Source organism: Lysobacter sp. P5_B12, from assembly GCF_056400425.1.
On record NZ_JBFULG010000004.1, the window covers coordinates 57291 to 113005 of the forward strand.

Consider the following 55715-nt stretch of genomic DNA (forward strand, 5'->3'; position numbering starts at 1 on the left):
TCGCGGTTGTTCTGCAGCAGGTCGTCGAGGCGTCGGCTCACAGCGCGATTCCTACGTTGCGTGGGTCGGTGAAGAAACGCATCGCTTCCAGTCCTCCCTCGCGGCCCAGGCCCGATTGGCCCATGCCGCCGAACGGCGTGCGCAGATCGCGCATCAGCCAGGTGTTGATCCAGACCATGCCCACGCGCAGGCGTGCGGCCACTTGGTGCGCGCGATTGAGGTCGCGCGTCCACACCGATGCCGACAAGCCATAGTCGCCGACATTCGCGCGGTGCAGCGCTTCTTCGTCGTCTTCGAAGGATTGCAGCGTGGCGACGGGCCCGAAGATCTCGTCGCGATTGGTCGCGCAGTCCGGCCCCAGCCCGTCGATGACCGTCGGCGCGATGAACCAGCCCGGGCGCTTGATCACATCGCCGCCGCAGCGCACCTGGCCGCCTTCGCTGCGCGCACGCGCGATGGCGGCGACGACCTTGTCGAAGTGCGCCTGCGAAACCAGCGGACCCAAATCGATGTCCGGGTCGATGGGATCGCCGACGCGCAAGGCGAGCACGCGTTCGACGAAGGCATCGCGGAACTCGGCGTAGATGCGGCGCTCCACGAGCACGCGCGATCCGCACAGGCAGATCTGGCCGCTGTTCTGGAACGACGAACGCACGATGGTGTCCAGGTGGCGCTCCCAGTCGCTGTCGGCGAAGACGAGCGTGGGGTTCTTGCCGCCCAGTTCCAGCGAGACTTTCTTGAGCAGGGGCGCGGCGAGCGTCGCGATGCGCTTGCCGACCGCGGTGCTGCCGGTGAACGAGATGGCCTTGGTGCGCGCATCGATCACGAGCGGTTCGCCGACGTCGGGCCCCAGGCCATGCACGATGTTGAGCACGCCTTTCGGAAAATCGATTTCGGCGGCCAGTTCGGCGAGCATCGTCGCCGTGTGCGGCGTGACTTCCGACGGCTTGGCGACCACCGTGTTGCCCGCGGCAAGCGCTGGCGCGATCTTCCAGGTGAACAGATACAGCGGCAGGTTCCAGGGCGAGATCGTGCCGACGATCCCGAGCGGTTGCCGCAAGGTGTAGTTGAGGCCGGCCTGGCCGTGGTGCGATTCGCTGGAGAATTGCGTGGCCGCGTGCGCGAAGAAACGCAGGTTGCTGATCGCGCGCGGGATCTCGACCTCGCGCGCCAGCCGCAGAGGTTTGCCGCCGTCGCGCGATTCGGCGTGCGCGAAATCGTCCAGCCGCGCTTCGATGGCATCGGCGAGGCGTTCCATCCAGCGTGCGCGTTCGCTGTTCGGCAAGGCCGACCACGCGGGGAACGCGCGTTCGGCCGCCGACAACGCCGCGTCCACGTCGCGCGCATCGCCGGCGGCGACCTGCGCGAAGGGGGTTGCAGTGGCGGGATCGAACACGTCGAGCCAGCGGCCACTGGCCGCTTCGCGTGCTTGCCCGTCGATCCAGTGCATCAATCGCATGGCGGCCAGCTTACAGCGACTTCGTGCGCCCGCCGTCGACCGGCAGGTTCACGCCATTGATGTACCCCGCCGCGGGCGCGCACAGGAACGCGATGACCGCGCCCAGTTCGGCCGCATCGGCGAAGCGCGCCGCGGGGACCGTCGCGAGCATGCCCTTGGCGATCGCCTCTTCGGTTTGGCCCGTCGCTTTCGCGCGGTCGCCGAGGATCTGGTCCAGGCGCTGCGTGCGCGTGTAACCGGGCAGCACGTTGTTGACGGTGATGCCGTCGCCGCCGATTTCGGTCGCGAGCGTCTTGGACCAGCTCGCCACCGCGCCGCGGATCGTGTTCGAAACGCCCAGGCCCGCGATGGGTTCCTTCACCGACGTGGAAATGACATTGACGATGCGCCCGAAGCGCGCGGCGCGCATGCCGGGCAACACGGCCTGCACGAGCGCCTGGTTGGCGAGCAGGTGCTGGCGGAACGCACGCTCGAATGCGTCGCTCTGCGCGGTGTTCAACTGGCCGCCCGGCGGGCCGCCGGTGTTGTTGACCAGGATGTGCACGGGTTTGCCGGCGGACAGTGCCTGCGCTTGCGAAAGCAGGCGTTCGGTCTCGAGCACGTCGGCGGAAATCCAGCCGTGCTGCTGGCCGTCCTTGCGCGGCAATTCGTTCGCGAGCGTTTCGAGCACGTCGGCGCGGCGCGCGAGCAGCGTGACATCGGCGCCGAGCAAGGCCAGCTCGCGCGCGGCGGCGCGGCCGATGCCTTCGGAAGCGCCGCACACGAGCGCGTGCTTGCCGGTGAGATCAAGATCCATGCGGTTCTCCGGCGCGCGAGGCGACCAGCGCCTCGTGCATCCATTGGGCGACGGCGCGCGCGTCGTCGGTGTCCTGTGCGGCGAGTTTGCCGATGGCCGCTTCGCGATTGGCGTCGGGGTGGTTCTGGTTGAGCTTGGCTTTCAGTTCGACGCGTTCGACGTGGAGACGAAAGCCCACGATGCCGCGCAATTGCGAACGGTGCGCCTCGTCGTCGACATAGCGCCAGTCTTCGCCGGCCTGCGCTTCGAAACGTGCGCTGAGGTCGGCGACGATGGCGGCGAGGTCATCGTTGTCGGTCAGGCGTTCGAGCGTGCCGTGGAGATGCGCGACGACGTAGTTCCAGGTCGGCACGCGCGTTTGCGCAATCTTGTCCGGATACCACGACGGCGAGATATAGGCATGCGGGCCATGAACGATCGCGAGCGCGCGGCCGGTGTGCGCCGACTGCGGATTCGGTTTCGCCCAGTGCCCGCGCAAGGAAAGACGCTCGCAGTCGCGTTCGAGCAGGACCGGCAGATGGCTGATGCACGGCGCACCGTCGACGACGGTGACCAGCGTGACGAAGGGATCGGCCGCGAGCAGCGCGTCGAGCGCGGCAGGGTCGTTCGAGGCGTAGGCGCGGGGGATGTACATCGGACGTCAGTGGCGCGGCGGGAGTTGCAGGACCATGGCGGCGCGCAGGGCTTCATCCGAATCGGCGTGCGGCGGCGCGACTTCGGTCAGGTCGAAACCGCGGTCGGCCGCGTCTTCGTAGTCCAGGCCGTCGTATTCGACGAACTCGGCATCCATCAGGGCCGCGCGTGCGGTGTCTTCGCTGTCGTAGGCCAGCGTGTTGCCGTCGCTGTCGAACACTTCGGCCGTGCCCGCTTCGCGCAGGCGCAGGCGCGCCCACACGATCGTGCGGCCGAGCGTCGCCAGCCACCAGGTGGTCGGTTCGTTGCCTTCGTCCATGCGTTCGTCAGCCATATGCTTCCGCCCAGAGCCACAACAGGCCGGCCAGCGCGAGCCCGGCGATGATCACGATCAGCGAGATGCGCGCCGGCGTCGCCAGTCCGCTGAGATTGCGATCGCGCGCATCGTAATAGCCGCCGCGCAACAACCACGCGAGCGCGGCAGGCTTGAGGAACGCACCGGTGCCCAGCAGCGCGGACACCTCCGGATTGCGATCGCGGATGTGCACGAGCGCGAGCGGCCAGAAAATCACGAAGGCCGTGGCGCCGGCGATGGCCAGCGCGAGGAAGAGCAGGGCGAAGAATAAAATCATTGAACGGGATCAGAACTCCGCATGGCCCGGCGTGCGCGGGTAGGGGATCGCGTCGCGGATGTTCGACAGGCCGCAGACGTACACGACCAGGCGTTCGAAGCCCAGGCCGAAGCCCGCGTGCGGCACCGTGCCGTAACGGCGGAAGTCGCGATACCACTGGTAATGCGCCGGATCCAGGCCGAACTGCGCGATGCGCGCGTCGAGCACGTCCAGGCGCTCCTCGCGCTGCGAGCCGCCGATGATTTCGCCGATGCCCGGCGCGAGCACGTCCATCGCCGCGACCGTCTTGCCGTCGTCGTTCAGGCGCATGTAGAAGGACTTGATGTGCTCGGGGTAGTTCATCACCACCACCGGGCGGCCGACGTGTTGCTCGGTGAGCCAGCGTTCGTGTTCGGTCTGCAGGTCCAGGCCCCATTCGACCGGGAAGTCGAACTTCACTTTCGAGGCCTGCAACAGCTTGATCGCGTCGGTGTATTCGATGCGTTCGAACGGCGCGTTGACGAACATCTCCAGGCGCGAGACCGCATCCTTCTGCACGCGTTCGGCGATGAAGGCCATGTCGTCGGCGCGCTCGGCGAGCACGGCGCGGAACAGGTACTTGAGGAAGTCCTCGGCCAGGCGGGCGTCGGTGTCCAGGTCGGCGAAGGCGATCTCCGGCTCGATCATCCAGAACTCGGCCAGGTGGCGCGTGGTGTTGCTGTTTTCCGCGCGGAAGGTCGGGCCGAAGGTGTAGACCTTGCTCAGTGCGAGGCAGAAGGCTTCGACGTTGAGCTGGCCGGAGACGGTGAGGAAGGTTTCCTTGCCGAAGAAGTCGCGCGAGAAATCCACCGCGCCGGCGGCATCGCGCGGCAGGTTGGCCATGTCGAGCGTGGAGACGCGGAACATCTGGCCCGCGCCTTCGGCGTCGGAGGTCGTCACGATCGGCGTGTTGACCCAGTAGAAGCCCTGCTCGTGGAAGAAGCGGTGCACCGCCTGCGCCAGGCAATGGCGGATGCGCGTGACCGCGCCGAACAGGTTGGTGCGCGGGCGCAGGTGGGCGACCTCGCGCAGGAATTCCAGCGAATGGGGCTTGGGCTGGATCGGATAGGTTTCCGGATCCTCGACCCAGCCGACGACCTCGACCTGCGTGGCCTGGATTTCGTAGGACTGGCCCTTGCCCTGCGAGGGCACGAGCGTGCCGCGCGCGAGAACCGCGCAGCCGGCGGACAGATGGCGGACTTCGTTCTCGTAATTGGCCAGCGCGTCGGTGGCGACCACCTGGATCGGCGCGAAGCACGAGCCGTCGCTGACGTGGACGAAACTGAGGGAGGCGGTCGCGTCGCGCCGGGTACGTACCCAGCCGCGGACCGTGACTTCGCCGCCGGCGGGCATCTTGCCCGAGAGCGCGTGTTCGACGCTGACCACCGTCATGCCTTGAATCCTCTGGATACTGAGACCACTTCCTGAACCGACAAGTGTATCCGGACCGGCTGCGTCGGTCCGCCCCCGCTACAATGTCGGCACCCACCGGAGTCCTGCATGCCCGTCCTTCTCGCACCCGCCGCCCTCGACCGCATCCGCGGTTACCTGCAAGACGCGCCCGGCGCGCTCGGGCTGCGTTTCGGCGTGAAGAAAACCGGCTGTTCGGGCTGGGGCTACCTGGCCGACATGGCCAGGGACGAACGCCCCGGGGACACCGTGTTCGAACAGGACGGCGTGCGGATCTACGTCGATGCCGAGAGCCTGGAGCTCGTGGACGGCACCACGATCGACTTCGTGAAGCAGGGCCTCAACGAGCAGTTCGTGTTCGTCAACCCCAACGTGACGGCCGAATGCGGCTGCGGGGAAAGCTTCACGACCAAGGCCGACGCCGCCTGAGCGCCCCCGATCGCGGGGCAGGCTTGTGCTAACTCCCTGATTCCCCCATAATTTCGCGCCCCGCGGAACGCCCGCGGGTTTCTTGCTCCACCGGGTGGCTGTACGCGTACCTCTCCCCGGGGGGCTGTCCGGCCTGGTTTGCCAGGCCACATCCTCAAGGAACCACCATGCGTCATTACGAAGTCGTGTTCCTGGTCCATCCGGACCAGAGCGAGCAGGTGCCCGCCATGATCGAGCGCTACAAGTCGCTCATCGAAAACGGCAAGGGCACCATCCACCGTCTCGAAGACTGGGGCCGCCGCCAGCTGGCCTACCCGATCGCGAACCTGGTCAAGGCGCACTACGTGCTGCTGAACATCGAAGCCGACCAGGCCGTGCTCAACGAACTCGTCGACACCTTCCGCTTCAACGACGCGGTGCTGCGCCACCTGGTCATGAAGCGCGACGACGCGGTCAGCGAGCAGTCGCTGATCATGAAGAACAAGGACGAGAAGGGCGACAAGCCCGAGCGTGGCGAACGTCGCCGCCGCGATGACGACGGTGCCGTGGGTGCCGCCGACAACGACGACGCCGCCGAAGCCGCCTAAGGAGCACACCCATGTCCAAGTTCTTCCGCCGCCGCAAGTTCTGCAAGTTCACCGCCGAGGGTGTCAAGGAGATCGATTACAAGGATCTCAACACGCTCCGCCAGTACCTCACCGAGACGGGCAAGATCGTGCCGAGCCGCATCACGGGCACGAAGTCGAAGTACCAGCGCCAGCTGCAGTCGGCCGTCAAGCGCGCCCGCTTCCTGGCCCTGATCCCGTACACGGATAACCACGACGCGTAAGCGTTTCGTCCATTCGGACAGCAATCAGTTGCGGCGCGCCACGTGCGCGCCGCTAACGAATCGGAGCAAATGAAATGGATCTGATCCTCCTGCAGAAAGTGACGAACCTCGGCGGCCTCGGCGACAAGGTCAAGGTCAAGCCGGGTTACGGCCGCAACTTCCTCGTGCCGCAGGGCAAGGCCGTGCCGGCCACCGCCGCCAACGTCGCCGAGTTCGAAGCCAAGCGCGCCGAGTACGAAGCCAAGGCCAAGGCCGCCCTCGATGGCGCCGAAGGCCGCAAGGCGCGCCTGGAAGGCACCTCGGTCACCATCGCCGCCAACGCGTCGACCGAAGGCAAGCTCTACGGTTCGGTCGGCCCGCGCGACATCGCCGATGCCCTGACCGCCGCCGGTACCCCGGTGGAGAAGTCGGAAGTGGTGATGGGCGAAGGCCCGCTGCGCAACATCGGCGAATACGACGTCCTCGTGCACCTGCACGCCGACATCGAGACGACCGTCAAGGTCATCGTCGTCGCCGAAGCCGCGTAATCCGAAATCGCAAGAAATGAAGCGGGCGCCCCTCGGGCGCCCGTTTTTTTTGTGTCGCGTCCGGTGAGATTGGATTGCGGTGCGATTTGCACCGGTTATCCACAGAGTTGTCTGCAACGCACGTCGCCTGTTGGCGACTAGGATCGCCCGTCGGGGCAGGGGAGATGGAATACCAATGAGCGTGCGCCAAGGGATGCGTTCGGATGCCGCGTTTGCGACGCGCAACGACCACAGGGTCGAGCAGTTGCGTGTACCGCCGCAATCGGTGGAAGCCGAACAGGCCGTCCTCGGCGGATTGATGCTCGCTCCCGACGCGTACGACCGCGTCGCCGACCTGCTCGTCGAGCCCGACTTCTATCGCCGCGACCACCAGTTGATCTGGCGCGCGATCCGCGAGCTGGCCGAACGCAACAAGCCCTACGACGCGGTGACGCTGGGCGAATGGTTCGAGTCGATGGGCCTGGCCGAACAGGTCGCCGGCGGCGCGTACCTGATCGAACTGGCGAGCACCACGCCGTCGGCCGCCAACATCAAGGCCTACGCCGAGATCGTGCGCGACAAGGCGGTGCTGCGGCAGCTGATCGACGTCGGCACCGAAATCGTCAACGACGGCTTCATGCCCGAAGGGCGCGACAGCGCCGAGCTGCTGGCGAAGGCCGAGCAGGACGTGTTCGCGATCGCCGAAGCCGGCGCGCGTGGCCGCACCGATTTCACCCCGGTCAACAAGGCGCTGTCCGAAGCCTTCGACGTGCTGCAGAAGCGCTACGAATCCGGCGGCAGCATCACCGGCCTGCCCACCGGCTACACCGAATTCGACGAAATGACCGCCGGCCTGCAGCCGACGGACCTGGTGATCCTCGCCGCGCGCCCGGCGATGGGCAAGACCACGCTCGCGCTCAACATGGCCGAGTACGCCGCGCTGAAGACCAAGAAGGCCGTGGCGGTCTTCTCGATGGAAATGTCGGCCTCGCAGCTCGCGCTGCGCCTGATCTCCTCGGTGGGCCGCGTCAACGCCACGCGCTTGCGCACCGGCCAGCTCGAGGACGAGGACTGGAGCCGCGTCACCGGCGCGATCCGCCAGTTGCGCGAGGCCAAGGTGTTCATCGACGACACGCCCGCGCTCTCGCCCGACATCCTGCGCGCCAAGGCGCGCCGCCTGAAGCGCGAGCACGACCTGGGCCTGATCGTCATCGACTACCTGCAGCTGATGGCCGTGCCCGGCAACAGCGAGAACCGTGCGACGGAAATCTCGGAGATCTCGCGCTCGCTCAAGGGCCTGGCCAAGGAGCTCAACGTCCCGGTGATCGCGCTCTCGCAGCTCAACCGCTCGCTGGAAACGCGTACCGACAAGCGCCCGGTGATGGCCGACCTTCGCGAATCGGGCGCCATCGAGCAGGACGCCGACGTGATCGTCTTCATCTACCGCGACGACTACTACAACAAGGAAAACTCGCCGGACAAGGGCCTGGCCGAAGTGATCATCGGCAAGCAGCGTAACGGCCCGACCGGTTCGATCAAGCTGAAGTTCTTCGGCGAATACACGCGGTTCGACAACCTGTCCCACGACTCGGTGGGCAGCTTCGAGTAAGCGGATGGGTCGGTTTCCAACGTAACGGAGGATCGGCGATGGCGTACGTGTACACGGTGGAATTCCGATACGGGCCGCAGGCCGGGAACGACGCGCCCGACGCGGGGGTTCGAAAACACATCCTCGCCGACGACCGCTACGAGGCCGTGCAATTGGCCCGCCAGCTGCTGCGCGTGCAGGACCCGTGCATCGACGCCGAGCGCATCGATCTGTTCAAGGTGGTCCGCCGGCCGTCGTGACCCTTAGACTTGCCGCATGGCAAGACCGACTTCCGCGACGATCCACACCGACGCCCTCCGCCACAACCTCTCGCAGGTCCGCGCCCGCGCGCCCAGCAGCCGCGTGATGGCGGTGGTCAAGGCCGACGGCTACGGCCATGGCCTGGAACGCGTCGCGCGCGCGCTGCAGGGCGCCGACGCCTTCGGCGTGGCGGCATTGAGCGATGCCGAACGCCTGCGCGCGGCGGGGCTCTCGCAACCGATCGTGTTGTTGTCGGGTTTCGATGCGGCCGACGATCTTCCCCAATTGCGCCGCCTCAATGTCGAAACCGTCGTGCACCACGCCACGCAACTGGCGATGCTCGAACAGGCGCCCGACGGCGATCCGATCCGCTGCTGGCTCAAGGTCGACAGCGGCATGCATCGCCTGGGCTTCGCGCCCGAAGCGGTGCGCGATGCGTATGCGCGCATGCGGGCGATGCCCGCGGTCGCCGACGGCATCGTGCTGATGAATCATTTCGCCAGTTCCGACGAATTCCCCGATGCACCGGGCGACGGCGCGCAGACGCGCGCGCAGATGCGCTTGTTCGACGAAGCCACCGCGGGCCTGGCCGGCGCGCGTTCGCTCGCCAATTCCGCGGCCGTGCTCGGCTGGCCCGATGCGCACGCCGACTGGGTGCGGCCTGGCGGCGCGCTGTACGGCATCTCCGTGGTCGAGGGCACCACCGGCGCGGACTTCGGCCTGCGCCCGGCGATGACGCTCGGCACGCGGCTGATCGCGGTCAATCGCGTGCGCAAGGGCGAACGCATCGGCTACTCGGCCACGTGGACCTGCCCCGAGGACATGCCCATCGGCGTGGCCGCGATCGGTTATGGCGACGGCTATCCGCGCCACACGCCCTCGGGCACGCACGTGTTGCTGGACGGGCGCCCGGCGCCCATCGTCGGCCGCGTTTCGATGGACCTGATGACGCTCGACCTGCGCGGCCACCCCGATGCCAAGCCCGGCGATCCGGTGATCCTGTGGGGCGATGGCTTGCCCGTGGAAACCATCGCCGCGGCCGCGGACACCATCGGCTACGAGCTGGTGTGCTCGATCACGCGCCGCGTGCGCTTCGTCGAGGCCTGAGGCAAACTCGCGGGCAATCCCGGAGAGGAATGCCGCATGGCCACGAAGGCCCGCCGCAGGCGCGCAACGCGCGAACCGATGTCGCGGGTCGACACCGCGTGGCTGCGCATGGAACGCGGCACCAACCCGATGATGATCACCGGCGTGCTGATGTTCGCCGAGCCGATGTCGCTCAAGGCGCTGAAGCAGGTGATCAAGACGCGCTTCCTCGACTACGCGCGTTTCCGCCAGAAGCCCGTCGACACGCCCGCGGGCGCGTACTGGCAGGACGACGAACACTTCGACCTGGATTGGCACGTGCAACTGGCGGCGTTGCCGGGCAAGGGCGGCAAGCGCACGCTCGAGCGTTACGTGAGCCAACTCGCGTCGACGCCGCTCGATGCGAGCCGCCCGTTGTGGCAATTCCATCTCGTCGAAACCTACGACGGTGGCTCCGCGCTCGTCGCGCGCATCCACCACAGTTACGCCGACGGCATGGCGCTGGTGCAGGTGCTGCTCTCGCTCACCGATACCTCGCCCACGCCGACGAAGGGCAGCGACCTGGACAAGGCGTGGTTGAAGGAAGAGGGCGCATCGGTCGCGCGCCGCGTGGGCGCCGCGCAACGCGCGATGAAACTCGGCGGAAAAATGCTGGGGCAGGGCATGGCGATCTATCGCGATCCTTCGCTCGGCGCCTTGCTCGCGAAGGAAGGCAGCGAAATCGCGCGCGAATTGTTGCAGGCGCTCGCCTTGCCCGACGATCCGCCGTCGCTGTTGCGCGGTGACCTGGGAACGACGAAACGCGTCGCCTGGGCCGAGCCGCTCGACCTGGACGAGGTCAAGGCCGTCGGCCGCGCCACCGGTTTCACCGTCAACGACGTGCTGATGGCCGCGGCGGCCGGTGCACTGCGCAGCTACATGCTCGAACGCGGCGCGGACATCGACGGCATCACCTTGCGCGCGACCGTGCCGGTCAACCTGCGTCCCCTCGAACACGCGAAGAAACTCGGCAACCACTTCGGCCTGGTGTTCCTCGACCTGCCGGTGGGCGAAGCGAACCCGCTGCGTCGCCTGGAATTCGTCGGCGAATGCATGCACCAGTTGAAGGCCTCGCGTCAGGCGATCGTCGCCTTCGGCCTGCTCGCCGCGCTCGGTGTCGCGCCGCCGGCGGTGCAATCGCTCGCGCTGGAGTTGTTGAGCCGAAAGGCGACGACGGTCGCCACCAACGTGCCGGGCCCGCAACAACCCTTGTATTTCGCCGGTTGTACCGTGCGCGAGATGATGTTCTGGGTGCCGCAGAGCGGTTCGATCGGCGTGGGCATTTCGATCCTGAGTTACAACGGTCGCGTGCATTTCGGCTTGATCGCCGACGCGAAGTTGATCCCCGATCCGGATGCGGTGATTCGCCGCTTCGGTCCGGAATTCGACAAGTTGTTGTACCTGGCCTTGATGGGCGACTGGGAACGCGAGCTCGATTCGGTCGCCGCCGAAGCGTTGATGGCCTGACTGTTTCTTGAACGCGCACGCGGGCTCCTCACCCGTTCCGCACGCAGCTCTGCTTAGCTTGGCGCCCGTATTCAGCGGACGTCCCCCAAGCAAGGAGCTGCACAGAATGAAGATTTCGATGATCGCCGGTTTCGTGGCCGCAGGCCTCGCGTTGACCGCCTCCGGTTGCGCCTCCTACACCGGCCAGACCAATGCCCCCGACGATCCCAACCGCACGCAGCGTGGCGCGTTGATCGGCGCCGCGATCGGCGTGGCGGCGGGTTTGCTGACAGGCGACGATGCGGTCGAACGCCGCCAGCACGCGCTTGTCGGCGCGGGCGTCGGTGCACTCGCCGGTGGCGCCGTCGGCGCTTACCAGGACAAGCAGGAAGCCGCGCTGCGCCGCGACATGGCCGGCACCGGCGTGGATGTCGTGCGCCAGGGCGACAACATCACGCTCAACATGCCCAGCGGCATCACCTTCGACTTCAACAGTTCGACGCTGAAGCCGGAATTCGGCGGCGTGCTCGACAAGGTGTCGCAGACGCTGACGCAATACAACAAGACCGTCGTGGAAATCGCGGGTCATACCGACAGCGTCGGCACCGACCAGTACAACCAGGCGCTCTCGGAACGTCGCGCGAATTCGGTCGCCGGTTACCTGGGTTCGCACGGCGTGCTGCAGCAGCGCATGATCGTCGTCGGCGCGGGCGAAACGCGTCCGATCGCGAGCAACGACACCGAGTCGGGCCGCGCGCAGAATCGCCGCGTGGAGATCACGCTGGTGCCGGTGGAGCAGCAGTCGGGCGGTTGATCGCCTGGAGCGATGCGAAAAGGGCCGCCGAAAGGCGGCCTTTTTCTTGACGCAAGTTCAATCGAAAAACCGCGCGGTGAAGTCCTGTTCGGACATCGGCTTGCCGAGCAGATAGCCCTGCATCGCATCGCAGCGCAGCAGGCGCAGCAGCTTGGCCTGGTCCTCTTCCTCCACGCCTTCGGCGACGACCTGCAGCGACAGCGAGTGGGCGAGGGTGATGATGTTGGTCACCAGGCCCATCGTTTCGGGCGACTGCGTCAGCAGCGCGATGAAGCTGCGGTCGATCTTGATCTCGTCGGCCGGCAGGCGCGCCAGGTAATTGAGCGAGGAATAGCCCGTGCCGAAGTCGTCGATGGCGACACGGCATCCCAGTTCGCGCAAACGGTCCAGCAGGTGCGTGCTGCGGTCGACATCGTCCATCAACAGGCTTTCGGTGACTTCGATGTCGATCGCCTGTTCGGCCGAATGCGGGCCGAGGATGGCGGCGTAGGCTTCGAGGAAATCCGCGCTCCGCAATTCGCGCGCCGAAAGGTTCACCGCGATGCGGATGCTCGGATGATGTTGGCGCCAGCGCGCGGCGGTCGCGATCGCGCGCTTGAGCACCCAGCGCCCGACCGGCACGATCAATCCGGTTTCCTCGAGCACAGGAATGAAATCGGCGGGGCCGACGATCGCGCCATCCGGCAGGCGCCAGCGCAGCAGGGCTTCGGCGCCGAGCAGGCGTTGCGTCGCGGTGTTGAATTTCGGTTGGAACCACAGCGTGAACTGGTTGTCCTCGATCGCGTTGCGCAAATCGCGTTCGAGTTCGAGCCGGCGCGCCGCGCGGCCGCGCAGGTCTTCGGTGAAGGGCAGCACGCGCGCGCGACGCTTCTTCGCCTCGGCCAGTGCGGCCAGTGCGCTGCGTTCGAGCGATTCGCCGTCCTGGCCATGCAAGGGCGACAACGCGAGGCCCGCGGACATCGTCACGTACACCGATTCGCCGTCGACCACGACCGGTTGCTGGCTCAGTTCGTGCAGGAAGCGGTCCAGGCGCGCGGCGGCGGCCTGCAGGTCGTCGCGATCGGCGGGCCAGGCCACGGTGAACTTGTCGGATTCGGGATGCGCGACCAGTCCCGAGGGATCGATGCGCGCGAGCGACTGCCCGACCTGCTTCAACAGGGCATCGCCGTATTCGCGCCCGCGCGATTCGTTGATGCGCCCGATGCCCTGCACGTCGAGCACGGCGACGGCGAGCGGCCCCGATGCGCGCAGCATGCCGGGCAGGCGTTCGCGCAGTTCCGCGCGATTGGGCAGGCCCGTGACCGGATTGTGGTAAGCGAGGTATTCGAGCCGCTCGCTCTTGTCGAGGAATTCGGCGGCGTGCGCGATATCGCCCGCCAGTCGCGCGAGCAACTCAGTCTCTTCCTCGTCGGTGCGTTGCGCGAGCTCGGAGAACAACAGCATCACGCCCCAGGCCGGGTTCCCGAGCGGGAGCGCGATTTCCGAACACACGCCCGCGGCCTGCATGGTCTTGCGCAGGGGCTCGGGCAGGCGCGGATCGCCCAGGTCCTGGATCGCGACCGTGCGGCCTTCGCGCATCGCACGCACGCCGGGATACTCGGCGCGCTGGTGGCCTTCGTTCGCCAGCGAAATGGGGTTGTCGTGGGCGATCGTCGCCACCGCGTCGGGCGCGCCGCAACGCGCGACGAAGCGCAGATGGCCGTCGGCGCGTTCGACGATGAAGGCCGCGCGGAACCCGCCCTGTTCCACCGAGATTTCGCACGCGCGATCCAGGAGTTGCCGCCGGTCGGCGGCGCGCAGGACCTGCGCGCCGAATGCGCCGAGCACCGAGTGGATGCGCACGAGCTTGCGGATCTTCCGGTCCTGCGCGATGCGCTGCGTGTCGTCGCGATGCGTGCCGCGGAAGCCCAGCACGGTTACGCCGTCGTCGTGGACCGAACGCGCATTGCTGATCAGCACGCGTTCGCTACCGTCGCGATGCAGGAAGGTCATGTTGCGACGCCGCCAGCGGCCCGAGCCGACCAGGTATTGCGGGATCAGCGTCTCCACGGCGGCACGGGTCGCAGGCGCCATCAACGTGAGCATGTTGCGGCCGATCAATTCCTGCGCCGAATAACCGAGGATGTCGCGCACTGCATCGTTGCTGTAGACGATCACGCCCTCGCGGTCGATCTCCCAGATCCAGTCCAGGCTCGATTCGACGATGCTGCGGAAACGCTCCTCGCTCTCGCGTAGCGCCGCGGAGATGCGGACGCGTTCGGCGCGCTCGTCGGCGGCGCGGATCGCGCGGTCCATCGCCGACGGCAGGCGGCGCAGGTTGTCCTTCAACACATAGTCGTCGGCGCCGAACTTCAGTGCCTCGATCGCGTGTTCCTCGCCGATGGTTCCGGAGACGAACAGGAACGGCGTGTCGTGCGCGAGGTCCTTGGCGATCTTCAGCGCGTCCTGGCCGCTGAAGCCGGGCAGGGCGAAGTCGCTGAGGATGATGTCGGGCGTGGTTTGTGCAAGCGCCTTGCGCAACGCCGCGGCGTTCGTCACGCGGCGGTGCCGGATCGGCACGCCGAGATCGCGCATGGCGCGCAGGATCAGCTCGGCGTCGGCCGGCGAGTCCTCGACCATCAGGACTTCGAGCGGGCGCGTCCTCCGGTCCATCAGTCCGGCACCTGGTTGTTCCCCCGGCGCGCACCATCGCGATGCGTTGAAGCCACCTTCGTGCCTGCTGAGTCAACGCCGCGTGGAGCGAATGCGACTCAACGGGAGACCAACGGTCAACAAAGCCGGTTTTCGCTCACGCCAGAACAACGACGGGCCGCGCGAGGCGGCCCGTCGGTGTCGCATGCGTGAGGATCGCGCTTCTCAGTAAACCTGCACGCGCTTGTCGGGTGCGAGGTACATCTTGCCGTCCTTCACGTCGAAGGCCTGGTACCACGGATCCAGGTTGCGCACCGTCAGCGCGCGGTAACGCGCCGGCGAATGACCATCGCCGATGATCTGGGCGCGCAGCGCGGCATCGCGCGTCTTCGCACGCCAGGCCTGCGCGAAGGCGAGGAAGAAGCGCTGGTCGCCGGTCAGCCCATCGATCACCGGCGCTTCCTTGCCGTTGAGCGACTTGCGATACGCCGCATGCGCGGCGCTCAGGCCCGCGACGTCGGCGATGTTTTCGCCGAGCACCTGGTTGCCGTTCAGATGCACGCCCGGCAGCGGTTCGTACGCGTCGTACTGCGCGGCCAGTGCGGCGGCCGCCTTCTTGAAGTGGTCCATGTCTTCCTTGGTCCACCAGTTGCGCAGCGTGCCGTCGGCGTCGAACTCCGCGCCCGTGTTGTCGAAGCTGTGGCTGATCTCGTGCCCGATCACCGCGCCGATCGAACCATAGTTGGCGGCGGCGTCGGCCTTCGGCGAGAAGAACGGTGCCTCGAGGATCGCGGCGGGGAAGTTCAGCGCGTTCTGCAAGGGCAGGTTCACCGCGTTGACCGTCTGCGGCGTCATCCACCACTCGCGGCGATCCAGCGGCTTGCTGAGCTTGGAGAGCTGGTGCTGGTATTCGAACTTCTCCGCGCGCAGGTAGTTGCCCAGCGCATCATCGGGCTTGATCTCCAGCGAACCGAAATCGCGCCAGGTTTCCGGGTAGCCCACGGCCACCTGCATCTGCTTGACCTTGGTGCGCGCCTTTTCCTTCGTCGCCGGCTGCATCCAGTCCAGCTTGGTCAGGCGTTCGTCGAAGGCGGCGACGATGTTCTTCACCATGTCCTCGACCTGCGCCTTGGACGAGGCCGGGAAATATTCCTTGACGTACACCTGCCCGACCGCGTCGCCGAGCGCGTTGCTCGTCGAACCGATGCCGCGCTTCCAGCGATCGGTCTGCTTCTCGGTGCCCGACAACTGGCGGCCGTAGAAGTCGAACGCCGCTTCGGCATACGCCTGCGGCAGAAGGCCCGCGCCGTGGTTGATGGTGTGGAAGCGCAGGTAATCCTTCCAGGTCTGCAGCGGTTCGCTCTTCACCAGCGCGGAGAGCTTGGCGATCGCACCGGGCTGCCAGGCGAGCACGATCGGCTGGCCCGACAGGCCGGCCGCGTCGAAGAACGCCGTCCAGTCGATGCCCGGCGCGCGCTTGGCGTAATCGGCCATCGGCCAGGGGTTGTTGGCCTTGTGCACGTCGCCGCTTTCGACCACGTCGGCGTGCGCGTTGGCGATCTTCGTTTCCAGATCGAAGATGGCCTTCGCCTTGGCCTTCGCATCCGGCGTGCCGGAGGCGGTGAGGATTTTTTCGATGTAAGCCAGGTACGCGGTGCGCTTGTCGCCCATGTCCTTGGCGAGGTAGTACTCGCGGTTGGGCATGCCCAGGCCGCCCTGCATCAGGTAGGGCACCTGCGTGCCGGCCTTGTCGAGCGGTTGCGAGACGAAGACGCCGAACAGGTGTTCGGTATCGAAGTTGGTGGAGTTCAGCGGATCGGTGTCGGCGCGGACCTGGCCGCCGAGTGCGGCCGAAAGCGCCTTGGTATCGGCGATGGCATCGATGGCCTTCAGGTCCGGATCGATGGCCTGCAGGCCGCGCTTCTCGATCGTCGCCTCGTCCATGTAGGCGGCGTAGTAGTCGGCGATCTTGCGCGCGTCGCTCCCGGCGGCGGGGTTGGACTTGCCCGCGTTCTGGATCAGGTCGCGCGTGCGCTTTTCGGAGAGTTCGTAAACGTAGAAGCCGGTGCCGATGCTCGCGCGGTCGCCGGGGATTTCGGTCTTCTTGCGCCACGCACCGTTGGCGTATTCCTCGAAGTCGTCGCCCGGCTTGACCGACTTGTCGATGCCGGCAAGGTCGATGCCGATGGTGGGCGCCGCGTTCGCGGTGGCGGTGCTTGCCGATGCAGGTTGCGTGCCCGCCTTGTCGGCCGGCGGCTGCGCGTTGCAGCCGACGATCAGGGCGGTGGTCAGGATCCAGCCGATGCGGTGCTGCATGGGGCGGGGCTCTCCGGTCGAAGGGACGCCATCATGGCGCCCGAAGGCCGCAACGGCGCATATACCGAAGGTCATGGGGGCCGGCGATTTCCTGAATGCGCAAGGCGTGAAGGAAACCGCGACCTCACGCGAATGAACGTCACCTGACCTTTGCAGTAAGCCCCATACGCTGCGATACCCACAGCCCCTTCCCCCGACCGTGGACGTATCGCAAGACCCGCCGCAGGATGCGGCCACCGCGCGCCTTGAGCGCGAACTGAAGACCTGCCGGCAGCAAAGCCGGTTCGCGGTCGCGGCCTTGCGCGCGATTTCCGACGCGGTGGTGATCATCGACCTCGACGGGAAGATCACGCTGCTCAACCCGGTCGCCGCCCACCTCACCGGCTGGACCGAGCCCGAATCGCTCGAACGGCCGCTGGGCGACGTGGTGCGATTCGTGGATGAGCACGGCAATGGCATGGATCCGCTGTCGCCCGAATCGGATTGGCACTTCACGATGCTGCGCCGCCGCGACGGCCACGTGGTCCTGGTCGACGGCAATGTCTCGCCGATCATCGACGAGCAGCGCAAGGTGCTCGGCTCGGTGGTGACCTTCCGCAACGTCACCGCCGCCAAACGACTGACCGACGAGCTCACCCACCAGGCGCACCACGATCCGTTGACGGGCCTTCCCAACCGCCGCGCCTTCGAATCGCGCTTGCGCCGCGCCGTGCAGAGCGCGAAGGAAAACGGCTCGCGCCACGCGCTGCTGTACTTCGACCTGGATCACTTCAAGCCGGTGAACGACACCGCCGGCCACGCGGCCGGCGATGAACTGCTGCGCCAACTCGCCAAGCTGTTGCGCAGCCAGTTGCGCGAATCCGACGCGCTCGCCCGCCTGGGCGGCGATGAGTTCGCGATCCTGCTGGAGGATGCGGCGGCCGAGCAGGCCAGCTACGTCGCCGAAAAGGTGCGGCGTGCGATCGCCGCCTATCCCTTCGAATGGCAGGGCGAGGTGTTCCGCATCGGCGCGAGCATCGGGCAGCTGGAATTCGCCGACGCGAAGCTCAGCGCCTACGAATTGCTCTATCGCGCCGACGAGATGTGCTATCTCGCCAAGTCGCGCGGTCGCGATCGCATCGTCGCCTTCTCGCGCGAACGCAATCGCGGGCCGCAGGAGCCGATCCCGAAGGGCGTCTCCGCGCTGCGCAGCAATCGCCAGCGCATCCGCCGCCCGCGCTCGCCCGCGCACCCCTGAGCGCCGGTAGAATGCGCGCCGTGATGCGTGCGCCTGCCTTCCACCGCCTGATGCACCGCCTCGCGCTGGTGGCGACCTTCGCGTTGCTGCTGGTGCCGGTCGCCGGGCGCCTCCACCAGGCGCACCACGCGGCGCAGGCCCATCACGTCCACGCGATGTCGGCGATGGCCGGCGCGATGCACCACGAAGCGCCGAGCGTGCCGGCTGCGCCGCACCACGGCGACGGCGATTGCGATTACTGCCCGCTGCTGCAATCGATGGTGGGTGCCAAGGCGCCCGTGCTGGTGGGCGTGGCCGCGCTCGCGCCGGTTGCCCCGGCGCAGGTCGATGCGGCGGCGCCACCCCATTTCCGCCATCCCAACGGCCTGGGATCGCGCGGGCCGCCCGACTTCTCCTGACACCACGCAACCTTCGATCGCGCGTCCGCCACCGGCGGGATGCGCCGTTCTTGCTGCTCAGGAGAGCACCCGATGTCCGTTTCGTATTCCGCGCGACGCGCGGCGCCCCCTGGCGTCGCGCTCGCGTCCACGCTCCTGCTTGCCTGCGCACCGGCGCAGGCGGGCGAACCGGTCGTGCCGCAACGCACGCCCGAACAACTCGATGCCGTGACCGTGCTCGGCACGCGCCCGATCCGCACCGTCGACGATCTGTCCGCCGCACGCCGCAAGGCGAACGAACGCGCCGGCGGCACCGCGGTGATCGACGGAGAGTCCTATCGCGACCGACGCGCCGGCACGCTCGTCGACGCACTGGGCTTCGCGCCCGGCGTGTTCGTGCAACCGCGTTTCGGCGCCGATGAAGCGCGCGTCTCGATCCGCGGCTCGGGCCTGCAGCGCACCTTCCATGGCCGCGGCCTGGTGGTGTTGCAGGACGGCACGCCGATCAACCTGGCCGACGGCAGTTTCGACATGCAGGCCATCGAACCGCTCGCCGCGCGCTACATCACCGTCTATCGCGGCGGGAATGCGCTCGAATACGGCGCGGCGACGCTCGGCGGCGCGATCGATTTCGTTTCGCCGACCGGCTACGACGCCGCGCCTTTCACCGCGCGCGCCGAAGCCGGTGCATTCGACTTCCGTCGCGGCCAACTCGCCGCGGCGGGCGTCGACGGCCGCGCCGACGGTTACGCGACGCTGACCGGCACCTCGCAGGACGGCTATCGCGAACACGCGGTGCAGGAAACCTATCGGTTCTTCGGCAACGCCGGTTACCGGTTCAGCGACACGCTCGATGGTCGCCTGTATTTCACCAAGGTCGATACGCGCTCGCAGTTGCCCGGCAACCTGACCTTCGCCGAATACGAACGCGACCCCACGCTGGCCGCACCGGCCAACGTGGCGATGGACCAGCGGCGCGACTTCACCCTCGAACGCCTCGCCGGCAAGCTGGCCTGGTCGCCGGATGCGGACGACCAGGTCGCGTTGTCGCTGTCGGTGGCCGACAAGCGATTGCACCATCCGATCTTCCAGGTGCTCGAACAGGACTCGCGCGACGTGGGCGTCGACCTGCGCTGGCGGCATGCGTCGGATTGGGGCGGACATGCGGCGACGCTGATCGCCGGGGTGCGGACGGTCAATGGATCGCTGCAGGACGATCGCTTCGTCAATGTCGCGGGAAGCGCGGGCGCGCCGACGAATGCGTTCGACCAGCATGCACGCGACAGCGTTGCGTATGTCGAACAGCAGCTGGCCATCGATCAACGTTGGATCGTCTCGCTTGGCGCGCAAGGCTTGCACGCGGTGCGCCGTTCGAACGACCAGTTGATCACCGGCGGGCGCGACGAGAGTTTCGAGGCGACGTACTCGGGCGTGAGCCCGAAGCTCGGCGTGCGTGCGCAGTTGAACGCGCATGCGCAGGTCTTCGCGAACATCAGCCGCAGCCTGGAGCCGCCGAGTTTCGGCGAGCTCACTGGCGGACCGGGTGTCACGCAGGTCGACATGCAGAAGGCGACGACGCTGGAAGTCGGCACGCGCCTGCAGCAGGCGCAAGGTTGGCTGGACGTGGCGCTGTATCGGGCACGCGTCGACGACGAGTTGCTCGCGCTCAACGATGCCAACGGCAATCCGCTCGGCACGACCAACGCCGATCGCACCCTGCACCAGGGCATCGAATTGGGCGGCGCATGGGATTGGACGTCGCGCTGGCGCACGAGCCTGCAGTATCTGTTCAACGACTTCCGCTTCGACAATGATCCGCGCTACGGCGACAACGCGCTGGCCGGCGTGCCGCGCCAGCAGGTGCGCGCGGAAGTGCGCTATGCGCCGGTCGCGCGTTTCCACATCGTGCCGGGCGTGGAATGGAACGACGCGACGTGGATCGATCATGCCAATTCGTTGCGTGCGAAAGGCGCGACGGTCTGGAACCTGCGCATCGGCGGCGACCTCGGCGCGCGTTGGACCTGGTTCGCCGACCTGCGCAACGTGTTCGACAAACGTTGGATCGCCGGCACGAACGTGATCGCCGATGCGCGCGGTATCGATGGGCGCCATGTGTTGCCGGGCGATGGGCGTGGCTTGTACGCGGGCGTCGAGCTGCGGCTCTGACATCGCGGTCGCTCACGTCCGCACGCGGGATCGGCCGTGCACGGAAGGGGAGGTTCTCCTCTTTCGCTGCACGCCGCATCCTGCGTAACGTGGGTCCATGGTCGACGGCATCGACGGCGGATTCGCCGAACTGACACGTTGGTTGGACGACGACGCGGCGCGCACGCGCCGCATCCTGGCGGCATTCCATCGCACGACGGTGCGCGAACTGCTTGCCCTGGAACATGCCGCCGCCGGCGGCGAATGGGCCGAGGTGCGTCGCCTGGCCGGTCGGATTTCGATGGGCTGCGTGCATATCGGCGAAGGCCGCGCGGCTTCGTGCCTGGCGCCGTTGCTGGAAGCGCAGCACGACTTCAGCCTCAAGGCGCTGTACTTCGCGTGGTACGCACCAAGGCGCGGTGGCCTGCTGCGCCTGGTGGACCGAGCGGCGTCGGTGGCGATGGGAGAAGCGTTCGCCTAGTCTGGCGCGATGGAAACGCTGCCTTCGCTGGATGCCGCAAACCCGCATGCGCCGCTGTGGATCGCCCATCGCGGGGCGGCGGCACTCGCGCCGGAAAACACACTCGAAGCGTATCGCGCCGCCTGGGCGAGCGGCTTGCGCGTGCTCGAGCAGGACGTGCGCGTGCTGGCCGACGACACGCTGGTGGTGATCCACGATGCGACGGTGGACCGCACGACGCTGGGCAACGGGCAGGTCGCGCAATTCGATGTCGCGACGTTTCGTCGATTGCGCGCGCGCCCGTTTCCCGGGTTTGCGTCGACCGTCGCGCCGCCCTTGTTCGCGGACGTACTCACTGAATTCCGCGGCCGCGCGGTCTTCGTGCCCGAAGCCAAGGCGCCGGGCAGTGGCGCGGCCTTGGTCGAAGCGTTGCAGGACGCGTCGATTCCGCCGACGCAGGCGCTCGTGCAAGCCTTCGCACTCGAGGATCTGTTACCGGCGGTCGCTGCCGGCTATCCGGCGATGTTCCTCACCGCACGCGACGACGGGCTGCAAGCCGCGCGCGATGCGGGCGTGCGTTGGGCGGGCCTGGATCGGCGCGCGGATCCTGCGGTATTCGATGCATGGCGCGACGCAGGCTTTCGCGTGGTGGCCTATACGGTCAACGATCGCGCCGAACGCGATCGGCTGCTGGCGCTCGGCGTGTGCGGCTTCTTCTCCGACGATCCGATCGCGGTGATGGCCTGAGCCTCACTCCTTGTCGGGACTGATCCGCAGGCCCGTCGTGTTGCGCTGGATGACGACTTGGAAATCCGGCGTGCCGCGCCGCGCCTTCACCAGCACGTCTTCGCCGTCGTCGACTTCGGACTTGTACATTGCGTCGCCGAACTGCTTGCGGATCGCCTCGACCACCATCTTCGCGGCGCGGTTTTCGCCCGTGCCCTTCGGGATCGCGACGATCACGTGCGTCGCTTCGGCGCCCTTCGGCGTGAGCACGAGTTCGATTTCCCCATCGGCATTCGCGCTGCCGCTGAATTGCAGGCGCCATTTGTTCGACTCGGAGGCCGCCGCGGGGAGGGCGAGGGCGAGCGCGAAGACGGCGGCCAGCGTGCGGAGACGGAGCGAGGTGTCCATGGCCACGGTTTCGCAGCGGAGGGGTGATCATCTGGGAACAGCCGCGGTTAAGCCGGCGTGACCGGAGCGGGCCGGCGCCCGTGCTGGCAGAATCGACGGGACCCTGGGGAGAGCGCGGCACGTGAACATCGAAGTCCGGGATGCCCGCCAAAGCGATTGCACCGCGATCGCAGCCTTGTACAACCATTACGTCGCCATGCCCGCCGTGACGTTCGAATTCGATCCGGTGGCGCCCGGGGAGATCGCGCGGCGCATCGGCGACGTGCAGGGGGCCGAACTTCCGTGGCTCGTTGCGCTGCACGGCGAAGACCTCGTCGCTTACGCGTACGCCATGCCGTGGAAGGGCAGCCGCAAGGCCTATCGTTTTTCGGTGGAGTCGACCGTGTACGTCGACGCCGCGCGCGCGGGGCAGGGCATCGGCGTGGTGGTGTATTCGGCGCTGATCGAGGCCTTGCGAGCGCGCGGGATCCATGCGGTCATCGGCGGCATCCTGCTGCCCAATCCCGCCAGCATCGCGCTGCACGAGCGCCTGGGGTTCCGAAAGGTCGCCCAGTTCGACGAGGTCGGTTTCAAGCAGGGCGCCTGGCTCGACGTCGGGTATTGGCAATTGTTGTTGGGACCCCCATCTAACGCCGGCACCTGATGGAGGAATGCAACATGACCACCGAAACCGCGATCCTGGCAGGCGGCTGCTTCTGGGGAATGCAGGATCTGATCCGGCGCCAGCCGGGCATCGTGAGCACGCGCGTGGGTTACAGCGGCGGCGACGTGCCCAACGCCACCTACCGCAACCACGGCACGCATGCCGAGGCCATCGAGATCACCTTCGATCCCGAAAAGACGAGCTATCGCAACATCCTGGAGTTCTTCTTCCAGATCCACGACCCGAGCACGATGAACCGGCAGGGCAACGATGTCGGCAGCAGCTATCGGTCGGCGATCTTCTATCGCGACGCGCAGCAGAAGGCGGTCGCCGAAGACACCATCGCCGACGTCGACGCCTCGGGCCTGTGGCCCGGCAAGGTGGTCACCGAAGTGTCACAGGCCGGCCCGTTCTGGGAAGCCGAACCCGAGCACCAGGATTACCTGCAGCACTATCCGACCGGCTACACCTGCCACGTCATCCGCCCGGAGTGGAAGTTGCCCAAGCGCGCATGAAGCGGCGGCGCTTACGCCCGCCCGATACCAAAGTGCAATCGCCCGCGCGCAACGACTCTGCTGTGATCGATGGACTTTCCCCCACGAAAGGTCCCGTGTCATGGCACAGCATGCTGAAACCACGAATGCCGGTTCGCCCACCGGCATCCGCCCCTTCCATTTCAAGGCATCGGATACCGACCTTGCCGACCTGAAGCGCCGTATCAAATCCACGCGCTGGCCGGAGAAGGAAACCGTCGACGACGACACGCAGGGCGTGCAACTGGCGACGATGCAGGCGCTGGCGAAGTATTGGGCCGATAGCTACGACTGGCGCAAGATCGAAGCGCGGCTGGATGCGTTCCCGCAATTCATCACCAACATCGACGGGCTCGACATCCACTTCATCCACGTCAAGTCCAAGCATGCCAACGCGCTGCCGATCATCATCACGCACGGTTGGCCGGGCTCGATCGTCGAACAGATCAAGATCATCGAGCCGCTGACCGATCCGACCGCGCACGGCGGTTCTGCCGACGATGCGTTCCACGTCGTGATTCCCTCGATCCCCGGCTACGGCTTCTCCGAACGGCCGAGCAAGGCCGGCTGGGATCCGGCGCACATCGCGATGGCCTGGGACGTGTTGATGAAGCGCCTGGGCTACGACAAGTACGTTGCGCAAGGCGGCGATTGGGGCGCGCTGATCACCGACTTCATGGGCGCGCAAGCGCCGGCGGGTTTGCTCGGCATCCACTCGAACATGCCCGGCATCCTGCCGCCCGAGATTTCAGGCGCGCTCGCGACCGGCGGTGCGCCGCCGGCGAACATGTCCGAAGACGAACAGGCGGCATGGGACCGCTTGCACTTCATGTACACCAAGGGCATCGGCTATGCCTTCCAGATGGGCCTGCGGCCGCAGACCCTGTATGGACAAGCCGATTCGCCCATCGGCCTGGCCGCGTATTTCCTCGACCACGACCAACGCAGTTATCGCCTGATCGCGCGCGTGTTCGACGGGCAGAGCGAAGGCTTGAGCCGCGACGACATCCTGGACAACATCACGATCACCTGGCTGACGAACACCTTCGTGTCGGGTGCGAAGCTCTACTGGGAAAACAAGTCCGGCTTCTTCGACATCAAGAACGTCAAGGTGCCCACCGCCATCACCGTGTTCCCCGACGAGTTGTATCCCACGCCGCGCAGCTGGGCGGAGAAGGCGTATCCGAAACTGATCCATTACAACCGCGTGCCGAAGGGCGGGCATTTCGCCGCCTGGGAACAACCGCAATCCTTCGTCGAGGAAGTGCGTGCGGGCCTGCGTTCGCTGCGGACCTAGCCTTCAGCCGAAGGTAAAGGAGAACACCGCGACGCCCCGGTCGAAGAACAGGATCTCCACGGTCCTGTCTTCGATCGCTGCGCTTTGCCGGATCAATTGATACATGCGGTATTCGGACACGGTGCCGGCGCCATCGGCATCGATGTCCGTGCCGTGCGCGTCGCCGGGCGGTTTGCCGTCGATGGTCACGCGGATGCGCACCGGGCCTTCCATCGCCGAGCCCATCACCGCGTGCACGTCGCGTGCGTGGAAGCGGAACTGCACGCTGTCCTTGCCGGCATTGGAGCGCGCGGCGTCGTCGTCCATGGTCCAGTCGCCGATGAGCGCCCATTGGTTCTGCTGCAGGCGCGCAGGCGCGGTGTACACGTGGCGCCGCGACGCGACGATCCCGCCGGGCGATGCGAAGCGCTCGGTGCGCGTGGCGCTGGCGTAGGTTTCCGGCGTTCGCAGGTTCGGCCAATCCGCGGCCGCTTCGGCGCCTTTCCCGATGCTGGGCGTGATCGGCGGGAGGCTCTTCGCGCCCGCTTCCTTCAGCAGGTCGCGCAGGACGCCTTCGGCCTTGTCGTAATCGGTTTCGCCGAATTGCGTATGCCGGATGCGGCCGAGCGCGTCGATGAAATACAGCGCGGGCCAGTACTGGTTGTCGAAGGCGTTCCAGATCGCGTGGCGGCTGTCGATCGCGACCGGATAGGGCAGGTCCAGCGCGGCGGTGAAGTGCTTGACGCGCGCAGGATCCTGTTCGAATTCGAATTCCGGCGAATGCACGCCGATGACGACCAGGCCTGCGTCCTTGTACTTCGTGGCCCAGGTGCGCAGCCACGGCGCCGTGCGCATCCAGTTGATGCAGGTATACGTCCAGAAATCGACGAGCACCACTTTGCCGCGCAAGGCTCGCACGTCGAGCGGCGGCGAGTTGATCCAGCCGGTTGCACCATCGAGCGGAGGCATCGTGCGTTCGAAAACCGAGGGCAGGGTGGGCGAACGGCCGCTGCCTTCGCACGAGGCGCCGGAGAGCGCGACGGCCAGAGCGGCCACGGTGGAGGCGAGCAGCGCGCGGAACATCTTCATGACATCGCAGAAACTCAGCACGATGCGCACGCCTTGTCGATTGGACGAACGTATCGGCCGCCGACTTGGCACGAAAATAGATGTGCACACATCGCCCATTGCGGTCATCCTCTCGCTACCGTGCGTCTCCGGGTGACCGATGTCGCAACAGACCGACTGTGACCAGCGCGACTGCGCGGTCGTGCATGTGGTGGATGGCGATGCCGCCGCGCGCGAGTGTCTGTCTGCATGGATCCGTGCGATGGGTTGGCGGGCCGAGTGCTTCGGCACGGCCCGGGATTTCCTCGCACGCCCGCGATCGCCCGCGCCTGGTTGCCTGTTGCTGGAGCTGGCCTTGCCCGACATCGATGGCCTGGCGCTGCAGGGCTACATCGCCCACGAGCGCACGACGCTGCCGATCATCTTCATCACCTCCCACGGCGACGTCCCCACCAGTGTGCGTGCGATGAAAGCCGGTGCGTTCGAGTTCATGCTCAAGCCCCTCGCGAGGGAGACGCTGCTTCCCGTCGTCGGCGACGCGATCGCGTCCAGCAAGCAGGCGATGCAGCGGGCCGCGGTCGCGCATGCATTGGGCGTTCGCTACGCGACACTCACGCCCCGCGAGCGCGACGTGCTGCGCGGCGTGGCAACGGGCCTGCTGAACAAACAGGTCGCCGCCGAACTCGGCATCAGCGAAATCACGGTCAAGGCGCATCGTGGTCGCGTGATGCGCAAGATGCAGGCGCATTCATTGGCCGAACTGGTGGGCCTGGTGGGTGCGCTGGGCACGGGCAACACGACAATACGAACATCGGTCACCCGGTGAATTTCGCGCACTTTTGACCGTGTGCATCCGCGGGACGCGTGCTTCCTCCTTGCAGGGATCACAGAGGGAGTCGCGCCATGCGCCGTTCAACTTTCGCAATCGTTGCCGCTTTGTTTTCGCTCGCCATCGTCGAGCCTTGCGCCGCGCAGAGCCGCGTGGCCTTCCTGAGGTGGGTTTACAACGGCGATGGATCGCTCAACTCGTCCACGCTCTACCGCGTCAATGCCGATGGCACGGGGTTGATGCAACTGGCGCCGACGAGCCCGAATGTCTATCGCTTCGACCCGCGGTGGTCGCCATCGGGGAACACGATCGTCTACCAATCCTCGACGGGAAGCGCCAACCCGAAGCTCTGGCGCATGACGGCGACCGGCGGTAGCCGCACGCAGATCACGACCGGCACGAGCTATCACTCGCTTCCCTCGTGGCGTCCCGACGGCGGCATGATCGCCTTCACCACGCAGGCGACACCGGGCGCTTCGTGCCTGGCCCTCGTGCGGCCCGACGGCACGGGGCAACGCAATCTCTACTGCCCGACGCCGTCGACGGTGTATTTCAACGTACGCCCGGTGTGGTCGGCCGACGGCACGCGCCTGTTCGTTTCCACATGGCGACGCGGGACCGGGCTCGAGCCGCCGTACTACATGAACGCGTACAGCATCAACGTGAGCACGGGCACGCGCACGCTGCTGACCTCGGGCATGTTCGAAGACGGCTATCGCCTGCTGATCAATCCCGCGGGCACACAAGGCCTGCTGGACGATGGTCGCGAGATCTCGTCGATCAACTTCGCCACCGACGCGATCGTGCCGCGTGCCGAAGGCACCAACCCGGTCTGGTCGCAGGGCGGGTCGCGCTTCGCTTACCAGAAGACGCAGTTCAGCGGCACCGACATGTACACGCACGTGTGGATCATGAGCGCCGATGGCACGAGCGATACAGAGATTCCGATGCCGATCGCCGATGGCCTGGAGTACTTCCCAGTGGAGTTCTCCAACGATGCGACGCGCCTGCTGACGGACCGCAGCAACGCCAGTGGCGTCGCGATGCGGTTGTTCAACGTCGCCAGCGGGACCTGGGTGTCGCTGCCGGTCGGCAGTGCGAACGACTGGTTCCAACCCTAGTGCATGCATCGACGACAAGGCCCGCGCGATGCGGGCCTTGCGTTGTCCGGCATGCGATCAAAGGTCGATGCGCAATACTTCGCCCACGCCCGGCAACGGCGGCCCGAAGCCGACGTGCGAGACGTAGAGGTTGCCGTCCGGTCCCATCGTCATCGCCGTCGGCAGGGTCAGGCCGCTGACGATCGTTTCCGGGCCACCGCCGGGGCGGATCCGGACGATGCTGCCCGCGCCGGGCGTCGGGCCCGGATTGCCCGTGGTGTTCTGCAGGATGTAGAGATTGTCGCGCGAATCGAACGCGAGGCCGAGGATGGTCGTCCCTTGCGCGACCACTTGCAGGCGCGTTGGATTCGACAACAGCCGCCACACGCGCGAAGACCCATCGACGATCGGGAACGTGCCGAGGTTGCCGATGTAGAAGTTCGCGCCGTGATGCGCGAGCGCCGTCGGCACGGCGTGCCCCACGCGCGCGGAGATGTCGATGACGCGCTGGATCGCACCGGTCGTTGGCGAGACGCGCACGAGTTCGCCATGGTTGGGTTCCACCGCATACAACCAGCCGCCGTTGGCGACCATGCTGTACCACGTGCCGTCGGGTTCGAAATCGTCTTCCTCGACGACCGCGGTGGGATGCGTTTTCTGATACGCGCTGAGGTTGGCGACGAGCGTGGGCGTGCCGCCTGCACCGATGCGCACGATGGCGTTGTCGCGATTGGGCACGCCATGCGAACAACCGCCGCCACCGATCAATGCATACAGGCGACCGTTGACGAATGCGACATCGGCTGCACCGCTGACGAGCGAGCCGAGGTCCGGACTCGTCGTGCTGGTGGGCAGGTTGGTGGTCACCGTGGTGCGATGGCCGCTGCTGTCGATGCGGGAAATGCGCCCGCCCGTGCTGCTGCCCAGGTACGGACCGACCGGTGGCACGACCTGCGTGCATTGCTTCGCCGTCGTCGAATGGCTGCCACCGATGCCGCCCTCGGCGACATAGAGATTGCCGTCGGGGCCGAACTTCAAGCCGCGCGGATTGTTGAGCCCTGTGGCGAAGACGGACACGCCGACCGGCTGCGCCGCTTCGACGCGCACCAATTCAGCGGCGCGCAACAACGGATCTCTCGCCTGGCCGGCGCTTGCGGTGAATGTGGCGACTGCGATTGCCATCGCAAGCACGCAGACGCGCACGGAAGAGCTGTGCTTCATGGGGGAATCTCCTGGGCGGAAGCAGTCCGCACAAGACTCAACGCGAACGCGATGCACATCGGACAGGGGACACCCGAGCGCGGCGCAAACGCGTCTGGCCGATCCGATGGAACGCGCTCGTTGATAGCCACACGGCAATCCGTCGCGCGACAGGCTTCCACCGTGCCCACATCATTGCTCGAACAGATCGCAACCGGCCTTCGCCGCGGCTGGCAGGAGTCGTTCGTCGAACGCTATCGCCTGTGGGAAGCGCGCGTGGTCGGGATCGAAGTGACACAGTCCATCCAGCATTACAGGGCGGCCGAGCACCTGACCGATCCGGCCGACCGCGGCATGGACAACTCGGTGCAACTGGCGGCCTACAAGGCGGCGTGGGTGCGCGTGTACGTTCGGTCCGGACTGCTCAGTTCGATCGCGAACGTCACCGGCACGCTGGAGCTCGCACGCCGCGATTATTCCAACGCGTACGCGGTGATCGATACCTATGCGCCGCAAGGGGGAAGCATCACCGCCCAACAGTCGCTTGCGTACAAGACCGAACGCGGACAGCGGTTTCGCACGCTCAACTTCGTGATCCCCGCCAGCGAATTCCACGGCACGTTGCGGCTGACTGCGCGCCTGACCGGATACACCGACGGCGACGCGGCCGTCGACGTCACCGCGCGATTGGTCCAGACCCTGCGCGTGCGCGCGATGTTGATCGCCTACGACGGCCCGAGCACATCGGGTCCGGGAACTCCCGCCATGCCCGTGACGCAACTGACGCTTGCGCGGCCGACGCTCGCCGACCTGCAATCCACCGCGTCCACTGCATTTGCGGCCATGCCGGTGCAGGCGACCGGTTCGTTCGCGTTGTGTTCGAACATGAATTGGTTTTCGCCCCTGGACGACCCACGCACGGGCGCCGGCGAGTGTTCCGTCAACTGGAATGCATTGCTGTGGTGGCTCTCGAAGCTGCGCGACAACGATGGCAATCGCAACGACGTCGTGTATTACGGACTGTTGCCGACCGGCATGCCGCTGGGCGTTCCCGGATGTGGCGACGCGGGGCTGGGCGCGGGTGCGTCGGGCAACCTGATGACCTTCCTCCACGAGATCGGCCACGGTTACGGTTTCCAACACACGCCCTGCGGCGCAGCCGGCGACACCGATCCGGACTATCCGCGTTACGAGCCCTATCCGGTCGCCTCGATCGGCGAATACGGCCTGGACATCCGCAACGGTGCGATCTTCGATCCGGCGACGACTTACGACTATATGTGCTACTGCAATCCGCGCTGGATGTCCCTGTACCAACTCGAACGCCTGGTCCAGCATGAACGCCTGGATCCGCGTTGGCTGCCCGATCGCACCGTCTTCGACGACCACCCGCACCAGCGACCGTACGATCTCGAACATACCTGGTGGCCGGATCCGCCGTGGTTGCGGGAGAACCCGGAGCAGCGCATGAATCCCGTCATTTCCATCCAGGGGCTCGTGCACGAAGACGGCCGCATCGAGGTGCAGTCGGTGGCGCGCATCGGCGTCGTCGCGCCGGCGCAGGGCACGCCGACGCAGTGGACGGCGCAATTGATCGACGAGCGCGGCGGGGTGTTGTCGCGAGCGATGCTCCTGCGTCGTGAACACCGGGGCGGGAACTGTTGCGGATGCGCCGATGCCCATCGCAATCCGGACGCACCGCCGTTCGCGTTCCGCGCCTACGTGCCCGATGTCGCGCCCGGTGCGAGCCTGCGCATCGAAGGCCCCGACAAACAAAGCTGGCGCCGCGACGCAACGGGCCATCCACCGCGTTTCGCCGAAGCGTCCGCGCGCCTGCTCGACGAGGGATCGATCGCGCTGGAATGGCGCGTTGAACCCGGCGACGTCCAGGACGTGTGGCTGCAATGGCGCCGCGACCGCGACGATGCGTGGCACGGCCTGGCCGTGGGCCTGCAGGACAATCGCGCAGCCATTCCCCTCGACGGATTGCCCGCGGGCGAAATCGAACTGCGCATGATCGCCCACGATGGATTCTTTTCCGCGCAGTCCGATCCGCTGCGCGTCGCACTGCCCGAACGCGAGCCGATCGTCGCGATCGTGAGCCCGCCGCCGGACACGGTCGTGCGTGTCGGGACGCCGATGCAATTGCAGGGCAACATCACCGACAGTGCCGGCCAGCCCCTGCCGGGCGAGCGACTGCAGTGGTGGCTGGATGGCGTGCCGATCGGCCGCGATCGCGAGCGTTGGTTGACGGCGCCCGCGGCGGGGAAGCACGAATTGTTGCTGCAGGCGGAGTGGGCGTCGGGCGTGGTGCGTCGGACGATGGCCTTCACTTGCGAGCGTGAGCCGCGCTATCTCGATGGTGCGGGATGAAAGCAAAAGGCCCGTGCGATGCGGGCCTTTGCGACTTCATTGCGACATTGAATACGGCTGCGCCGCCTCCCGGCCTGGCCATGCCTTGTTGGGTCCGGCCTGCATTTCGAAACGCAACTCTCCACCGGCGACGATCTCTTCGTGGCGCAGGAAGGCGCGGTTCAGCGGCTTTCCGTCGAGCGTGGCGCTGCCGATATAGGGGTGCGCTTCGTCGAGCCCATCGGCGATCACGGTGAAGCGTTTGCCGTTGGGCAGCTCGAGCGTCGCGCGCGGCAGGAAGGGGCGGCCGATGATGTATTCGTTGCTGCCGGGCGCGATCGGATAGAAGCCGAGTGCGGTGAACACGTACCACGCCGACATCTGGCCGAGGTCGTCGTTGCCCGACAAGCCATCCGGCCGCGGCGAATACTGGCTCGCCATGATCGGCCCCAGGCGTTGCTGCGTGCGCCAGGGTTGGCCGGCCGCGGCGTACAGGTAGGCGACATGGTGGCTGGGTTCGTTGCCGTGCGCGTACCAACCGATCAGGCCGGTGATGTCTTCCATGTGCGCGAAGGTCTTCGGATCGACCTTCGCGTCGAACACCGCATCCAGCTTCGCCAGCAACTTGTCCGTGCCTCCGTGGGCCTGCGCGAGGCCGGCGACGTCCTGCGGCACGTACCAGGAGTATTGCCACGCGTTGCCTTCGGTGTAATCGGAACCGTAACCGCTGGCGGTCGCGTCGAAGGGCTCGCGGAAGCTGCCATCGCGCTTGCGCGCGCGCATGAAGCCGGTGGCGGGATCGAAGGCGTGGCGCCAATTCGCGGCGCGGCGAGTGAACTGCGTCGCGACGTCCTTGCGCCCCATCGCTTCGGCCATGCGCGCGATGGTCCAGTCGTCGAAGGCGTACTCGAGTGTCTTCGACGCGGCTTCGTCTTCCTCGTCGATCGGCACGTAGCCCAGTTCCATGTATTGCGCGAGGCCGTCGTAGGGCCCGTAGCTGGCGCTGGCCACCATCGCTTTCAGCGCGGCGTCGGTGTCGTAGCCGCGGATGCCTTTCATGTAGGCGTCGGCGATCACCGGCACGGCGTGATAACCGATCATGCACCACGTCTCCTGGCCATGGAACGCCCAGATCGGCAGCACACCGTAGGGGCTCGCGCTTTGCGCGGCGAGCAGCGATTGGATGAAGTCGTTGTTGCGCTGCGCCGGTTGCACCAGCGTGAGCAGCGGATGCAAAGCGCGATAGGTATCCCACAGCGAGAACGTCGAGTAATTCGTGAACCCGTTTGCCTGGTGCACGGCGTTGTCGGGCCCGCGATATCGGCCATCGCTGTCCATGAACAGGCTCGGGCCCATGAAGGCGTGATACAGCGCGGTGTAGAAGCTGGTGCGCATCGGCGCGGGCGCATCGATGTCGATCGCGCGCAGTGCCTGCATCCATTGCGATTTCGCGTCCGCGCGCACGCGATCGAAATCCCAGTCCTTCATTTCGGCGTCGAGATTGGCGCGTGCACTGTCTTCGCCGACCGGCGAGATCGCGACCTTCACCACCAATTGCTGTCCGGGTGCGTCGGCGAAGTCGAGTGCGCCGACCAGTTGGCGTCCTTCGATCTGCGCACGCTGGCGCGGATCGTCCTTGCCCGGCGGCGGGAAGCCCTTGTAGGGCACGTCGCTTTCGGTGTCGTGGAATTGGTGTCCGCTGACCGGCCGCGAGAAACGCATCGCAAAGTACAACTGGCGACCCGGCGCCCAGCCGCGTGTTTCGCGGAAGCCGGTGAGCGTGCCATCGGGATGCAATCGCAGGCGCGACCACAGCACCTTGCCCGGATAGTCGTAGAGGCTCGTGCGCAGGTCCACGAGCACATGCGCAGGCTTGCCCTTCGGAAAGGTGTAGCGATGCACGCCCACGCGCGGACCGGCCGTGAGTTCGGCGCGAATGCCGTAGTCGGCGAGCGTCACCGCGTAGTAACCGGGTTGCGCGACTTCCCCATCGTGCGAGAAGCGCGAGGTGTAGCCGCTGCCGGGTTTGTCGACGTCGCCGCGTTCGAGTTTGACGTCGCCGGAGATCGGCATCACCAGCACGTCGCCCAGGTCGGAGTGGCCGGTGCCGGAGAAATGCGTGTGCGAGAAGCCGACGATGGTGCTGTCGTCGTAGCGATAGCCGGCCGCCCAGCCGTAGGCATCCTTGCGCGGCCTGATCTGCGTATCCGGGCTGAGCTGGATCATGCCGAAGGGCACGACCGCGCCGGGGAAGGTGTGGCCTTCGCCCCCCGTGCCGATGAAGGGATCCACGGCCGCCCAGGCTTGCGCGCCTCGTGCGGCCGATGCGGCCAGGGCCTGGCCGGTCATGGCGCTGCACGCCGCCGCGGCCAGCAAGAGGCCCGCTGCTTTCACCCGTTTCGTCATTTCGGCACCCGGTTTGGATCGGTCCAAGTGGCGAAAACTAGCATTGTTCGCGGACGGGGCATGCTGCACTGCGACATGCGCTTTTGCGCGGACTGTGGTGTGTTTAGATCGGTCTAATCTTTGTTCCGGGAACCGATGCACCTGCGCGTTGCGGCCGCGATGGCGTTTCTGGCGTTCCCGACGGCCTCGCCGGCGGCGACGGGTCGCGCGCCCAACCTCGAAACCGAGGTCAACACCTTCATCGGCACCCAGGACGAGGGCAACACCTTCCCCGGCGCATCGGCGCCGTTCGGTCTGATCCAGGTCTCGCCGGTGGGCGCGCATTACGCGGGCTGGCGCTACGACGATCCGAAGATCCGCGGATTCGGGCACTCCTTCATTTCCGGCGCCGGGTGTTGGGAGCAGGGCGGGCAGGTCACCGTCCTGCCCGTGACCGGACCGCTGAAGGCGTTCGACTACCGCGAATACGCATCGGGCTACACGCACACCGGCGAAGTCGGCCAGGCCGGCTACTACCGGGTCCGGCTGACCGATTACGGCGGCATCGATGCCGAAGCCACGGCCCTGGTGCGTGCCGCCGCGGAGCGTTACACGTTCGACGCGCGCGAGGAAACCGGTCACGTATTGGTGAACCTGGGGCAGGCGAACGAAAAGCACGAGGTGGTGGGCAGCGTCGTGCACGTCGTCGGCGACCGCGCCATCGAAGGCAAGTTGGTGACGAAGAGTTTCTGCGGCGGCAAGCAGTACACGACGTGGTTCCGCCTGGAATTCGATCGACCGTTCCAATCCTTCGGCACATGGGACAAGGACGGCGGCGCGCCGGGCGCGCGCGAGAGCATGGGCGCGCAGTGGGAGGTGGCGAATGGCGCGTGGGTGACGTTCGATCTGGGCGCTTCGCACAGCGTGACCGTGACCAGTGCGATCTCGCATGTCGACGCCGACGGTGCGCGCCGCAATCTCGATGCCGAAGGCAAGCGCGATGGCCGGCTGCTGGGCTTCGACGCCATGCGCGCAGCCGCGCAATCGCAGTGGCGCAAGGAACTGTCGTCGGTGCGCATCGAAGGCGGCAGCCCCGACGACTGGACCGTGCTCTACACCGCGCTGTACCACGCGTTGCTGCAACCGCTGACGGGCAACGACGCCGATGGCCGCTACCGCGGCTATGACGAGCAAATCCACGTCGCCAGCGGATGGACCTATTACGAATACTTTTCGCTGTGGGATACCTACCGCGCGCAGAACCAGTTGCTGGCGATGCTGCGGCCGCAACGGGCGCGCGACATCGGGCGCTCGATGCTGGCGATCCACGCGCAGATGGGATGGCTGCCCCGTTGGGGCTACGCCAACTTCGACACCAACATCATGACGGGCGATCCGGTCACCCCGTTCCTGGTGGACCTGTGGAAATACGGCGCACTCGCAGGAAACGAACGACAGGCATGGAAGGCGTTGTGGCAGAACGCGAACGGCCGTCCGCCCGCGATGTCGCGTGCGCAGGGCCGCGCGGGGAACGACACGTACCTGGTGCGCGGGTTCGTTCCCTACGATCGCGCCTTTCCGTCGAAGGGCATGGACGTGGATCCGCACCATGGCGGTTCGGCGACGCTCGAATATGCATTGGCCGATTGCGCACTCGCGCAGATGGCCACCGCGCTGGGCGAAGACACTGCAGCCGCGACGCTGCGCGCACGCGGCGGCAACTGGCGCAAGGTCTGGGACGAGAGCGTGGTGGATGCGCAGACCGGCTTTCGCGGTTTTCCGCGCCCGCGTGTCGAAGACGGCGCGTGGTACGCCACGCCGCGCGGCGAATACAACCCACGTTCGCAGCACGGCTTCCACGAAGGCACCGCGTGGCAATACCAATGGTTGGTGCAACAGGATGTGCCCGGCCTCGTCGCGGCCATGGGCGGAACGGAAAACACGGGCAAGCGCCTCGACGCCTTCTTCGCCCATGACGCGTTGTTGGCCGATCCGGCGAATGCCGCGCGCAAGCAATGGGTCGTCGGCTCGTACGACTACTACAACCAGTTTCGCTACAACCCGAACAACGAGCCCGACCTCCACGCACCGTGGATGTACACCTTGATCGGGCAGCCGGCGAAGACCGCCGTGATCCTGCGCGCCGCGCAGTCCTTGTTCACCAATGCGCCCAACGGCGTCACGGGGAACGACGATCTCGGCACGATGTCCGCGTGGTATTTGTTCAGCGCCATCGGGTTGTATCCCGCGATGCCGGGTACGGGGCGACTGATCGTGCATCCACCGCGTTTCGAACGGATTGCGCTGGATCTGGGCGACGGGAAGACTTTGCGCATCGAGGCGCCGGGAGCGGGCAGGGCGCCGGTGCAGTACATCCAGGAAGTGACGTTCGACGGCGCGGCATCAGCCCATGTCTGGCTCGATTGGGACCRCGTGCGCGAAGGCGGGACCTTGCGCTTCACACTCGGCGACGTGCCGGGTTCGTGGGGCACGGCGCCCGTCGATCTGCCGCCGGCAGCGTGTGAGGCGCGATCGCCATGACCCGCCAGAAGCCCGTTACCGTCAACGACATCGCGCGCGCCTGCGATGTCTCGCGCGCCACCGTGTCGCTGGTGTTGCGTCGCAGTCCTTTGGTCAACGTCGATACGCGCGCGCGCGTGGAGGCCGAACTCAAGCGCCAGCACTACGTCTACAACCGCGCCGCGGCGAACCTGCGGCGACGGACGTCCTCCAGCGTGGCCCTGGTGATCAACGATCTGTCGAACCCCTTCTTCGCCGAGTTCGCCGCGGGCGTGGACGAAGCGCTGGGCGCCGAAGGCTTCGTGACCCTGCTGGGCAGCACGAACGAATCTCCCGAGCGCCAGCAGGCCGTGCTGGATTCGCTGCTGGAGCACGGGCCCGCCGGGATCATCCTGTCGCCGGCCGAGCACAGCGACGGCGAGGCGGTGCGTCGCCTGATCGGCGTCACGCCGGCGCTCGTGTTCAATCGCGCGCTTGCGGGCGGCGACTGGGATTTCCTCGCGCTGGAGAACGAACGCGGCGCGCGCCTGGCCACCGAACATCTGTTGTCGTTGGGCCATCGACGCATCGCGTTCTTTGGTGGACATGGCGATTCCAGTTCCTGCCGACAACGCCGCCAGGGCTACATCGCGGCGCTGTCCGCGGCCGGCATCGCGCCGGATCCGAACTGGCTCGTCGAATGCACGCCCACGCGCGTGGCCGCTACGCATGCAACGCACACGCTCTTCGAACGCGACCAGTCACTTACCGCAGCGGTCTGCTACAACGACAACGTCGCCCTCGGATTGATGCTCGGCCTGCAGGCGCGCGGGACGCGCCCGGGCGTCGATTTCGCGATCACCGGCTTCGACGACATTCCCGAAGCCGCGTTGTCCACGCCGCCCCTCACCACGCTGTCGGTCGATCCGCGTGCGCGCGGCCGCCAGGCCGCCGAACTGCTGTTGCAGCGCGTGCGATCGCCCGATGCCGCGCCCTGCCATCTGGTGGCACCCGTCAAGCTCGTCGTGCGCGGCAGCAGCGGTGGGTCGTCCACGCCAACTTTTCCGAACAAGGATCCCGCATGAGCACTCCGTTGGTCGCCTCGCGCGCCGCACCTGTCACCAACACGCGCGTCGCGTTGGTGGCGATGACGGCGATCTTCTTCATGTGGGGCTTCATCACCGAGCTCAACGGCGTGCTGATTCCGCACCTGCAGTCGGTGTTCGAACTGACGCATGCGCGGTCGATGTTGCTGGATTCGGCCTTTTTCGGCGCGTACTTCGTGATGGCGGTACCCGCGGGCAAGGTGGTGGGCAGGCTCGGATTCAAGATGGGCATCGTGGTCGGCCTGCTCGTCGCCGGCGCGGGTGCGCTGCTGATCCTTCCCGCCGCGCAGATCGGATCGTTCGAACTGTTCCTGCCGGCGTTGTTCATCCTTGCCACCGGCATCGTGTTGTTGCAGGTCTCCGCCAATCCCTACGTCAGCCTGCTCGGCGTACCGGAGCGCGCGGCGAGTCGACTCAACTTCGCACAGGCCGTGAACTCGCTGGGGCACACCGTCGGTCCGTACGTGGCGGGCGTGCTCATCTTCAGCACGACGCTGCTCAGTGCCGAGCAGCTTGCGGCGCTGCCGGCCTCCGAGCGCGCGTCGACGGTCGAACCCTTGTACGTGGGCGTGGCGGTGGCGCTGCTCGTGCTCGCACTGGCGGTGTATCTGTTCCGCATGCCGGCCTTGACCGAAGCCACCGAGCGCGCCGATGTCCGCCACCACACCTTCGCCGAATTGCTCGCGCTGCCGCACGTGCGCTGGGGCGTGCTCGCGATCTTCTTCTACGTGGGCGTCGAAGTGACGGTCGCGCACTTCATGGTCACTTACGTTTCGCGGCCCGAGATCGGCAACATGTCGCCGGAAGCCGCATCGGCCTATCTGTCCTTCTATCACCTGGCCGCGATGATCGGGCGCTTCATCGGCGCGCTGCTGTTGTTGCGCGCCAATCCGCGCCGCATGCTGCCCGCGGCCGCCGCGATCAACATCGGCCTGCTGCTGGTGACGATGAACAGCGCGGGGAGCGTCGCCACCTGGAGCGTGGTGGCGGTGGGCCTGTTCAACTCGATCATGTTCCCGACGATCTTCACGCTGGCCATCGAGCGCCTGGGGCCCATGACGGAAAAGGCGGCGAGCCTGTTGGTCATGGCCATCGTCGGCGGCGCGGTGATTCCGCCGCTGCAGGGGCTGTTGGTCGACGCACTCCAGGCCGGGCAGGGCGAAACGCGTGCGCTGCAATACGCATTCGTGGTGTCGGCCCTCTGCTATGCGTACATCGTGTGGTACGGGCTGCGTGGTTCGCGCGTGCGGATGACGGATCGCGCATGAAGATCGTCTGCTTCGGCGAAGCGCTGATCGATTTCCTCGCCCAGCCCAACGCCACGCCGGACACGCCGCGCGCGTTCCTGCAATTCGCCGGCGGCGCGCCGGCCAATGTCGCGGTTGCGGCCGCGCGGCTGGGGGCGCAAGCGCAATTCGTGGGGATGCTCGGCACCGACATGTTCGGCGACTTCCTTCTCGACAGTCTTCGCGATGCCGGCGTGGACACCGCGCACATCGTCCGCACCGACGCTGCGCGCACCGCACTGGCCTTCGTGCAGTTGGACGCCGACGGCGAGCGCCACTTCAATTTCTATCGTCCGCCCGCCGCGGACCTGTTGTTCCGCGACATGCATTTCCACGAAGACGCGTTCAAGGGCAACGCCATCTTCCATGTGTGCTCCAACAGCCTGACCGAGCCGGGCATCGCACAGGCCACGCTGCAGGGCATGGCGCGGGCATGCGCCGCGGGCGCGGTCGTCAGCATCGATCTCAATCTGCGCCCGGCCTTGTGGCCGGAGCACGCGGAGCCGCGACCGCAACTCTGGAACGCGTTGATGGAAGCGGACCTGGTGAAGCTCGCGCGCAACGAACTGGATTACCTCGCCGCCACCATGCCCGGCGGCGACGCCGCAGCCGTCCAGCGCATCCTCGAAGGCCATGCGCAACTGCTCGTCGTCACCGATGGTGCGGCCGCGATGCAATGGCACACGCGGGAGGGCAGTGGCAAGGTGCCCGCGTTCGACGTGCGTGCGGTGGACACCACGGCGGCGGGCGACGCATTCGTCGGCGGCGTGTTGTTCCGTCTCGCGCAACTGGGCATCAACGGCGCGAAGTTCCCGCGGTTCGTCGCCGACCCCACGGCCATCGCCGAAACGCTGCGCTTCGGCGCGGCCGTCGGCGCGTTGGCGGTGACCCGCCAGGGCGCGTTCGCCGCGATGCCTACACTCGACGACGTCATCGCAATGCTTGGAAGCCAGAATGTCGACCCCTGACTTGCCCGATTTCCGTTCGCCCGAATTCCTCCGCGCGCACATCGCGCGCACGATGGCGTTCTATCACCCGCGCTGCATCGATCCGGCGGGCGGGTTCTTCCACTATTTCAGGGACGATGGCACGGTGTACGACCGCAGCCATCGGCACCTGGTGAGCAGCACGCGCTTCGTCTTCAACTACGCGATGGCCGCCAACGAGTTCGGCGAGGACGACGCATTGCGCGCGCAATATCTCGATGCCGCGCGCCACGGCCTGGCCTACCTGCGCGAAGTGCATCGCAATCCGTCCACGGGCGGCTATGCGTGGACGCTTCGCGATGGCCGCGTGGAAGATGCGACGAACCACTGCTACGGCGTGGCGTTCGTGCTGCTGGCCTATTCGACCGCGCGCAAGGCCGGCATCGATGAAGCCGCCGACTGGATGGACGAGACCTGGGCGCTACTCGAAGCGCGCTTCTGGGACGCCGATGCCGGCTTGTACCGCGACGAAGCCGACGCCGCGTGGCACTTCAGCGATTACCGCGGCCAGAACGCCAACATGCACATGTGCGAAGCGATGCTGGCGGCCTACGAGGCGAGCAAGGACGCGCGTTACCTCGATCGCGCAGCCACGCTCGCCGATAACATGACGCGACGCCAGGCCGCGAAAGCCGGCGGCCTGGTGTGGGAACACTACGATCGCGAGTGGAACGTCGATTGGGATTACCACCGCGACGATCCGAAACATTTGTTCCGTCCGTGGGGCTTCCAGCCCGGGCATCAAACCGAGTGGGCAAAGTTGCTCGTGATTCTCGATGGACACCTGCGTGCGCGCGGCACGCCCGTCGAATGGGCGATTCGCACGGCGCGACACCTGTTCGACACCGCGATGGCGCGCGCATGGGATCCGGAGTTCGGCGGCCTGTGTTACGGCTTTGCCCCCGACGGCAGCATCTGCGACGACGACAAGTATTTCTGGGTCCAGGCCGAATCCCTCGCGGCGGCGGCGCGCCTGGGAGCGTGGGACTGGTACGACAAGCTGTGGGCCTATTCGTGGCGGCACTTCGTCGACCACGAACACGGCGCCTGGTACCGCATTCTCGATCGCCGCAACCGCAAGTACAGCGACGAAAAGAGCCCCGCCGGCAAGACCGACTATCACACGATGGGTGCATGCCACGACGTGCTGCACCTGTTGCGCCAACATTCCGCCTGAGGCGATCCCCATGTCGAAATCGCGTGCGTTGTTGCTGTCCCTTCTCCTGGTTCCGATGCTCGGCGTCGCGGCGGAAAAGCCCGCCGCGAAGCCCGCCGCCGCGGACACCGTCGACGATGCCGAAGCCGCGCGCCTGGCCGCGAGCGTCAAGACCGAATTCCTGCACGCTTGGGGCGGATACAGGCAATACGCGTGGGGCCACGACGCGCTCAGGCCGCTGAGCAAGGCGCCGCAGGACTGGTATGCGCAATCCTTGTTGATGACGCCGGTCGATGCGCTCGACACGATGCTGGTCATGGGGTTGAACGATGAAGCGAAGGACGCGCGGGAACTGATCGCGACGAAGCTCTCGTTCGACAAAGACCTCCAGGTCAAGCATTTCGAAGTCGTGATCCGCCTGCTCGGCGGGCTGCTCTCGGCCTACCAGCTCACTGGCGACGAACGCCTGCTCAAGCAGGCCGAAGATCTCGGCAAGCGCCTGCTGCCGGCCTTCGACACGCCCACCGGCCTGCCGTACGTCAACGTCAACCTGCGCACCGGCAAGGGGCAGGGCACCGACAGCAATCCGGCCGAAGCCGGCACCCTGCTGCTCGAATACGGCACGCTGAGCAGACTCACCGGCAACCCGGTGTATTACGACAAGGCCAAACGCGCACTCGTCGAGACGTACAAGCGCCGTTCGAAGCTGGACCTGGTCGGCGAACGCTTCGACGCCGTCACCGGCAAATGGACGAACACCAGCTCCCACATCGGCGCGCGCATCGACTCGTACTATGAGTACCTGTTCAAGTGCTGGAAGCTGTTCGACGACAAGGACTGCCTGGCGATGTGGACGCCGAGCGTCGCGGCGGCCAACAAGTGGCTCGCCGAGGATGTCGACGGCGCCCTCTGGTACGGCCAGGTGGAGATGAAGACCGGCAAGCGCACCGGCCACGAATACGGCGCGCTCGATGCGTTCTATCCCGGCCTGCTCGCCTATTCGGGCGACATCGATCGCGCGCGCCGGTTGCAAGCCTCGTCCTTCGCGATGTGGAACCTGCACGGCATCGAGCCCGAGGCTTACGACTATCGCAAGCGCGAGATCACTGCGCCCGGTTATCCCTTGCGCCCTGAGATCGTTGAGTCGACCTGGTATCTGTATCGCCTTACGGGCGATCCGCAGTATCGCGTGATGGGCCGCAAGCTGTTCGAAGACTTCGTGCGCCATTGCCGCACGGAAGCGGGCTACGCGGCGATCGATGATGTGACGACGATGAAGCAGGCCGACGACATGGAAAGCTTCGTGCTGGCGGAGACGTTCAAGTATTTCTACTTGTTGTTCGCGCCGCCGGAGACGATCGACCTCGACAAGGTCGTGTTGAATACCGAAGCACATCCGTTGCGGCGGGTTGAGGTGGGACAGCAGTCGAAGGCCCACTGAAAAAAAGCGAAGGCCCGCGCGAGGCGGGCCTTCGCTGCGCCACCGATCAGGCGCGGAAGAACGCCAGCAGATCCCGGTTGACCACGTCGGCGTGCGTCGTGCACATGCCGTGCGGGAATCCCTTGTAGACCTTCAGCGTTGCATTGCGCAGCAGCTTGGACGACAACAAGGCCGAGTCTGCGATCGGCACGATCTGGTCGTCGTCGCCGTGCATCACCAGCGCGGGGACGTCGATGCGCTTGAGGTCTTCGGTGAAGTCGGTTTCGGAGAAGGCCTTGATGGAGTCGTACTGTGCATTGACGGCGCCCATCATGCTTTGCCGGTACCAGTTCATGCGGATCGGCTCCTGGACCGGGTTGCCCGGACGGTTGAACCCGTAGAACGGCACAGGCACGTCCCAGTAGAAGCTCGACCGGTTGGCCGCGAGTTGCTTGCGGAAACCGTCGAACACCTCGAGCGGCAAGCCACCCGGATTGGCGGCGGTCTTCAGCATCAGCGGCGGGACCGCGCCGATGAGCACCAGCTTGGCGACACGGCCTGCCCCGTGACGTGCGACGTAACGCGTGGCTTCGCCGCCGCCCGTCGAGTGGCCGACGTGGATCGCGTCGCGCAGATCCAGCTTCGACGCGAGCGCGGCAACGTCTGCAGCGTACGTGTCCATGTCATGGCCGGTGGAGGTTTGCGTCGAGCGGCCGTGTCCGCGACGGTCGTGCGCGATGACGCGGAAGCCCTGCGCCTGGAAGAACTGCATTTGCGCGTCCCAGTCGTCGCTGGACAGCGGCCAACCGTGATGGAAAACGATCGGCTGGCCCGAGCCGAAGTCCTTGTAGAAGATCTCGGTGCCGTCGTTCGTGGTGACAAACTGCATTTCCTGTTTCCGCGCGGTCGGGGGCGCGGGCAGCGATGCGGCCCGCGTCGCGGAGAGCGGCAGCGAGGCGATCGCCGCCGCGGCGACGGTGGATGCCAGCAACTGGCGGCGGCTCGGGTCGAAGGACGGGTCGGCAGGTTTGTCGTGGGTGAGGTAGCGCATCGCGAAGGTCTCCGTGGAAGAACCTGCGGCACCTTAGGCCTCACGCGAACTGTGCAGAAGCCGCACGCGCGTCCACACGCTGGTGATGCAGGCGCATTACTGCCGATCGGTCAACATCGCGTTGCTGGCCCCGGGCCTGCCGGATCCGATCCGATGGGAACACGATGCCGACACGCTTTGATTCCGCCGGAGGTGATGCATGCAATCCCAGACTGACGACCGTAATGCGCCCTTGCCGACCCGCGTGCTGGCAGGCGCGACCGTGCCGGACACGCCCTTGGTGAACAGTGCGATCGAATTCGCGCGCACCCATTGCGAGCCGTACCTGTTCAACCACGTGATGCGTTCCTGGCTCTTCGCGACGCTCCTCGCGCAGCAGAAAAACGAGGCGTACGACGCCGAAGTCGTGGCCATCTCGGCCTTGCTGCACGACCTCGGACTGTCCGAGGCGATGAGCGGCCAGCTTCGCTTCGAAGTCGAAGGCGCCAACGCGGCACGCACTTTCGTTCGCGGCCTGGGCGTCGACGAACGGCGCGCGCAGCTCATCTGGGACAGCATCGCGCTCAACTCCACGCCCTCGATCTGCCTGCACAAGGAAGCCGAAGCGGCGATCTGCACCCTGGGCGTCGCGCTGGACTGGGGCGGTTGGGGGTACGACGCGCTGCCGGCCGAGCGCATTGCCGCGATCGTCGCGGAATTCCCGCGGCTCGCGATGAAGGACCGTTTCACCAAGGCCGTCTGCGGCCTGTGCGAGCGCCGACCGGAAACCACCTACGACAACTTCGCGCGCGACTTCGGCGAACGCTTCGTCCCCGGCTATCGCGCGCCTTCGATCGTCGACGCGTTGATGGGCGCGCCCTTCGAGGAGTAGTGGCGATGTGCCTGGAATCCGAACCGCCGCCAGCGCGACGCGACGCCATCGTGCGCAGCGTGGCCGAAGCGCTGCACGCACGCGATGTCATGGGCATCGCGTGCGTCCTCGGCCGCGCGTCGGTGCCGACGCACGAGGTGATCGCGTTGTTCGGCGATGCAGGCAGCCTGATCGCCGCCGTCGCGAGGACGATTGCCGACGAGGTGCTGGTCCCGCTGGCCGATGGGGGCGACGAAGCTGCGTTCCGCATGCAGCTCGCGCAGTTCGGCCAGCGCCTGGCGAGCGAATATCGCGGCCGGCGATTCCACAATCTCTATCGCCTCACGGTGAACGCATTGGGCGGTAGGTCGGTCCGGGAAAAGTTCTACGCGCATGGTCCGGGGCGCGTGCGCGATGGGCTGGCGCGGTATTTCGAATCCGCACCGTTTCTTCGCAACGACGGCGTCGCGCCGGATGGACGACGCATGGCGGAGTGCTTCCTGTCCTTGCTCCGGGCGGACTGGAATTTCGTCGACGCTTCCGTCGTGAACCTCGAAAGCGACGTGCCGCGCCTCGTCGAGGCCTTTTTCTTCGGCATCGAAAGGCGGGCCACGCATGTCTGAAGTCGTCGACGACAGGATCGCGATCGAAGTCGACGCACATGGCTCACCGGCGACCGTCGAGGCTGCGACGTGGTTGGTGTGCTTCGTCCCTGGATTGCAACGGCAGTGGTGGCATCGATTCGCGCACGCCCGACACAAACATGTCTTTGCGCTACGCCCGCTTGCCGACGGCACCTGGCTGCTGATGGAGCCATGGTGGACGCGCATGATGGTCAACGTGCTCACGCTCGACCAGGCCGTCCGGTTCCTGCAATGGAGCGCGAGCGGCGACGTCCTCCAGGTTTGCGAACGCATCCCCGGACGCGGCAGCCAACTCCGCGGCTGGGCGAATTGCAGCGTGCTCGTCGCTTACATGCTGGGCCGGCGCTATTGGACGTGGACCCCCAACGGGCTGTATCGCAAGTTGCAGACAGAGCCGGACGTCGCTTCGGTGAATGTCGCGGCGTTACTGCGGCAGCATTTCCTGTCAGAGACACGCAAGCACGCGCAGCAAGCCCTCGCGTCCGTGCCCGCCGGCCGCGGAATGCCGCTGCAAAGCGAACTTCTCGCATTGGGCGCCGCCATCGTGGCGACGATGACGTCCTGCGCCGCCGTCTGCCTGCACAACGCGGCCATCGCGCAAACGGGCTGCCGCGCGTCGGCCGCCGATGCCTTCTGGACAACCGGCCCCGAGCAGGTGGTGGAGCGGATTCGAAAGGTGCTCGCGCAGGCGAAGCGCTGCAAACAGATCGACATCGAGGATTGCGTGCTCTCCGCGCGACGATTTCTTGCGATGCTGCGCGGCCACCTGCACCTGGAGATCACCCTCGGCCTGCGCGCGGCGCCGCGCGCGGACGAGGTTCGCCATCATGTACAGACGGTCGTCGAGACCTTCCTTCGCGGCGTGCAACAAGCCGGGTTGACCAGGGATTGCGCAAGCGACGACGAACCGCATGACGCGCAGGGTTTGATGCAGGAGATCGGCCAATCGATGCGCCAGGTCGTGCGCGGCGACGACTGGAAGGATGTCGCCGGATGGGCCGAGGTGCTGTGGAGCGGATACGTCGCGTGCACCGGCGTCAGTTGGGCGCAGGCGTCGGTGCGGATTCGGCGGGCGTGGGAGCGCGAAGGGGGCGGATCGGATCTTGATGCATGGAACAAGAATTCGTCAGCCCTCTGAGACATGGTCACCACCACCAATATTTCCTGGACAATCTTTCGATTTCTTCCAGTTCCGAAGGTGACAACGGTTTTCCGCCGAACCTTCTCTTGTTCTTCAGCTGCTGATAACGATTGAGGTCGTCCCTGTTCGACATGCTGGCGACGATCATGGCGATGAGGACAACCAAGACAATTACGAAGGTGATCATGCGATGTTGCTCGTCTGATGGTTCGCGCAAATCGGTCAGGCTTCTACAAAGAAAAAACCCCTGACGAATCAGGGGTTTTTAATTGGTGGAGGTGGGGGGAATTGAACCCCCGTCCGAAGGCACTCCATCCCCGGCACTACATGCTTAGCTCGCCGTTCGTTCTCGGCCTGCGGCAACACGACGTGCGAGGCACACCGCAGGACACACCCGCTTTAGGTTAAGTCGGAGCTGACGGGTCGCCACTCCAACCGATCCTGTGATGATGACCCTACATCCACGAGCACAGGCACAAGTGGGTTCGGGGCTAGGCCTTAAGCGGCCAGAGCGTAGACGTCGTCGTTCGCGTCTAGGTTTTTGCAGCTGGATTAACGAGGAAAGCTACCCCCTCGGCATGCGCCAAGCGATTTCGCGACCCCCGTCGAAGCCAGTGCACCCCCGGGAGACATCAAACACGCTGACCCGACCAGTATAGGGGCGATATGGGGCAGGTCAAGGCGTGATGGGTTTCGACGCGCCCGGGGTTCATTGCCGCTTATGCTGGGGCCATGGTGTCCGCGCCGCGTTCCCCCACCGCGCCAGACGTACCGCGTGCCACGCCCGGTTTCGCCGGGTTCGCGCTCGCGGTGCTCGTGCTGATCGCCACCGTGGCGCTGGTCCTCACGGCATGGCGTGCCGCGCGCGAAAACGCGCTGGCCGGCGCGCAGGCCGAGTTCCATGGCTCGACGTCGGAAATCGTCGAGCTTCTGCAGCAGCGCCTGGTCAATTACGAACTGACGATCCGCGGCGGCGCCGCCTTGTTCGCGAGCGTCGCGCGGCCCAGTCCCGCCGAGTGGCACGCCTATGTCGACGGGCTCAACCTGGCGCAGCGTTTCCCTGCGATGGCGGGCCTGGGCTACGCGGCCTACGTCAGCCATTACGGGATGCAGCGCCTGCAGATCGATACCCGCGATGCCGGCCGCGGATTGCTGACGATCTGGCCGCGCGGCGAACGCGAGCGTTACGGCCCCATCCTCTATCTGGAACCGCGCACGGCGGACAATCTCAGCGCGGTCGGCTTCGACATGTATTCCGAACCCGCGCGGCGGGCCGCGATGCGCGCGGCGATGCTCGAAGCGATGCCGCGCATGAGCGCGCGCGTGAAACTGGTGCAGGACCTGGATCCGAAGGCCGGTGGTTTCCTGCTTTACGTGCCGGTGTTTCCCGGCGGGCTGGCGCCGCCGAGCGGCGTGCAGCGCGAAACCGCGATCACCGGTTGGGTGTATGCGCCCATCCGCGCGAAGCGATTCGTCGAAGTCGGGCTCGCGCCGATCAAACGGACCGTCACCTTCCGCTTGTACGACATCACCAATGGCGGCCGCGACCTGGTGTACGCCGATCCGGATCACCGCGATGGCGATGCGGCGGCCTTCCACGAAACGACCACGGTGCGCGCCTATGGGCGGCAGTGGCAGTTCGAATTCGCATCGGGCCCGCTGGAGACGGCGGCGCCGGCGTTGGTGCCGTTGCGCACGGCCTTGATCGTCGGCTTGCTGGCGTCGCTGTTGTTGTTCGGCATCGTGTGGTCGCTCGCGCATACCGAACTGCGGGCGCAACGCCTGGCCGCGCGCATGAGCCTGGCCGCGCGGCGCAGCGAGGCGCGCGTGCGCGCCCTGAATCGCAGCTTGGAAGCGCGCGTGGAAACGCGCACGCGCGAGTTGAGCGAGGCCAATCGCGAGTTGGAAACCTTCGCGTATTCGGTGTCGCACGACCTGCGGGCGCCGTTGCGCGCGATCGAAGGCTTCGGCCGCGTGCTGGAAGATCGCTATACGCCGGTGCTCGACGACACCGGCCGCGGCTATCTCGAACGCGTGCGCAACGCCGCGGCGCGCATGAGCGAGTTGATCGAAGGCCTGCTCAAACTTTCCCGCGTGGCACGCGGCGACCTGGTGCCCGAACGCCTCGATCTCTCGCGCATGGCTGGCGACATCGTCGCCGACCTGCGCACGCTCGATCCGCATCGCCCGGTCACCATCGACATCGCACCCACGCTGGTCGCGACCGCCGATGCGGCGATGGTGCGCAGCCTGCTGATGAACCTGCTCGGCAATGCGTGGAAGTTCACCCGCGAGCGCGAGCAGGCCTTCATCGCGTTCGGGCAACACGATGATGGCGAGACCTTCTACGTGCAGGACAACGGGGTCGGCTTCGACCAGGCCTACGTCGACAAACTCTTCCGCCCGTTCCAGCGCCTGCACGACGATGCGCATTTCGCCGGCGAAGGCATCGGCCTTGCGACGGTGAAACGCATCGTCGAGCGCCACGGCGGCACGATCACCGCGACGGGCGAGGCGGGGAAGGGCGCGGTGTTCGCCTTTACGCTGAAGCTGCCGGGGTAGGGCTCAGGCGTTCTTGTTGTGCCGGCGCAACAGCCGCTGCTTTTCGCGGTTCCAGTCGCGTTCCTTGCTGGCTTCGCGCTTGTCGTGCGTCTGCTTGCCGCGCGCCAGGGCCAGTTCGGCCTTGACCTTGTTGCCCTTCCAGTAGATCGCGGTGGGAATCAGCGTGTAACCGTCGCGTTGCACGCGTCCGATGAGCTCGTCGATTTCGCGGCGATGGAGAAGCAGCTTGCGCGTGCGATGGGCGTCGGCGATCACGTGCGTGGAGGCCGAGATCAGCGGCGTGATCTGCGCACCGAACAGGTACAGCTCGCCGTCCTTCACGATCGCGTAGGCCTCGCCGATGTTGGAGCGCCCGGCACGGATGGCCTTCAGCTCCCAGCCCTGCAGGGCGATGCCGGCCTCGACCTTCTCTTCGAAGTGGTACTCGTGTTTCGCCCGCTTGTTGAGGGCGATGGTCTTCTGCGTGGGCGCCTTGCCCGCGCCGGACGCCGGCTTTCCCTTATCCTTGGCCACTTTCTTGTTCATCCGCCCATTCTCGCCGAAGCAGCCCGCGCAGGCGAACTGAAGTGCAAATGCCCACGATCCAGCGCAGCGCCCTCGTCGAACACTCCGCCGCCCGCATGTTCGGGCTGGTGAATGACATCGCGGCGTACCCACGCCGGTTCGACTGGTGCGAGGCGGCGCAGGTGCTGGAACAGGGCGACAAGCGCGTGGTCGCGCGGCTGGACCTGGGCCTGGGCTCGCTGCGCACGTGGTTCACCACCGAGAACACGCTCGCGCCGCCGCACCACATCGACATGCATCTGAAGGACGGGCCGTTCAAGAAGCTGCACGGCCGCTGGCAGTTCCATGCGCTCGACGAAAGCGCGTGCAAGGTGACGCTGACGCTCGATTTCGAACCGAAGAACAAGTTGCTCGGGCCGGCCTTCGCGCTGGGCTTCCAGGGGCTGGCCGACCGCATGGTCGACGATTTCGTGCGCGCGGCCGACCGCGGCGCGGAGTAGGCGCGTGCGCGTGGAGATCGTGCTGGCGGTGCCGCGGGCCTTCGAGTCGTGGCAGGTGACCGTGCCGATCGGCGCGACCGTGGCGCAGGCGCTGGAATCGGCGGGGCTCACGCCGCAGATGCTGGAATCGCGCGGGATCGACGGCCTGGCCTTGCACGGCGTGCGTACCACGCCACAGGCGGTGCTGCGCGACGGGGACCGGATCGAATTGCTGCGTCCGCTGGTGGCGGACCCGAAGGACGCGCGCCGGCGACGCGCCGCGCGCCCGAAGCCGAGCGACGCTTAGCGGCCCTGCTTCTTCTTTTTCTTGTCGACCGGCAGGTTGCCGTAGTGATCGTGCATTTCCTTCGCGAGCTGCTCGTCCTGCTCGCCGAAGTATTCGCCGTCCCACTTGGCCAGCTGGTCGTTTTCGAACCACAGCGTCAGCGTCTTGCGTTCCGCGGGGCCGACGCGGCCGGTGCGCTGCGTGGCCACGTAGTCCCACCGGTCATGGTGGAAGGGGTCGGCGACCGACGGCGAGCCGAGCAGGTTCATCACCTGGCGCTTGTCCATGCCTTGCTGGAGTTGCTCGACGTTGGACTTCTCCAGCAGGTTGCCCTGGTAGATCGGCGTGCGATAGAGCATGCCGCAGCCCGAGGTGAGGGCGGCGAGGGACAGGGCGATGAGCAGCTTGCGCATTCGGTGGTCTGGGCTGGCGCGGGGAGGGCCGATGATACACTCCGCCGCCATGGAACAGCAGGATCTCCGCAAGGCCGGGCTCAAGGTCACGCATCCGCGGATGCGGATCCTCGAGCTGTTGGAACAAACCCGCCCGCGGCACATGACGGCGGAGGACATCTACCGCCAGTTGCTGGAGCACGGGGACGAAATCGGGCTGGCCACGGTGTACCGCGTGCTCACCCAGTTCGAGTCCGCCGGCCTGGTCCTGAAGCACAACTTCGAGGGCGGCCACGCGGTCTACGAGCTGGATCGCGGGGAACACCACGACCACATGGTCGACATCGATACCGGCAAGGTCATCGAGTTCCAGAGCGCCGAGATCGAGGAGCTGCAGAAGCAAGTCGCAGCCAGCCACGGCTACGAGATCGAGGAACATGCGTTGGTGCTTTACGTGCGCAAGAAGCGCACGTAACCGTCAGTTCGCGTCCGCCAGCAGCCTGCGGGCCGCCGCCCGCGCTTCGGTGCTCACTTCCACGCCGCCCAGCATGCGGGCGAGTTCTTCTTCGCGATCGAGCGCTTCGAGTTTGCGCACCGCGCTCTGGGTCATGCCTTCGCTGGCGGCCTTGCTGACGCGGTAGTGCGCATGGCCCTGGGCCGCGACCTGGGGCAGGTGGGTCACGCACAGCGCCTGGCGCTTGCCGCCCAGGGCGCGCAATTTCTGGCCCACGATGTCGGCCACGGCGCCGCCGATGCCCGAATCCACTTCGTCGAAGACCATCGTCGGCACCGCGTCCAGGCCCAGTGCGGCGACTTCGATGGCGAGCGAGATGCGCGAGAGTTCGCCGCCCGAGGCGACCTTGCGCAGCGCGCGCGCCGGTTGGCCGGGGTTGGCGGCGACGAGGAATTCGACGCGCTCGGCGCCTTGCGGATCCGGATCGGCGGCGGCGTTGGGTTCGATCGCGACGGAGAAGCCGCCACCGCCCATGCCCAGTTCGCCGATGAGCGTGGTGGTCGCTTTCGACAGCGCATCGGCGGCTTTCGTGCGCGCCTTGGTCAGCGCGGTCGCGGCGGTTTGCCACGCGGCGCGTGCGCTTTCGATTTCGCCATCGAGCGCGCGCACGCGTTCTTCCGAACCTTGCAACGCGGCGACTTCGGCTTCGATGGCATCGCGTTGCGACGCCAGTGCCTCCGGCGGAACACGGTGCTTGCGCGCCAGGTCGTGCAACTGCACGAGTTTGCGATCCAGCGTGTCGAACGCCGCGGGATCGATGTCGAGGTCGGCGCGCACGCGTTCGAGCAGGGAGGCCGCTTCGTCGATCTGGATGGCGGCGATCTCGAGCATCCCGTCGATTTCGGCCAGGCGCGGTTCGTGTTCGGCCTGGCGCGCGAGTTCGTTGCGCACCTGCTGCAATTGCCGACCGAGCGAGGGGCCGTCGTCGCCGCCGAGGCTCGCACCGGCGCCATCGCACGCGGCGATCAGGCCGGCGGCGTGCGCGTGGCGTTTGTGCGAGGCGATCAGTTCGGCGAATGCGTCGGGTTCGATTGCGTCGCGACGCAATTCGGCGAGCTGGTGTTCGAGGAAGTTGATGCGATCGCCGGGGTCGCCGCGCTGCGACAGGGCGTCGCGTTCGCGCACCAGGGCGGTCCACTTGCGCGCCGCAGCCTGGACGTCGGACAGCTTGCCCTCGTTGCGCCCGAAGGCGTCGAGCAGCGCGAGCTGGCTGCCGCGCGACATCAGGGCCTGGTGTTCGTGTTGCCCGTGGATTTCGACGAGCAGGCCCGCCAGTTCGCCCAATTGCGCGATCGTCGCCGGGCGCCCGTTGATCCAGGCCTTCGAACCGCCGTCGGCGCGCAGGGTGCGGCGCAGTTGGCAGGCCTGTCCGTCGTCGTCGAGTTCCTGTTCGCGCAACCACGCGGCGGCGTCGGGGGCATCGTCGAGTGCGAAGACGGCGATCAATTCGGCGCGTTGCGCCCCGTGCCGGACCACGCCGGCGTCGGCGCGCGCGCCGGAGAGGAAACCGAGCGCGTCGACGAGCAGCGATTTGCCGGCGCCGGTTTCGCCGGAAATCACGGTGAGGCCTGGGCCGAAATCGAGTTCGGCGGCGCGGACGACCGCGAAGTCCTGGATGGCGAGGTGCGTGAGCATGGCGTTAGCGTAAACGGTCTTTCGTCTCGCCCGAAGAGATTGCCGGTTGCGCGGGGTGCGCGGCGGGCTTATACCGACCGCATGGCCTCCCGTCCCTCCGATGTCGACCTCGATCCGCGCGCACGCCAGTTGCTGCGCACGCTGATCGCGCGCTACATCCGCGACGGCGAGCCAGTCGGTTCGCAAACCCTGGCGCGCCACGCGGGCCTGGACATCAGCCCGGCCACGATCCGCAACATCCTCTCCGACCTGGAAGAAGGCGGGCTGCTGACCTCGCCGCACACCTCCGCCGGGCGTATCCCGACCACGCAGGGCTACCGCGTGTTCGTCGACTCGCTGGTGCAGGTCAAGCCACTGCCCGAAGGGGAATTGGTCCGCCTGCGGCAGGAGCTGCCGGTGGGGTCGGGGACGCAGGCGCTGCTGGGCAGCGCATCGGAACTGTTGTCGGCGATGACGCATTTCGTCGGCGTGGTCGGCGTGCCGCGGCGCGAGCAGTTCGCCTTCCGCCACATCGACTTCGTCGCACTCGAAGCCAACCGCGTGCTCGCGATCGTGGTCTTCGCCGACAACGACGTGCAGAACCGCATCCTGCAAACGCGCCGGACCTGGGATGCCAGCGAGCTCGAACGCGTCGCCAACTACCTCAACCAGCATTTCGCCGGCCGCCCGCTGCAGGACATCCGCGCCACGCTCGTGCATGAATTGCGCGCGGCGCGCATGGAAATGGAAACGCTGATGGCGCACACGGTCGAGCTGGCCGAACAGGCGCTCGCGCCGGACCTGGGCGACGACGTCGTGCTTGCCGGCCAGACGCGCCTGATGGGCGTGCAGGACCTGTCCGACCTGGACCGCCTGCGCGATCTGTTCGAGGCCTTCTCCCGCAAGCGCGAGATCCTGCAGTTGCTCGAACGCACCGCGCGCGCGCCCGGGGTGCGCGTGTTCATCGGCGAGGAAAGCGGGGTCGCGCCACTGGAATCGGTCTCGCTGGTCACCGCGCCCTACGCCGCGGGGGGCCGCGTCCTGGGCGTGCTGGGCGTGATCGGCCCCACGCGCATGGCCTACGACCGCGTGATCCCGGTGGTCCAGGCGGCCGCGGGCGTGCTCGGCAAGGCGCTGGAGTCGAACTCGGGCGGATAGTCGCCCCCGGGGCTTGAAAGCCGGTCGGTCCGGCCGCATCGCTGAGACCACGGGTGGCGAGGACGCCGCCGAACGGACCGATTCGCATGATCCAGGAACCCCAGGATGCAGACGCCGCCCTCGACGGCGAGGACGCATCGCACGACCAGATCGAAGCCCTGCGGGGCGAGATCGAACAACTCCGCGCCGAGCAACTGCGCGAGCGCGCCGACCTCGACAACCAGCGCAAGCGCCTTGCCCGCGACGTGGAAATGGCGCGCAAGTTCGCCAACGAACGCCTGCTTTCCGAGCTGCTGCCGCTGTTCGACAGCATGGAAGCGGGCCTGGCGGCGGCCGAGAAGGCCGACCCGCTGCGCGAGGGCCTGGAGCTCACGCTCCGCCAACTGCACCGCATCGCCGAGTCCAACGGCCTGCTCGAAGTGGCCCCGCATCCCGGGGAGAGCTTCGATCCGGATCGCCACCAGGCCATGAGCATGGTCGAGGCGGGCGCGTTGCCCCCGGGCAGCGTCGTGCAGGTCTTCCAGAAGGGCTACGTGCTGAACGAGCGCCTGTTGCGCCCGGCACTGGTGGTCGTGGCGAAGCACGACTGAACGGTTAATCCCGCGGCCTCTTGAAGCAGCCGCGTGGAACCTTATTTCCCAAGCATTCCGGCGTACCGCGCCGACAAAAATTCATAAAGTTTCGGAGGGAGACAACATGGGCAAGATCATCGGCATCGACCTGGGCACGACGAACTCGTGCGTGGCGATCATGGAAGGCGGCAAGGCGCGCGTCATCGAGAACAGCGAGGGCGATCGCACCACCCCATCCACCGTGGCCTACACCAAGGACGGCGAAGTCCTGGTCGGCGCCTCGGCCAAGCGCCAGGCGGTCACCAACCCGAAGAACACCTTCTTCGCGGTCAAGCGCCTGATCGGCCGCAAGTTCAAGGATGCCGAAGTCCAGAAGGACATCGGCCTGGTGTCCTACGCGATCACCGAGCACGACAACGGCGATGCGTGGGTCGCCACCGCCGACGGCAAGAAGCTCTCGCCGCAGGAAGTCTCCGCGCGCGTCCTGGAGAAGATGAAGAAGACCGCCGAGGCCTACCTCGGTGAAACGGTGACCGAAGCGGTCATCACGGTGCCGGCCTACTTCAACGACAGCCAGCGCCAGGCGACCAAGGACGCCGGCCGCATCGCGGGCCTGGAGGTCAAGCGCATCATCAACGAGCCGACCGCGGCCGCGCTGGCCTACGGCATGGACAAGAAGGGCGGCGACCGCAAGGTGGCCGTGTACGACCTGGGCGGCGGCACGTTCGACGTCTCGATCATCGAAATCGCGTCGGTCGACGGCGAGATGCAGGTCGAAGTGCTGTCCACCAACGGCGATACGTTCCTGGGCGGCGAAGACTTCGACAAGCGCGTCATCGATTACCTCGTCGAGGAATTCCTCAAGGACCAGGGCATCGACCTGCGCAAGGATCCGCTCGCGCTGCAGCGCCTGAAGGACGCCGCCGAGCGCGCGAAGATCGAGCTGTCCTCCGCGCAGCAGACCGAAGTGAACCTGCCCTACGTCACCGCCGATGCCTCCGGTCCCAAGCACCTGAACATCAAGCTCACGCGCGCCAAGCTCGAAGCGCTGGTGGACGACCTGGTCAAGAAGACGATCGAACCGTGCCGCATCGCGCTGAACGACGCGGGCCTGCGCGCCAGCGAAATCAGCGAAGTCATCCTCGTCGGCGGCCAGACCCGCATGCCGAAGGTGCAGGCGATGGTGGGCGAGTTCTTCGGCAAGGAACCGCGCAAGGACGTCAACCCCGATGAAGCCGTCGCGCTCGGCGCGGCGATCCAGGGCGGCGTGCTCGCCGGCGACGTCAAGGACGTGCTGCTGCTCGACGTGACCCCGCTCAGCCTGGGCATCGAAACCCTCGGCGGCGTGTTCACCAAGATCATCGAGAAGAACACCACGATCCCGACCAAGGCCTCGCAGACCTTCTCCACCGCCGAGGACAACCAGTCCGCGGTGACGGTGCACGTGCTGCAGGGCGAACGCGAACAGGCGCGTTACAACAAGTCGCTCGCGCGCTTCGACCTGGCCGGCATCGACGCCGCGCCGCGCGGCATGCCGCAGATCGAAGTGTCCTTCGACATCGACGCCAACGGCATCCTGCACGTACACGCCAAGGACAAGAAGACGGGCAAGGAGCAGAAGGTCGAGATCAAGGCCGGCTCGGGCCTGTCGGACGAAGAGATCCAGCGGATGGTGCAGGACGCCGAAGCGCATCGCGAAGACGACAAGAAGTTCCATGAGCTCGTGCAGGCCCGCAACCAGGCCGACGCGCTGATCCACTCGGTGCGCAGCGCGATCACCGAGCACGGCAGCAAGGTCGGTGGCGATGTGATCGGTCGCGTCGAAGGCGCCTTGTCGGACCTGGAAACGGCGATGAAGGGCGA

General features: G+C 66.6%; 54 protein-coding genes and 1 other RNA gene (2 of these 55 cut by a window edge). 36 read left to right on the forward strand and 19 right to left on the reverse strand.

What is annotated here, in order from left to right; all coding sequences use genetic code 11:
- The 7 genes in view from can to asnS are tightly spaced (at most 10 nt apart) and all read right to left on the reverse strand, a layout consistent with a single transcriptional unit that may run on beyond the window.
- Positions 1-41 carry the beginning of a carbonate dehydratase gene (gene can / locus AC1DOM_RS08070; RefSeq protein WP_498962041.1) on the reverse strand. It extends 625 nt beyond the left edge of the window, so only the first 41 of its 666 coding nucleotides appear in the window; its start codon is at positions 39-41; its stop codon lies beyond the left edge, outside the window.
- Positions 38-1459, reverse strand: a complete 1422-nt coding sequence (locus AC1DOM_RS08075) for an aldehyde dehydrogenase (protein ID WP_498962043.1) — start codon at positions 1457-1459, stop codon at positions 38-40. Before AC1DOM_RS08075 ends, can begins: the two co-directional genes overlap by 4 nt.
- A gap of 10 nt (positions 1460-1469) precedes the next feature.
- Complete coding sequence (locus tag AC1DOM_RS08080) at positions 1470-2255, reverse strand: SDR family oxidoreductase (protein WP_498962045.1); 786 nt, start codon at positions 2253-2255, stop codon at positions 1470-1472.
- Positions 2245-2889 carry an FMN-binding negative transcriptional regulator gene (locus AC1DOM_RS08085; RefSeq protein WP_498962047.1) on the reverse strand — a complete coding sequence of 215 codons (645 nt, stop codon included), beginning with the start codon at positions 2887-2889 and terminating at the stop codon, positions 2245-2247. Before AC1DOM_RS08085 ends, AC1DOM_RS08080 begins: the two co-directional genes overlap by 11 nt.
- Before the next feature lie 6 nt (positions 2890-2895).
- Positions 2896-3222 carry a hypothetical protein gene (locus AC1DOM_RS08090; RefSeq protein ID WP_498962049.1) on the reverse strand — a complete coding sequence of 109 codons (327 nt, stop codon included), beginning with the start codon at positions 3220-3222 and terminating at the stop codon, positions 2896-2898.
- Complete coding sequence (locus AC1DOM_RS08095; RefSeq protein ID WP_498962051.1) at positions 3215-3520, reverse strand: hypothetical protein; 306 nt, start codon at positions 3518-3520, stop codon at positions 3215-3217. The genes AC1DOM_RS08090 and AC1DOM_RS08095 overlap by 8 nt, the downstream gene beginning before the upstream one ends.
- Before the next feature lie 9 nt (positions 3521-3529).
- A complete protein-coding gene (asnS, locus tag AC1DOM_RS08100) occupies positions 3530-4930 on the reverse strand; it encodes an asparagine--tRNA ligase (RefSeq protein ID WP_498962053.1) in 1401 nt (466 codons plus the stop codon).
- A 108-nt stretch (positions 4931-5038) separates the two neighbouring features.
- Here asnS and AC1DOM_RS08105 point away from each other — a divergent pair, with 108 nt between their 5' ends.
- The 9 genes from AC1DOM_RS08105 (at position 5039) to AC1DOM_RS08145 (ending at position 11946) form a co-directional block, all read left to right on the forward strand.
- Positions 5039-5377: a HesB/IscA family protein gene (locus AC1DOM_RS08105; RefSeq protein ID WP_498962055.1), complete on the forward strand. Its 339-nt coding sequence runs from the start codon at positions 5039-5041 to the stop codon at positions 5375-5377.
- A gap of 167 nt (positions 5378-5544) precedes the next feature.
- Complete coding sequence (gene rpsF / locus AC1DOM_RS08110) at positions 5545-5964, forward strand: 30S ribosomal protein S6 (RefSeq protein ID WP_498962057.1); 420 nt, start codon at positions 5545-5547, stop codon at positions 5962-5964.
- Positions 5965-5975: 11 nt separating this feature from the next.
- On the forward strand, positions 5976-6206 hold the full coding sequence (gene rpsR / locus AC1DOM_RS08115) for a 30S ribosomal protein S18 (protein ID WP_498962059.1): 231 nt from the start codon (positions 5976-5978) through the stop codon (positions 6204-6206).
- Between the two features lie 74 nt (positions 6207-6280).
- A complete protein-coding gene (rplI, locus tag AC1DOM_RS08120; RefSeq protein WP_498962061.1) occupies positions 6281-6733 on the forward strand; it encodes a 50S ribosomal protein L9 in 453 nt (150 codons plus the stop codon).
- A 175-nt stretch (positions 6734-6908) separates the two neighbouring features.
- Positions 6909-8321 carry a replicative DNA helicase gene (locus AC1DOM_RS08125; RefSeq protein WP_498962063.1) on the forward strand — a complete coding sequence of 471 codons (1413 nt, stop codon included), beginning with the start codon at positions 6909-6911 and terminating at the stop codon, positions 8319-8321.
- Positions 8322-8359: 38 nt separating this feature from the next.
- A complete protein-coding gene (locus AC1DOM_RS08130) occupies positions 8360-8560 on the forward strand; it encodes a hypothetical protein (protein WP_498962065.1) in 201 nt (66 codons plus the stop codon).
- A 16-nt stretch (positions 8561-8576) separates the two neighbouring features.
- Positions 8577-9668 (forward strand): alanine racemase, encoded by a 1092-nt coding sequence (gene alr, locus AC1DOM_RS08135; RefSeq protein WP_498962067.1) that lies wholly within the window; start codon positions 8577-8579, stop codon positions 9666-9668.
- Positions 9669-9704: 36 nt separating this feature from the next.
- Complete coding sequence (locus AC1DOM_RS08140) at positions 9705-11153, forward strand: WS/DGAT/MGAT family O-acyltransferase (protein ID WP_498962069.1); 1449 nt, start codon at positions 9705-9707, stop codon at positions 11151-11153.
- Positions 11154-11259: 106 nt separating this feature from the next.
- Positions 11260-11946, forward strand: coding sequence for a YiaD family glycine zipper/OmpA-like lipoprotein (locus AC1DOM_RS08145; protein ID WP_498962071.1), 687 nt, complete (start codon positions 11260-11262; stop codon positions 11944-11946).
- A gap of 57 nt (positions 11947-12003) precedes the next feature.
- Here AC1DOM_RS08145 and AC1DOM_RS08150 read toward each other — a convergent pair whose 3' ends face one another.
- Entirely contained in the window at positions 12004-14598 is a 2595-nt protein-coding gene (locus AC1DOM_RS08150; protein WP_498962073.1) for a sensor domain-containing protein, read from the reverse strand.
- 204 nt (positions 14599-14802) lie between these two features.
- Positions 14803-16893 carry a M13 family metallopeptidase gene (locus AC1DOM_RS08155; protein WP_498962075.1) on the reverse strand — a complete coding sequence of 697 codons (2091 nt, stop codon included), beginning with the start codon at positions 16891-16893 and terminating at the stop codon, positions 14803-14805.
- Between the two features lie 199 nt (positions 16894-17092).
- Between AC1DOM_RS08155 and AC1DOM_RS08160 the strand changes: the two genes are divergently transcribed.
- The 5 genes from AC1DOM_RS08160 to AC1DOM_RS08180 all read left to right on the forward strand — a co-directional run bounded on the left by AC1DOM_RS08160 (position 17093) and on the right by AC1DOM_RS08180 (position 21859).
- Entirely contained in the window at positions 17093-18130 is a 1038-nt protein-coding gene (locus AC1DOM_RS08160) for a diguanylate cyclase (protein WP_498962077.1), read from the forward strand.
- Positions 18131-18153: 23 nt separating this feature from the next.
- Positions 18154-18528, forward strand: a complete 375-nt coding sequence (locus AC1DOM_RS08165) for a DUF2946 family protein (protein ID WP_498962079.1) — start codon at positions 18154-18156, stop codon at positions 18526-18528.
- Between the two features lie 72 nt (positions 18529-18600).
- The gene (locus tag AC1DOM_RS08170; RefSeq protein WP_498962081.1) at positions 18601-20673 is read left to right on the forward strand and encodes a TonB-dependent receptor family protein; all 2073 of its coding nucleotides are present in this window, start codon (positions 18601-18603) and stop codon (positions 20671-20673) included.
- 97 nt (positions 20674-20770) lie between these two features.
- Positions 20771-21133, forward strand: a complete 363-nt coding sequence (locus tag AC1DOM_RS08175; protein ID WP_498962083.1) for a hypothetical protein — start codon at positions 20771-20773, stop codon at positions 21131-21133.
- A gap of 9 nt (positions 21134-21142) precedes the next feature.
- Positions 21143-21859, forward strand: coding sequence for a glycerophosphodiester phosphodiesterase (locus AC1DOM_RS08180; protein ID WP_498962085.1), 717 nt, complete (start codon positions 21143-21145; stop codon positions 21857-21859).
- A gap of 3 nt (positions 21860-21862) precedes the next feature.
- Here the strand turns inward: AC1DOM_RS08180 and AC1DOM_RS08185 are convergent, their stop codons facing one another.
- Positions 21863-22246 carry a hypothetical protein gene (locus AC1DOM_RS08185; protein WP_498962087.1) on the reverse strand — a complete coding sequence of 128 codons (384 nt, stop codon included), beginning with the start codon at positions 22244-22246 and terminating at the stop codon, positions 21863-21865.
- Between the two features lie 121 nt (positions 22247-22367).
- Between AC1DOM_RS08185 and AC1DOM_RS08190 the strand changes: the two genes are divergently transcribed.
- The 3 genes from AC1DOM_RS08190 (at position 22368) to AC1DOM_RS08200 (ending at position 24719) form a co-directional block, all read left to right on the forward strand.
- Entirely contained in the window at positions 22368-22889 is a 522-nt protein-coding gene (locus tag AC1DOM_RS08190; RefSeq protein ID WP_498962089.1) for a GNAT family N-acetyltransferase, read from the forward strand.
- Positions 22890-22903: 14 nt separating this feature from the next.
- Positions 22904-23404, forward strand: a complete 501-nt coding sequence (gene msrA / locus AC1DOM_RS08195; protein WP_498962091.1) for a peptide-methionine (S)-S-oxide reductase MsrA — start codon at positions 22904-22906, stop codon at positions 23402-23404.
- Positions 23405-23504: 100 nt separating this feature from the next.
- Positions 23505-24719 (forward strand): epoxide hydrolase family protein, encoded by a 1215-nt coding sequence (locus tag AC1DOM_RS08200; protein WP_498962093.1) that lies wholly within the window; start codon positions 23505-23507, stop codon positions 24717-24719.
- Positions 24720-24722: 3 nt separating this feature from the next.
- On the opposite strand, the gene AC1DOM_RS08205 is transcribed toward AC1DOM_RS08200, so the two are convergent.
- Complete coding sequence (locus tag AC1DOM_RS08205) at positions 24723-25817, reverse strand: redoxin domain-containing protein (protein WP_498962095.1); 1095 nt, start codon at positions 25815-25817, stop codon at positions 24723-24725.
- 109 nt (positions 25818-25926) lie between these two features.
- On the opposite strand from AC1DOM_RS08205, the gene AC1DOM_RS08210 reads away from it, so the two are divergent.
- Together AC1DOM_RS08210 and AC1DOM_RS08215 are read left to right on the forward strand one after the other, a co-directional pair.
- Positions 25927-26592 carry a response regulator transcription factor gene (locus AC1DOM_RS08210; RefSeq protein ID WP_498962097.1) on the forward strand — a complete coding sequence of 222 codons (666 nt, stop codon included), beginning with the start codon at positions 25927-25929 and terminating at the stop codon, positions 26590-26592.
- A gap of 77 nt (positions 26593-26669) precedes the next feature.
- Positions 26670-27716, forward strand: coding sequence for a TolB family protein (locus AC1DOM_RS08215; RefSeq protein WP_498962099.1), 1047 nt, complete (start codon positions 26670-26672; stop codon positions 27714-27716).
- Positions 27717-27773: 57 nt separating this feature from the next.
- Here the strand turns inward: AC1DOM_RS08215 and AC1DOM_RS08220 are convergent, their stop codons facing one another.
- On the reverse strand, positions 27774-28916 hold the full coding sequence (locus tag AC1DOM_RS08220; RefSeq protein ID WP_498962101.1) for a ScyD/ScyE family protein: 1143 nt from the start codon (positions 28914-28916) through the stop codon (positions 27774-27776).
- Between the two features lie 162 nt (positions 28917-29078).
- Between AC1DOM_RS08220 and AC1DOM_RS08225 the strand changes: the two genes are divergently transcribed.
- The gene (locus tag AC1DOM_RS08225; RefSeq protein ID WP_498962103.1) at positions 29079-31268 is read left to right on the forward strand and encodes a hypothetical protein; all 2190 of its coding nucleotides are present in this window, start codon (positions 29079-29081) and stop codon (positions 31266-31268) included.
- A 36-nt stretch (positions 31269-31304) separates the two neighbouring features.
- Here AC1DOM_RS08225 and AC1DOM_RS08230 read toward each other — a convergent pair whose 3' ends face one another.
- A complete protein-coding gene (locus AC1DOM_RS08230; RefSeq protein ID WP_498962104.1) occupies positions 31305-33653 on the reverse strand; it encodes a GH92 family glycosyl hydrolase in 2349 nt (782 codons plus the stop codon).
- A gap of 135 nt (positions 33654-33788) precedes the next feature.
- Here AC1DOM_RS08230 and AC1DOM_RS08235 point away from each other — a divergent pair, with 135 nt between their 5' ends.
- The 6 genes from AC1DOM_RS08235 to AC1DOM_RS08260 are packed head-to-tail and all read left to right on the forward strand — an operon-like array spanning position 33789 to position 42106.
- Entirely contained in the window at positions 33789-36173 is a 2385-nt protein-coding gene (locus AC1DOM_RS08235) for a GH92 family glycosyl hydrolase (protein WP_498962106.1), read from the forward strand.
- Positions 36170-37216 (forward strand): LacI family DNA-binding transcriptional regulator, encoded by a 1047-nt coding sequence (locus AC1DOM_RS08240; protein ID WP_498962108.1) that lies wholly within the window; start codon positions 36170-36172, stop codon positions 37214-37216. The genes AC1DOM_RS08235 and AC1DOM_RS08240 overlap by 4 nt, the downstream gene beginning before the upstream one ends.
- A gap of 8 nt (positions 37217-37224) precedes the next feature.
- Positions 37225-38505: a sugar MFS transporter gene (locus tag AC1DOM_RS08245; RefSeq protein ID WP_498962491.1), complete on the forward strand. Its 1281-nt coding sequence runs from the start codon at positions 37225-37227 to the stop codon at positions 38503-38505.
- The gene (locus AC1DOM_RS08250) at positions 38502-39491 is read left to right on the forward strand and encodes a carbohydrate kinase family protein (protein WP_498962110.1); all 990 of its coding nucleotides are present in this window, start codon (positions 38502-38504) and stop codon (positions 39489-39491) included. The genes AC1DOM_RS08245 and AC1DOM_RS08250 overlap by 4 nt, the downstream gene beginning before the upstream one ends.
- Positions 39478-40686, forward strand: coding sequence for an AGE family epimerase/isomerase (locus tag AC1DOM_RS08255; RefSeq protein WP_498962112.1), 1209 nt, complete (start codon positions 39478-39480; stop codon positions 40684-40686). Before AC1DOM_RS08250 ends, AC1DOM_RS08255 begins: the two co-directional genes overlap by 14 nt.
- Before the next feature lie 10 nt (positions 40687-40696).
- Entirely contained in the window at positions 40697-42106 is a 1410-nt protein-coding gene (locus AC1DOM_RS08260; protein WP_498962114.1) for a glycoside hydrolase family 47 protein, read from the forward strand.
- A gap of 46 nt (positions 42107-42152) precedes the next feature.
- On the opposite strand, the gene AC1DOM_RS08265 is transcribed toward AC1DOM_RS08260, so the two are convergent.
- The gene (locus AC1DOM_RS08265) at positions 42153-42974 is read right to left on the reverse strand and encodes an alpha/beta fold hydrolase (RefSeq protein ID WP_498962493.1); all 822 of its coding nucleotides are present in this window, start codon (positions 42972-42974) and stop codon (positions 42153-42155) included.
- A gap of 361 nt (positions 42975-43335) precedes the next feature.
- On the opposite strand from AC1DOM_RS08265, the gene AC1DOM_RS08270 reads away from it, so the two are divergent.
- Genes AC1DOM_RS08270 through AC1DOM_RS08280 form a run of 3 tightly spaced genes read left to right on the forward strand, consistent with a single transcriptional unit; the run spans position 43336 to position 45768 of the window.
- Positions 43336-44007, forward strand: coding sequence for an HD domain-containing protein (locus tag AC1DOM_RS08270; RefSeq protein WP_498962116.1), 672 nt, complete (start codon positions 43336-43338; stop codon positions 44005-44007).
- Between the two features lie 5 nt (positions 44008-44012).
- Positions 44013-44609 (forward strand): hypothetical protein, encoded by a 597-nt coding sequence (locus tag AC1DOM_RS08275; RefSeq protein WP_498962117.1) that lies wholly within the window; start codon positions 44013-44015, stop codon positions 44607-44609.
- Entirely contained in the window at positions 44602-45768 is a 1167-nt protein-coding gene (locus tag AC1DOM_RS08280) for a TetR/AcrR family transcriptional regulator C-terminal domain-containing protein (protein WP_498962119.1), read from the forward strand. The genes AC1DOM_RS08275 and AC1DOM_RS08280 overlap by 8 nt, the downstream gene beginning before the upstream one ends.
- 7 nt (positions 45769-45775) lie before the next feature.
- On the opposite strand, the gene AC1DOM_RS08285 is transcribed toward AC1DOM_RS08280, so the two are convergent.
- Both AC1DOM_RS08285 and ssrA read right to left on the reverse strand, forming a co-directional pair.
- Positions 45776-45958, reverse strand: coding sequence for a hypothetical protein (locus AC1DOM_RS08285; RefSeq protein ID WP_498962121.1), 183 nt, complete (start codon positions 45956-45958; stop codon positions 45776-45778).
- An 83-nt stretch (positions 45959-46041) separates the two neighbouring features.
- Positions 46042-46395, reverse strand: a transfer-messenger RNA (tmRNA) gene (ssrA, locus tag AC1DOM_RS08290).
- A 108-nt stretch (positions 46396-46503) separates the two neighbouring features.
- Between ssrA and AC1DOM_RS08295 the strand changes: the two genes are divergently transcribed.
- On the forward strand, positions 46504-48333 hold the full coding sequence (locus tag AC1DOM_RS08295; protein ID WP_498962123.1) for a sensor histidine kinase: 1830 nt from the start codon (positions 46504-46506) through the stop codon (positions 48331-48333).
- A gap of 3 nt (positions 48334-48336) precedes the next feature.
- Here the strand turns inward: AC1DOM_RS08295 and smpB are convergent, their stop codons facing one another.
- A complete protein-coding gene (smpB, locus tag AC1DOM_RS08300; RefSeq protein WP_498962125.1) occupies positions 48337-48858 on the reverse strand; it encodes an SsrA-binding protein SmpB in 522 nt (173 codons plus the stop codon).
- Between the two features lie 47 nt (positions 48859-48905).
- Here smpB and AC1DOM_RS08305 point away from each other — a divergent pair, with 47 nt between their 5' ends.
- Both AC1DOM_RS08305 and AC1DOM_RS08310 read left to right on the forward strand, forming a co-directional pair.
- Positions 48906-49337, forward strand: coding sequence for a type II toxin-antitoxin system RatA family toxin (locus AC1DOM_RS08305; RefSeq protein WP_498962127.1), 432 nt, complete (start codon positions 48906-48908; stop codon positions 49335-49337).
- Positions 49338-49341: 4 nt separating this feature from the next.
- Complete coding sequence (locus AC1DOM_RS08310) at positions 49342-49623, forward strand: RnfH family protein (RefSeq protein WP_498962129.1); 282 nt, start codon at positions 49342-49344, stop codon at positions 49621-49623.
- Here the strand turns inward: AC1DOM_RS08310 and AC1DOM_RS08315 are convergent.
- Positions 49620-50015, reverse strand: a complete 396-nt coding sequence (locus AC1DOM_RS08315) for an outer membrane protein assembly factor BamE (RefSeq protein WP_498962131.1) — start codon at positions 50013-50015, stop codon at positions 49620-49622. The genes AC1DOM_RS08310 and AC1DOM_RS08315 overlap by 4 nt on opposite strands.
- A 49-nt stretch (positions 50016-50064) precedes the next feature.
- On the opposite strand from AC1DOM_RS08315, the gene fur reads away from it, so the two are divergent.
- The gene (fur, locus tag AC1DOM_RS08320; protein ID WP_498962132.1) at positions 50065-50469 is read left to right on the forward strand and encodes a ferric iron uptake transcriptional regulator; all 405 of its coding nucleotides are present in this window, start codon (positions 50065-50067) and stop codon (positions 50467-50469) included.
- Positions 50470-50472: 3 nt separating this feature from the next.
- Here the strand turns inward: fur and recN are convergent, their stop codons facing one another.
- Positions 50473-52143, reverse strand: a complete 1671-nt coding sequence (gene recN, locus AC1DOM_RS08325; RefSeq protein ID WP_498962134.1) for a DNA repair protein RecN — start codon at positions 52141-52143, stop codon at positions 50473-50475.
- Between the two features lie 81 nt (positions 52144-52224).
- On the opposite strand from recN, the gene hrcA reads away from it, so the two are divergent.
- The 3 genes from hrcA to dnaK all read left to right on the forward strand — a co-directional run.
- A complete protein-coding gene (gene hrcA, locus AC1DOM_RS08330) occupies positions 52225-53280 on the forward strand; it encodes a heat-inducible transcriptional repressor HrcA (RefSeq protein WP_498962136.1) in 1056 nt (351 codons plus the stop codon).
- A gap of 86 nt (positions 53281-53366) precedes the next feature.
- Positions 53367-53870, forward strand: a complete 504-nt coding sequence (gene grpE, locus AC1DOM_RS08335; protein WP_498962138.1) for a nucleotide exchange factor GrpE — start codon at positions 53367-53369, stop codon at positions 53868-53870.
- 106 nt (positions 53871-53976) lie between these two features.
- On the forward strand, positions 53977-55715 hold the 5' portion of the coding sequence (dnaK, locus tag AC1DOM_RS08340; RefSeq protein ID WP_498962140.1) for a molecular chaperone DnaK. It continues 178 nt past the right edge of the window; the window shows 1739 of its 1917 coding nt (coding positions 1-1739); the start codon lies at positions 53977-53979; the stop codon falls past the right edge of the window.

Excerpts from the sequence above, each read along its gene's own strand:
- AC1DOM_RS08280 (WP_498962119.1), top strand. The coding sequence starts at position 44,602 with ATGTCTGAAGTCGTCGACGACAGGATCGCGATCGAAGTCGACGCACAT.
- AC1DOM_RS08175 (WP_498962083.1), top strand. The coding sequence starts at position 20,771 with ATGGTCGACGGCATCGACGGCGGATTCGCCGAACTGACACGTTGGTTG.
- AC1DOM_RS08270 (WP_498962116.1), top strand. The coding sequence starts at position 43,336 with ATGCAATCCCAGACTGACGACCGTAATGCGCCCTTGCCGACCCGCGTG.
- AC1DOM_RS08185 (WP_498962087.1), bottom strand. The coding sequence starts at position 22,246 with ATGGACACCTCGCTCCGTCTCCGCACGCTGGCCGCCGTCTTCGCGCTC.
- AC1DOM_RS08275 (WP_498962117.1), top strand. The coding sequence starts at position 44,013 with ATGTGCCTGGAATCCGAACCGCCGCCAGCGCGACGCGACGCCATCGTG.
- AC1DOM_RS08085 (WP_498962047.1), bottom strand. The coding sequence starts at position 2,889 with ATGTACATCCCCCGCGCCTACGCCTCGAACGACCCTGCCGCGCTCGAC.
- AC1DOM_RS08145 (WP_498962071.1), top strand. The coding sequence starts at position 11,260 with ATGAAGATTTCGATGATCGCCGGTTTCGTGGCCGCAGGCCTCGCGTTG.
- AC1DOM_RS08250 (WP_498962110.1), top strand. The coding sequence starts at position 38,502 with ATGAAGATCGTCTGCTTCGGCGAAGCGCTGATCGATTTCCTCGCCCAG.
- AC1DOM_RS08090 (WP_498962049.1), bottom strand. The coding sequence starts at position 3,222 with ATGGCTGACGAACGCATGGACGAAGGCAACGAACCGACCACCTGGTGG.
- alr (WP_498962067.1), top strand. The coding sequence starts at position 8,577 with ATGGCAAGACCGACTTCCGCGACGATCCACACCGACGCCCTCCGCCAC.
- grpE (WP_498962138.1), top strand. The coding sequence starts at position 53,367 with ATGATCCAGGAACCCCAGGATGCAGACGCCGCCCTCGACGGCGAGGAC.
- AC1DOM_RS08260 (WP_498962114.1), top strand. The coding sequence starts at position 40,697 with ATGTCGAAATCGCGTGCGTTGTTGCTGTCCCTTCTCCTGGTTCCGATG.
- AC1DOM_RS08165 (WP_498962079.1), top strand. The coding sequence starts at position 18,154 with ATGCGTGCGCCTGCCTTCCACCGCCTGATGCACCGCCTCGCGCTGGTG.
- AC1DOM_RS08150 (WP_498962073.1), bottom strand. The coding sequence starts at position 14,598 with ATGGACCGGAGGACGCGCCCGCTCGAAGTCCTGATGGTCGAGGACTCG.
- rpsF (WP_498962057.1), top strand. The coding sequence starts at position 5,545 with ATGCGTCATTACGAAGTCGTGTTCCTGGTCCATCCGGACCAGAGCGAG.
- AC1DOM_RS08215 (WP_498962099.1), top strand. The coding sequence starts at position 26,670 with ATGCGCCGTTCAACTTTCGCAATCGTTGCCGCTTTGTTTTCGCTCGCC.
- smpB (WP_498962125.1), bottom strand. The coding sequence starts at position 48,858 with ATGAACAAGAAAGTGGCCAAGGATAAGGGAAAGCCGGCGTCCGGCGCG.
- recN (WP_498962134.1), bottom strand. The coding sequence starts at position 52,143 with ATGCTCACGCACCTCGCCATCCAGGACTTCGCGGTCGTCCGCGCCGCC.
- AC1DOM_RS08200 (WP_498962093.1), top strand. The coding sequence starts at position 23,505 with ATGGCACAGCATGCTGAAACCACGAATGCCGGTTCGCCCACCGGCATC.
- fur (WP_498962132.1), top strand. The coding sequence starts at position 50,065 with ATGGAACAGCAGGATCTCCGCAAGGCCGGGCTCAAGGTCACGCATCCG.
- AC1DOM_RS08210 (WP_498962097.1), top strand. The coding sequence starts at position 25,927 with ATGTCGCAACAGACCGACTGTGACCAGCGCGACTGCGCGGTCGTGCAT.
- AC1DOM_RS08285 (WP_498962121.1), bottom strand. The coding sequence starts at position 45,958 with ATGATCACCTTCGTAATTGTCTTGGTTGTCCTCATCGCCATGATCGTC.
- AC1DOM_RS08305 (WP_498962127.1), top strand. The coding sequence starts at position 48,906 with ATGCCCACGATCCAGCGCAGCGCCCTCGTCGAACACTCCGCCGCCCGC.
- rpsR (WP_498962059.1), top strand. The coding sequence starts at position 5,976 with ATGTCCAAGTTCTTCCGCCGCCGCAAGTTCTGCAAGTTCACCGCCGAG.
- rplI (WP_498962061.1), top strand. The coding sequence starts at position 6,281 with ATGGATCTGATCCTCCTGCAGAAAGTGACGAACCTCGGCGGCCTCGGC.
- asnS (WP_498962053.1), bottom strand. The coding sequence starts at position 4,930 with ATGACGGTGGTCAGCGTCGAACACGCGCTCTCGGGCAAGATGCCCGCC.
- AC1DOM_RS08255 (WP_498962112.1), top strand. The coding sequence starts at position 39,478 with ATGTCGACCCCTGACTTGCCCGATTTCCGTTCGCCCGAATTCCTCCGC.
- AC1DOM_RS08075 (WP_498962043.1), bottom strand. The coding sequence starts at position 1,459 with ATGCGATTGATGCACTGGATCGACGGGCAAGCACGCGAAGCGGCCAGT.
- msrA (WP_498962091.1), top strand. The coding sequence starts at position 22,904 with ATGACCACCGAAACCGCGATCCTGGCAGGCGGCTGCTTCTGGGGAATG.
- AC1DOM_RS08155 (WP_498962075.1), bottom strand. The coding sequence starts at position 16,893 with ATGCAGCACCGCATCGGCTGGATCCTGACCACCGCCCTGATCGTCGGC.
- hrcA (WP_498962136.1), top strand. The coding sequence starts at position 52,225 with ATGGCCTCCCGTCCCTCCGATGTCGACCTCGATCCGCGCGCACGCCAG.
- AC1DOM_RS08130 (WP_498962065.1), top strand. The coding sequence starts at position 8,360 with ATGGCGTACGTGTACACGGTGGAATTCCGATACGGGCCGCAGGCCGGG.
- AC1DOM_RS08295 (WP_498962123.1), top strand. The coding sequence starts at position 46,504 with ATGGTGTCCGCGCCGCGTTCCCCCACCGCGCCAGACGTACCGCGTGCC.
- AC1DOM_RS08220 (WP_498962101.1), bottom strand. The coding sequence starts at position 28,916 with ATGAAGCACAGCTCTTCCGTGCGCGTCTGCGTGCTTGCGATGGCAATC.
- AC1DOM_RS08180 (WP_498962085.1), top strand. The coding sequence starts at position 21,143 with ATGGAAACGCTGCCTTCGCTGGATGCCGCAAACCCGCATGCGCCGCTG.
- AC1DOM_RS08170 (WP_498962081.1), top strand. The coding sequence starts at position 18,601 with ATGTCCGTTTCGTATTCCGCGCGACGCGCGGCGCCCCCTGGCGTCGCG.
- AC1DOM_RS08105 (WP_498962055.1), top strand. The coding sequence starts at position 5,039 with ATGCCCGTCCTTCTCGCACCCGCCGCCCTCGACCGCATCCGCGGTTAC.
- AC1DOM_RS08315 (WP_498962131.1), bottom strand. The coding sequence starts at position 50,015 with ATGCGCAAGCTGCTCATCGCCCTGTCCCTCGCCGCCCTCACCTCGGGC.
- AC1DOM_RS08140 (WP_498962069.1), top strand. The coding sequence starts at position 9,705 with ATGGCCACGAAGGCCCGCCGCAGGCGCGCAACGCGCGAACCGATGTCG.
- AC1DOM_RS08125 (WP_498962063.1), top strand. The coding sequence starts at position 6,909 with ATGAGCGTGCGCCAAGGGATGCGTTCGGATGCCGCGTTTGCGACGCGC.
- AC1DOM_RS08230 (WP_498962104.1), bottom strand. The coding sequence starts at position 33,653 with ATGACGAAACGGGTGAAAGCAGCGGGCCTCTTGCTGGCCGCGGCGGCG.
- AC1DOM_RS08240 (WP_498962108.1), top strand. The coding sequence starts at position 36,170 with ATGACCCGCCAGAAGCCCGTTACCGTCAACGACATCGCGCGCGCCTGC.
- AC1DOM_RS08095 (WP_498962051.1), bottom strand. The coding sequence starts at position 3,520 with ATGATTTTATTCTTCGCCCTGCTCTTCCTCGCGCTGGCCATCGCCGGC.
- AC1DOM_RS08080 (WP_498962045.1), bottom strand. The coding sequence starts at position 2,255 with ATGGATCTTGATCTCACCGGCAAGCACGCGCTCGTGTGCGGCGCTTCC.
- AC1DOM_RS08265 (WP_498962493.1), bottom strand. The coding sequence starts at position 42,974 with ATGCAGTTTGTCACCACGAACGACGGCACCGAGATCTTCTACAAGGAC.